Origin of the sequence: Anthropogastromicrobium sp. (assembly GCF_037349415.1) — a bacterium.
Lineage (GTDB): Bacteria > Bacillota > Clostridia > Lachnospirales > Lachnospiraceae > Anthropogastromicrobium > Anthropogastromicrobium aceti.
In genome coordinates, this window is the sequence record NZ_JAXWCK010000036.1 from 1 (window position 1) to 57,671 (window position 57,671).

45 protein-coding genes, 1 tRNA gene and 1 other annotated feature (1 of these 47 running past the window's edge) are annotated in these 57,671 nt (G+C 41.8%); of the genes, 5 read left to right on the top strand and 41 right to left on the bottom strand.

Annotated elements, in window-relative coordinates; translation table 11 throughout:
• Window positions 1-108 precede the first annotated feature (108 nt).
• The 13 genes from tsf to WJP93_RS08190 form a co-directional block, all read right to left on the bottom strand.
• Window positions 109-1,047: a translation elongation factor Ts gene (gene tsf / locus WJP93_RS08130; protein ID WP_337547700.1), complete on the bottom strand. Its 939-nt coding sequence runs from the start codon at window positions 1,045-1,047 to the stop codon at window positions 109-111.
• A 114-nt stretch (window positions 1,048-1,161) separates the two neighbouring features.
• The gene (gene rpsB / locus WJP93_RS08135) at window positions 1,162-1,950 is read right to left on the bottom strand and encodes a 30S ribosomal protein S2 (protein ID WP_066562452.1); all 789 of its coding nucleotides are present in this window, start codon (window positions 1,948-1,950) and stop codon (window positions 1,162-1,164) included.
• A 176-nt stretch (window positions 1,951-2,126) separates the two neighbouring features.
• Complete coding sequence (codY, locus tag WJP93_RS08140; protein ID WP_118612039.1) at window positions 2,127-2,927, bottom strand: GTP-sensing pleiotropic transcriptional regulator CodY; 801 nt, start codon at window positions 2,925-2,927, stop codon at window positions 2,127-2,129.
• A 90-nt stretch (window positions 2,928-3,017) separates the two neighbouring features.
• The gene (gene topA, locus WJP93_RS08145; RefSeq protein WP_337547701.1) at window positions 3,018-5,084 is read right to left on the bottom strand and encodes a type I DNA topoisomerase; all 2,067 of its coding nucleotides are present in this window, start codon (window positions 5,082-5,084) and stop codon (window positions 3,018-3,020) included.
• A 115-nt stretch (window positions 5,085-5,199) separates the two neighbouring features.
• Complete coding sequence (gene dprA / locus WJP93_RS08150) at window positions 5,200-6,294, bottom strand: DNA-processing protein DprA (RefSeq protein ID WP_337547702.1); 1,095 nt, start codon at window positions 6,292-6,294, stop codon at window positions 5,200-5,202.
• A 1-nt stretch (window position 6,295) separates the two neighbouring features.
• Window positions 6,296-7,831 carry a YifB family Mg chelatase-like AAA ATPase gene (locus WJP93_RS08155; protein WP_118612037.1) on the bottom strand — a complete coding sequence of 512 codons (1,536 nt, stop codon included), beginning with the start codon at window positions 7,829-7,831 and terminating at the stop codon, window positions 6,296-6,298.
• Between the two features lie 159 nt (window positions 7,832-7,990).
• A complete protein-coding gene (locus WJP93_RS08160) occupies window positions 7,991-8,923 on the bottom strand; it encodes an alpha/beta hydrolase (protein ID WP_337547703.1) in 933 nt (310 codons plus the stop codon).
• A gap of 20 nt (window positions 8,924-8,943) precedes the next feature.
• Window positions 8,944-9,567, bottom strand: coding sequence for an RNA polymerase sporulation sigma factor SigK (gene sigK, locus WJP93_RS08165; protein ID WP_066562464.1), 624 nt, complete (start codon window positions 9,565-9,567; stop codon window positions 8,944-8,946).
• 71 nt (window positions 9,568-9,638) lie between these two features.
• Window positions 9,639-10,202, bottom strand: a complete 564-nt coding sequence (gene scpB / locus WJP93_RS08170; RefSeq protein ID WP_066562466.1) for an SMC-Scp complex subunit ScpB — start codon at window positions 10,200-10,202, stop codon at window positions 9,639-9,641.
• 70 nt (window positions 10,203-10,272) lie between these two features.
• On the bottom strand, window positions 10,273-11,058 hold the full coding sequence (locus WJP93_RS08175; protein ID WP_337547705.1) for a segregation/condensation protein A: 786 nt from the start codon (window positions 11,056-11,058) through the stop codon (window positions 10,273-10,275).
• A gap of 57 nt (window positions 11,059-11,115) precedes the next feature.
• Complete coding sequence (locus WJP93_RS08180) at window positions 11,116-11,997, bottom strand: metallophosphoesterase (RefSeq protein WP_227101564.1); 882 nt, start codon at window positions 11,995-11,997, stop codon at window positions 11,116-11,118.
• Window positions 11,998-12,041: 44 nt separating this feature from the next.
• Window positions 12,042-13,163 (bottom strand): D-alanyl-D-alanine carboxypeptidase family protein, encoded by a 1,122-nt coding sequence (locus WJP93_RS08185; RefSeq protein ID WP_337547796.1) that lies wholly within the window; start codon window positions 13,161-13,163, stop codon window positions 12,042-12,044.
• 135 nt (window positions 13,164-13,298) lie between these two features.
• Window positions 13,299-13,460 (bottom strand): hypothetical protein, encoded by a 162-nt coding sequence (locus WJP93_RS08190; RefSeq protein ID WP_227101566.1) that lies wholly within the window; start codon window positions 13,458-13,460, stop codon window positions 13,299-13,301.
• A 128-nt stretch (window positions 13,461-13,588) separates the two neighbouring features.
• Between WJP93_RS08190 and WJP93_RS08195 the strand changes: the two genes are divergently transcribed.
• Window positions 13,589-14,617: a 3-deoxy-7-phosphoheptulonate synthase gene (locus WJP93_RS08195; RefSeq protein ID WP_227101567.1), complete on the top strand. Its 1,029-nt coding sequence runs from the start codon at window positions 13,589-13,591 to the stop codon at window positions 14,615-14,617.
• Between the two features lie 60 nt (window positions 14,618-14,677).
• Here WJP93_RS08195 and WJP93_RS08200 read toward each other — a convergent pair whose 3' ends face one another.
• The 7 genes from WJP93_RS08200 to WJP93_RS08230 all read right to left on the bottom strand — a co-directional run bounded on the left by WJP93_RS08200 (window position 14,678) and on the right by WJP93_RS08230 (window position 24,572).
• Complete coding sequence (locus WJP93_RS08200) at window positions 14,678-15,955, bottom strand: FtsW/RodA/SpoVE family cell cycle protein (RefSeq protein ID WP_337547706.1); 1,278 nt, start codon at window positions 15,953-15,955, stop codon at window positions 14,678-14,680.
• Between the two features lie 26 nt (window positions 15,956-15,981).
• A complete protein-coding gene (locus WJP93_RS08205) occupies window positions 15,982-17,388 on the bottom strand; it encodes an ATP-binding protein (protein WP_227101569.1) in 1,407 nt (468 codons plus the stop codon).
• Between the two features lie 35 nt (window positions 17,389-17,423).
• Entirely contained in the window at window positions 17,424-17,996 is a 573-nt protein-coding gene (locus tag WJP93_RS08210; RefSeq protein WP_227101570.1) for a sigma-70 domain-containing protein, read from the bottom strand.
• Between the two features lie 148 nt (window positions 17,997-18,144).
• Window positions 18,145-20,619, bottom strand: a complete 2,475-nt coding sequence (locus WJP93_RS08215) for an ATP-dependent DNA helicase (protein WP_337547707.1) — start codon at window positions 20,617-20,619, stop codon at window positions 18,145-18,147.
• A 12-nt stretch (window positions 20,620-20,631) separates the two neighbouring features.
• Window positions 20,632-21,609, bottom strand: coding sequence for a BadF/BadG/BcrA/BcrD ATPase family protein (locus WJP93_RS08220; RefSeq protein WP_337547708.1), 978 nt, complete (start codon window positions 21,607-21,609; stop codon window positions 20,632-20,634).
• A 156-nt stretch (window positions 21,610-21,765) separates the two neighbouring features.
• On the bottom strand, window positions 21,766-23,439 hold the full coding sequence (locus WJP93_RS08225) for a hypothetical protein (protein ID WP_337547709.1): 1,674 nt from the start codon (window positions 23,437-23,439) through the stop codon (window positions 21,766-21,768).
• A gap of 32 nt (window positions 23,440-23,471) precedes the next feature.
• Complete coding sequence (locus WJP93_RS08230) at window positions 23,472-24,572, bottom strand: glycoside hydrolase family 88 protein (RefSeq protein ID WP_337547710.1); 1,101 nt, start codon at window positions 24,570-24,572, stop codon at window positions 23,472-23,474.
• Between the two features lie 221 nt (window positions 24,573-24,793).
• Here WJP93_RS08230 and WJP93_RS08235 point away from each other — a divergent pair, with 221 nt between their 5' ends.
• Window positions 24,794-25,720 (top strand): AraC family transcriptional regulator, encoded by a 927-nt coding sequence (locus WJP93_RS08235; RefSeq protein ID WP_337547712.1) that lies wholly within the window; start codon window positions 24,794-24,796, stop codon window positions 25,718-25,720.
• Here the strand turns inward: WJP93_RS08235 and WJP93_RS08240 are convergent.
• From WJP93_RS08240 to WJP93_RS08280, 9 genes are all read right to left on the bottom strand, one after another.
• Window positions 25,717-26,454, bottom strand: coding sequence for a phosphatase (locus WJP93_RS08240; protein WP_337547713.1), 738 nt, complete (start codon window positions 26,452-26,454; stop codon window positions 25,717-25,719). The genes WJP93_RS08235 and WJP93_RS08240 overlap by 4 nt on opposite strands.
• Window positions 26,451-27,215 carry a metallophosphoesterase gene (locus WJP93_RS08245; protein ID WP_337547714.1) on the bottom strand — a complete coding sequence of 255 codons (765 nt, stop codon included), beginning with the start codon at window positions 27,213-27,215 and terminating at the stop codon, window positions 26,451-26,453. Before WJP93_RS08245 ends, WJP93_RS08240 begins: the two co-directional genes overlap by 4 nt.
• 85 nt (window positions 27,216-27,300) lie before the next feature.
• Window positions 27,301-28,833 carry an extracellular solute-binding protein gene (locus WJP93_RS08250; protein WP_337547716.1) on the bottom strand — a complete coding sequence of 511 codons (1,533 nt, stop codon included), beginning with the start codon at window positions 28,831-28,833 and terminating at the stop codon, window positions 27,301-27,303.
• A 95-nt stretch (window positions 28,834-28,928) separates the two neighbouring features.
• A complete protein-coding gene (locus tag WJP93_RS08255; RefSeq protein WP_118612019.1) occupies window positions 28,929-29,795 on the bottom strand; it encodes a carbohydrate ABC transporter permease in 867 nt (288 codons plus the stop codon).
• Entirely contained in the window at window positions 29,795-30,733 is a 939-nt protein-coding gene (locus tag WJP93_RS08260) for an ABC transporter permease subunit (protein WP_337547718.1), read from the bottom strand. Before WJP93_RS08260 ends, WJP93_RS08255 begins: the two co-directional genes overlap by 1 nt.
• A gap of 196 nt (window positions 30,734-30,929) precedes the next feature.
• On the bottom strand, window positions 30,930-34,229 hold the full coding sequence (locus tag WJP93_RS08265) for a glycoside hydrolase family 38 C-terminal domain-containing protein (RefSeq protein WP_337547720.1): 3,300 nt from the start codon (window positions 34,227-34,229) through the stop codon (window positions 30,930-30,932).
• Between the two features lie 63 nt (window positions 34,230-34,292).
• Window positions 34,293-35,900, bottom strand: coding sequence for a CehA/McbA family metallohydrolase (locus WJP93_RS08270; RefSeq protein WP_337547721.1), 1,608 nt, complete (start codon window positions 35,898-35,900; stop codon window positions 34,293-34,295).
• Between the two features lie 64 nt (window positions 35,901-35,964).
• Complete coding sequence (locus WJP93_RS08275; RefSeq protein ID WP_337547723.1) at window positions 35,965-37,323, bottom strand: glycosyl hydrolase family 28 protein; 1,359 nt, start codon at window positions 37,321-37,323, stop codon at window positions 35,965-35,967.
• Window positions 37,324-37,395: 72 nt separating this feature from the next.
• A complete protein-coding gene (locus WJP93_RS08280) occupies window positions 37,396-41,997 on the bottom strand; it encodes a hypothetical protein (protein WP_337547725.1) in 4,602 nt (1,533 codons plus the stop codon).
• A gap of 465 nt (window positions 41,998-42,462) precedes the next feature.
• On the opposite strand from WJP93_RS08280, the gene WJP93_RS08285 reads away from it, so the two are divergent.
• Window positions 42,463-42,533, top strand: a tRNA-Trp gene (locus WJP93_RS08285).
• A 96-nt stretch (window positions 42,534-42,629) separates the two neighbouring features.
• Here the strand turns inward: WJP93_RS08285 and WJP93_RS08290 are convergent.
• From WJP93_RS08290 to WJP93_RS08330, 9 genes are all read right to left on the bottom strand, one after another.
• Complete coding sequence (locus WJP93_RS08290) at window positions 42,630-43,151, bottom strand: YcxB family protein (protein ID WP_066562522.1); 522 nt, start codon at window positions 43,149-43,151, stop codon at window positions 42,630-42,632.
• Window positions 43,152-43,195: 44 nt separating this feature from the next.
• A complete protein-coding gene (gene radA, locus WJP93_RS08295) occupies window positions 43,196-44,587 on the bottom strand; it encodes a DNA repair protein RadA (RefSeq protein WP_262536436.1) in 1,392 nt (463 codons plus the stop codon).
• 104 nt (window positions 44,588-44,691) lie between these two features.
• Window positions 44,692-45,105 carry an endosialidase gene (locus WJP93_RS08300; RefSeq protein ID WP_066562523.1) on the bottom strand — a complete coding sequence of 138 codons (414 nt, stop codon included), beginning with the start codon at window positions 45,103-45,105 and terminating at the stop codon, window positions 44,692-44,694.
• A gap of 129 nt (window positions 45,106-45,234) precedes the next feature.
• Window positions 45,235-47,715, bottom strand: coding sequence for an ATP-dependent Clp protease ATP-binding subunit (locus tag WJP93_RS08305; RefSeq protein ID WP_308731709.1), 2,481 nt, complete (start codon window positions 47,713-47,715; stop codon window positions 45,235-45,237).
• Between the two features lie 27 nt (window positions 47,716-47,742).
• Window positions 47,743-48,777: an ATP--guanido phosphotransferase gene (locus WJP93_RS08310; RefSeq protein WP_308731710.1), complete on the bottom strand. Its 1,035-nt coding sequence runs from the start codon at window positions 48,775-48,777 to the stop codon at window positions 47,743-47,745.
• Window positions 48,764-49,330: a UvrB/UvrC motif-containing protein gene (locus WJP93_RS08315; RefSeq protein ID WP_227101583.1), complete on the bottom strand. Its 567-nt coding sequence runs from the start codon at window positions 49,328-49,330 to the stop codon at window positions 48,764-48,766. Before WJP93_RS08315 ends, WJP93_RS08310 begins: the two co-directional genes overlap by 14 nt.
• Before the next feature lie 45 nt (window positions 49,331-49,375).
• Window positions 49,376-49,759, bottom strand: coding sequence for a GntR family transcriptional regulator (locus tag WJP93_RS08320; RefSeq protein WP_118612007.1), 384 nt, complete (start codon window positions 49,757-49,759; stop codon window positions 49,376-49,378).
• A 4-nt stretch (window positions 49,760-49,763) separates the two neighbouring features.
• Entirely contained in the window at window positions 49,764-50,621 is an 858-nt protein-coding gene (locus WJP93_RS08325) for a cadherin-like beta sandwich domain-containing protein (RefSeq protein WP_337547729.1), read from the bottom strand.
• A 78-nt stretch (window positions 50,622-50,699) separates the two neighbouring features.
• Window positions 50,700-51,011 carry a S8 family serine peptidase gene (locus WJP93_RS08330; RefSeq protein WP_227101585.1) on the bottom strand — a complete coding sequence of 104 codons (312 nt, stop codon included), beginning with the start codon at window positions 51,009-51,011 and terminating at the stop codon, window positions 50,700-50,702.
• A gap of 103 nt (window positions 51,012-51,114) precedes the next feature.
• On the opposite strand from WJP93_RS08330, the gene WJP93_RS08335 reads away from it, so the two are divergent.
• Together WJP93_RS08335 and WJP93_RS08340 are read left to right on the top strand one after the other, a co-directional pair.
• Window positions 51,115-51,438 (top strand): hypothetical protein, encoded by a 324-nt coding sequence (locus WJP93_RS08335; protein ID WP_337547732.1) that lies wholly within the window; start codon window positions 51,115-51,117, stop codon window positions 51,436-51,438.
• A complete protein-coding gene (locus WJP93_RS08340) occupies window positions 51,422-51,715 on the top strand; it encodes a hypothetical protein (protein ID WP_227101586.1) in 294 nt (97 codons plus the stop codon). The genes WJP93_RS08335 and WJP93_RS08340 overlap by 17 nt, the downstream gene beginning before the upstream one ends.
• 72 nt (window positions 51,716-51,787) lie before the next feature.
• Here the strand turns inward: WJP93_RS08340 and WJP93_RS08345 are convergent, their stop codons facing one another.
• From WJP93_RS08345 to WJP93_RS08355, 3 genes are all read right to left on the bottom strand, one after another.
• The gene (locus tag WJP93_RS08345; protein WP_337547734.1) at window positions 51,788-53,563 is read right to left on the bottom strand and encodes a M28 family peptidase; all 1,776 of its coding nucleotides are present in this window, start codon (window positions 53,561-53,563) and stop codon (window positions 51,788-51,790) included.
• Between the two features lie 152 nt (window positions 53,564-53,715).
• A complete protein-coding gene (leuS, locus tag WJP93_RS08350) occupies window positions 53,716-56,121 on the bottom strand; it encodes a leucine--tRNA ligase (protein ID WP_337547736.1) in 2,406 nt (801 codons plus the stop codon).
• Window positions 56,122-56,185: 64 nt separating this feature from the next.
• Window positions 56,186-56,414, bottom strand: a binding site (T-box leader).
• Between the two features lie 81 nt (window positions 56,415-56,495).
• Window positions 56,496-57,671, bottom strand: the 3' portion of a protein-coding gene (locus tag WJP93_RS08355) for an elongation factor G (RefSeq protein ID WP_262536428.1). 906 nt of this gene lie beyond the right edge of the window; 1,176 of the gene's 2,082 nt are visible here — the last part of the coding sequence; the start codon falls outside the window, past its right edge; its stop codon occupies window positions 56,496-56,498.

Here is a 57,671-nt window from a genome sequence, read left to right on the forward strand (position 1 = left end):
ACGATACAAAAATTTATTATTTTTTATTGTCCTCTTGACGGGGAGCATACCAAAATATCACATTCTCAAGGGGGTTGATATTCTTATTTTGTATCTTTAAAAATCAGATTAGTTTCCCATCTGCTTAGCAACTTCTGCTGCGAAATCCTCTTCCTTCTTCTGCATACCTTCACCGGTCTCGAAACGAACGAACTTCTTAACAGCAACCTTTGCGTTGTTCTCCTTAGCTACCTGAGCTACGTATGCGCTTACGCTCTGCTTTCCATCCTCAGCCTTTACGTAGGTCTGATCCATCAGACAGATCTCCTTAAGCTCCTTGTTGATACGTCCGTTGATCATGCCATCGATAACCTTCTGTGGCTTCTGGGACTCCTTCGGATCGTTCATGATCTGAGCTAACAGGATCTCCTTCTCTCTGGAGATGTAATCAGCGTCAACCTCTGCTCTGGTGGTGTACTGTGGCTTTAATGCTGCTGCCTGCATAGCAACGTTCTTTGCCATTTCCTTAATTGCATCGTTAACAACGTCAGTCTCAACGTCTACTAAAACGCCGATCTTTCCGCCTGCATGGATGTAGGAAACAACGATACCGTTCTCCTCGCTAACCTTTGCAAAACGACGGATGTTCATGTTCTCACCGATGATAGAAATCATGGAAGACAGCTTCTCCTTAACGGTCATGGATGGATCTAATGCCCACTTCTCAGCCATGAATCCTTCGATATCCTCTGCCTGAGTATTAACTGCCTGAGCAGCAACCTCTGCAACGTAGGTCTGGAACTTCTCATTCTTTGCAACGAAGTCAGTCTCAGCGTTAACCTCAACTACAACTGCATGCTTCTCATCCTCAGAGATGCAAGTAGCAACAATACCCTCAGCTGCAATACGTCCAGCCTTCTTCTGAGCACCAGCTAATCCCTTCTCACGCAGGAAATCTACAGCCTTGTCCATATCACCTTCTGTTGCAGTCAGTGCCTTCTTGCAATCCATCATTCCTGCGCCGGTCATCTCACGCAGCTCTTTTACCATACTTGCTGTAATAGCCATCTTAATCTTCCTCCAAATAGTTGTGTACAGTATTGATACTTAACTTAGTTAATAAAAACAATAACGATTCAGAAGCCGCAGTCCGCCGCCCCTGAATCGCTATTTCCGACTTGATTACTCAGCGTCAGCTACTACGGTCTCGATATCAGCTGCTGCATCAGTAGTGTCAGCTGCCAGCATCTCCTCGCCAGCCTCTGCAACCTCATCAACTTCCTCAGCCTCGCCCTGCTTAGCCTCGATAACAGCATCTGCCATCTTAGAAGCGATCAGCTTTACAGCTCTGATAGCATCATCGTTACCCGGAATTACATAATCCAGCTCTTCTGGATCACAGTTGGTATCAGCGATACCGATCAGCGGAATACCCAGAGTGTGAGCTTCCTGAACACAGATCTTTTCCTTCTTAGGATCAACTACGAAGATTGCATCCGGGATACCTGGCATATCCTTGATACCGCCAAGGTTCTTCTCAAGCTTCTCCCACTCCTTCTTCAGCTCGATAACTTCCTTCTTTGGCAGTACATCAAAAGTACCGTCCTCAGACATGGTCTCGATCTGACGAAGACGAGCGATTCTGCTCTGGATGGTCTTGAAGTTGGTAAGCATACCACCAAGCCATCTCTGGTTTACATAATACATACCACATCTCTGTGCCTCAGTTGCTACTGCATCCTGTGCCTGCTTCTTGGTTCCTACGAAAAGGATGTTTCCGCCCTCTGCAGCAATGTCGAAGATAGCCTTGTAAGCTTCGTCAACCTTGCCTACAGACTTCTGCAGGTCGATGATGTAGATACCGTTTCTCTCGGTATAGATGTATGGAGCCATCTTAGGGTTCCATCTTCTGGTCTGATGTCCAAAATGAACACCAGCTTCAAGCAGCTGCTTCATAGAAATAACGCTCATGTTTTTACTCTCCTTTGGTTTGTCTTCCGTATGCCATACGTACAGGCAACTGCTTGCGCAGCACCAAACCTGCCAACCGCATACGTGTTTTTTAAATTTTTAAGCCCTACAATCATATCATGGAAAAAATACAATTGCAAGGCTTTTTTTGTTTTTTCTTCTATTTTTTTTCGTTTTTATGCATTCGTACCTGATGTATTCTCTGCGCTAACCTTAACCTTAGCCAACTCATCAAATACAACATCATTAAGAACCTTGATGTAAGTTCCCTTCATACCGGATGATCTGGACTCGATAACACCGGCACTCTCAAACTTACGCAGTGCATTTACAATTACAGAACGTGTAATTCCGATGCGGTCTGCAATCTTGCTTGCAACAAGAACACCTTCGTTTCCGTCGAGTTCACGGAAAATGTGAACAATTGCCTCTAACTCAGAGTAGCTAAGTGTACTGATAGCAGATTTTACGATCTGCTTCTTTCTATTTTCTTCTGCGCTCTCTTCGTTTACAGAACGAAGCATCTCCAGTCCTACTACAGTGGTGCCATACTCACTTAAGATGATATCATCAATGCCGTATCCTGTGTGCTCTCTGTAGATAAACAGTGTACCAAGTCTCTCACCTGCGATTTCTATTGGTGTTACAATTGCCTGGTATTTCTCACCGTTTTCCTGAGAGAATCCAAGTGTAGCCAAATTGACATTCTCTTTTGTGGAAAGTACGCTTAACAGACGCTCGTTGAGCATATGATCCGCAAATGATCCGATGTTGTTTTCCATCAGCTCATTAATTACATCCACATCCTTCCAGACACTGAAACCTAAAACCTTACCCTTCTTGCTGAGTACCAGAATATTGGATTCCAGAATCTCACTTAATACCTCACAGATATCATTAAAGACAACTTTGCTGGTATTGTTGTTATGCAAAAGTTTGTTGATTTTTCTTGTTTTATCTAGCAACTGCACGCTCATATTGGGTTCCTCCAATGCAATTTATTCTTTGTACAGTATCATATCACAAAATGAATAATTTTACAAGAATATTTCGCAGTTTTGTCAGATTTATTCCTCCGACTTTGCAATATAGCCGCACGCAGCGTCAGAACAGCACTCTCTGTTTCCCTTTTTGATCATATAAGAGCCACATTTCGGGCAGTTATGTCCAGTCGGACGATTCCATGACATAAAATCGCAATCTGGTGCACCCTCACAGCCATAGTACACACGACCCTTTTTCGTCTTTCGGATGACAAGATCTTTGCCGCATTTCGGGCAGGCTACGCCAATCTTTTCAAGATATGGCTTTGTATTTCGACAGTCAGGAAATCCCGGACACGCCAAAAACTTTCCATGAGGACCATACTTAATAACCATCTGTCTTCCGCACAGCTCACAAAATTCATCTGACAGCTGATCCTCGATCTTAACGCTCTCAAGCTCTCTGTTTGCAGCTTCTACTGCCTCATGAAGATCTGGATAGAAGTTTCTAACAATGCTCTTCCACTCAACCATGCCCTCGCCAACCATATCAAGCAAAGACTCCATATTGGCTGTAAACTCAGCATCTACAATGATTGGGAAGGATTTCATCATAATGTTGTTTACGACCTGACCAAGCTCCGTCACATACAGATTTTTCTTTTCCTTTGTGATGTAGTGACGTGCAAGAATGGTAGTAATTGTCGGTGCATAAGTAGAAGGACGTCCTATTCCCTTTTCCTCAAGCATACGAACAAGTGTTGCCTCTGTAAAGTGAGCCGGAGGCTGTGTAAAATGCTGCTGCGTCTCTTTTTCACTCACAGAAAGCTCCATGCCCTCACTAAGATGATCAACAGCTGGTGCGCTCGCCGCTTTTTCTTCACCGTCATTATAAATACTCATAAAGCCGTCAAATGAAAGCTTTGAACTTACTGCTGAAAACTCATATCCGCCTGATTCAAGCTGTACATGATTCATCATATAAACGGCATCTGCCATTCGGCTTGCAGTAAATCGTCTCCAAATCAGCTGGTACAAACGGAACTGATCGCGTGAAAGAGATTCCTTTACGCGAACTGGCTCCCTTGTGATATCTGTAGGACGAATACCTTCATGCGCATCCTGAATATGACCTTTGGCAGCCTCTTCTTTTTTTGCCTGCGTCAAATATTTTTCGCCATACGTTTTTTCAATATATGCTCTTGCTGCTGTATCAGCCTCTGCTGCGATACGTGTGGAATCAGTTCTCAGATACGTAATTAAACCTATAGTACCTTCACCCTCAATTGAAACACCCTCGTACAGCTGCTGTGCGATACGCATCGTTTTTTGTGTTGAAAAATTCAGCTGATTTGCAGCTTCCTGCTGCAGCGTACTTGTAGTAAATGGCATTGGTGCCTTCTTTTTTCTTTCTTTATGCGCCAATTCCTTTACAACAAATTTGTCGCTCTCCACTGCCTTTACAATTTCATTTAGCTGAGTTTCATTTTCAATTGTAAGCTTTTTGGAATCTTTTCCGTAAAATTGTGCCTTTAATGGCTTTTTAGAACCTGGCACGTCAAGCAAAACATCTAAACTCCAATATTCCTTTGGAATAAATGCCTCGATTGCTGCCTCTCTGTCACAGATAAGTCTAAGTGCAACAGACTGGACTCTTCCTGCACTAAGACCTCTTTTTACCTTTGCCCAAAGTACAGGACTGATCTCATATCCAACCATACGGTCTAAGATACGTCTTGTCTGCTGTGCATCAACCAGATTCATATTAATCGCACGCGGCTCCTTTAAAGATGCCTTTACTGCATTTTTTGTAATCTCATTAAAAGTGATTCTTTTAATCTGGTCATCTTCCAGCTTCAATGCCTTCGACAGATGCCATGAGATTGCCTCTCCCTCGCGGTCAGGGTCCGTTGCTAGATAAATCTTTTCAGCCTTTTTTGCTTCCTTACGAAGCTTCGCCAAAATATCCCCTTTTCCGCGGATTGTAATATACTTTGGTTCGTAATCATTTTCAACATCGAACCCTAACTGACTCTTGGGCAGATCCCTTACATGCCCATTAGAAGCCATAACCTGATAGTTAGCTCCTAAGAATTTTTTTATAGTGTTAACCTTCGCAGGTGACTCTACGATAACAAGATACTTCGCCATGCTTTCCTCCAGCAATGTACCATGCGTACATTTTTTCAATCGGAAATCACTATACACTCTTATTTTACGGATTGCAAGTCCTTTTTAGCCCTTTTTATTTTATTTCATATAAATTTTACGAATCTGACACATTAAATGTTCTTTTATAGCAGCCACCTGCTTCTTCGCTGATATAACCTTTTAGCTCCATCTGAAATAATGCACTGCATAAAGTTCCAGCCGGATATCCTGTTTTTTGCAAAAGATTTTCCATATGAACAGGTTCTCTTTCGATAAAGCGATACACATCCTGTTCAATTTCTGTCAAAGGCATCTTTTGTCTATGCATTTTTCTTGCTGCAGCTTCTAACTTAAAATCTGCAAGTATCTCCTGTGGTGATGACAACAGTACAGCACCATTTCTAATCAGCTCATGACAGCCTTCACTAAGATCTGAAAATATTGAACCTGGCACTGCATATACACTTCTGCCCTGCTCACCCGCAAATTCTGCCGTAATCAAAGAACCGCTCTTTTTTCGTGCCTCTATAATTATGACAGCATCACAAATGCCGCTTATAATTCTGTTTCTGCGCGGAAAAAGAACGGGAATACTGCGTGTTTTCGGACGCATCTCAGAAATCACGCCGCCTTGACGTATTAGCTTTTCATACAATCCAATATTTTCCCGTGGATAACATATATCAACGCCACCGCCTAGCACTGCATATGAACTGCCTGCCTCAAGCGCTGCCTTTTGGCTGCAGCAGTCAATGCCATATGCCATCCCGCTTACGATCTGTGCACCTGCCGCTGACAGCTCTCTTGCGATTTCCTCTGCACACTCCTTCCCATAGCTGCTGCACGCACGCGCTCCGACAATTGCAATTTTAGGAAAATCAGACTTTGGAAGATTCCCCTTCACAAAAAGCCCAATCGGACGGTCTGCCACTTCCTTTAAAAGTACCGGATACTCTTCATCCTCTATTGTAACAAAACGAATTCCTGACTGTGAAAGCTTTTCGTATTCCGCCTCTATTGTTTTTTCCATTGCGCAGGCTTCATGATAAATTCTTTGCTCCCTTGCAGTAAATCCCATTTGAACAAGCTTCTCATCGCTTTGTCCAAAAACCTCACTCGGACCGCCAGCCTCCTCAATTAAACGGCGCACCTTAATAGGTGTAATCATCTGAAGGCATGTACACCAGTAATATGCTTTTTTTCGCTCCATTTTACATATCCCCCCAATATTTTCGATCAATACTCCGATAGCTTATCGCCTCTGCCAAATGTGCTTCTTTAATCTGCTCACTTCCCTCAAGATCGGCAATTGTTCTTGAGACGCGCAAAATCCGATCTCTTGCACGAACACTAAGACCCATTGACTCAAATGCCTGACGAAGAAGTTCTTCTTTTTGCTGGTCAAGATTACAATATTTTGAAAGTCTTGATCCCTTAAGCTGAGAATTAAATAATATTCCCTCATCCTTATAGCGCATGCGCTGACGATTAATTGCCTCTGTGACACGTGCACGCATAGACGACGAATCCGCTCCCTTTTTTGCCTTTGACAAATCATCAAATTTTACTGCAAAGGCTTCAGTGCAAATATCAATACGATCAAGCATCGGACGCGAAATACGATCTCTATAACGTCTGATCTCACCCACACTGCATCGGCAGCGGCTTCTATCTGGAAAGTAACCGCATGGACACGGATTCATCGCTGCAACTAGCATAAATTCTGCCGGATAACTGCAGCTTCCATTGACACGGCTTATTGTGACCTTTCCATCTTCTAGCGGCTGCCTCATAATTTCTAGTGTATCACGCTTAAACTCTGCCAGCTCGTCTAAAAACAATACTCCATGGTGTGCCAGGCTGATCTCTCCTGGCTTTGGAAATCGCCCTCCTCCAGCAAGTGCAGTCGCCGAAATTGTGTGGTGCGGACTTCGAAACGGACGCTTTTTTATAAGTCCCTCCTTGTAGTCAAGAAGCCCCGCCACACTATAAATTTTTGTCACCTCAAGCTGCTCTTTATATGTCATTTCGGGCATAATTGTAGGTATTCTTTTTGCACTCATGCTCTTACCAGAACCTGGTTGTCCAATATATAAAAGGTTATGAAAACCTGCTGATGCCACCATCGCTGCACGCTTCATGCGTTCTTGTCCATAAAGCTCATCATAGTCAAGCGAATCGTCTTCTTTGTCAGAAGTCTCGTAAAGAACTGCCTGTCTGTTTTCTTCAAGCCGATCTGGATTATTTAACAGTTCCACAATTTCCTTTAACGTTTTCGTCCCGTAAACAACTGTCTCCTGCAGACAGGCAGCTTCCTTCGCATTTTCCTTCGGCACAACTGCCTTTTTTATCCCTGCCTTCTGTCCGCATTCTGCCAGTACAAGCGTGCCGTTTACAGGACGTATTTTCCCGTCAAGACCCAACTCTCCAATAAATATTTTATTTTCCAATTCGTCCATGCGCACAAAGCCTGCAGCAGCAAGCACTGAAAGCGCAATAGGCAGATCAAAATAGTTGCCCTGCTTTCTTAAATCGGCAGGTGAAAGATTGACCGTGATATGGCTTGGCGGCAGTCGAAAGCCTGAATTTTTAAGTGCTGTTCGCACTCGTTCTCTTGCCTCCTTCACCTCTGCCCCAAGATAGCCTACCATATCAAACATTGGAAGTCCATCGCTGATATCTGCCTCCACACACACAAGAATACCCTCGATTCCATTTGTGGTTCCCGTATACACTTTTGCAACCATTGCTTTACCCTTTCCTGTTCATTTTAAATAATTTTTTTGTTTTTGAACGCACAAAGACAACCTGCCATATTTTGACAGATTGTCTTCTCTTAAGGTACCTTAGCTTTGGTTTGTCATTTTATGTAAATGCGCAAAACTATATTTTTCTTTTGTGTATAATCACTCCTGTTCGAAGTGTTCTTCGAGCCAAGAAAGAATATCCTCCTGAACCTGTTTTCTTTCTGTCTCATGAAGAAGCTCATGACGCATTCCCGGATAGAGCTTCATTGAAACATCATGTATCCCCGCCTTTTTATAACGGTCATACACGCGCGTCACTCCCTTTCCAAATTCGCCTATTGCATCATCCCTGCCTGACAAAAGAAGAATTGGCAGTCTCTTTGGAATTTTTGTTGTTCCTTTATTTTGAGCAAGTTTCATCAAAATTCGGAAGAAATCAAGATATGCACTTACAGTAAACTGAAAGCCGCAATATTCATCACCGTGATAACGATCCACCTCATCTTGATTGCTGCTTAACCAGCTTGTGCATTCCTTTTCAAAAAAATAGTGATCGTTACTGTCTAACATCAGATAATTAATAAGATCACTCCTGTAAAAATCACCGCGAAGCACACGTGTAAAGCCCGCCACTGCAAGACCAAACGCTACCTTTAGCTTTCCTGGATCTCCTGTTCCCATTAAAATTGCACCATCAATCTTAGAGCCATACTGTGTAATATACTGTCTGGATACAAATGATCCCATGCTGTGGCCAAGCAATACAATATGACTATCTGGATACTGCTTTCTAATGTAAGCTGTCACACGTGCAACATCTGTAACAAGACAGCGATCTCCATTTTTCTTGGCAAAAAAGCCAAACTGTGAGCTAGTCAGCGCACTTTTTCCATGACCAAGCGTATCATGGCCAATTGCGCCGATACCGTGCGCATTCAAGTATTGTGCCAGCTCCTCATAACGCCCCATATGTTCCACCATACCATGTGTCATCTGAACGATAAGACCTGGCTTTGGTTGGTCTTTTGGCATCCAGATATACAAATGCAGACGATCTCTTCTGCTGCTTGAATCAATATACTTTTCTTTCATTTTCCGTGCCTTTCTGTGTTTTACATCATCAAAAAGCTTCTTAACTTCTCAAGTGCACTCTTTTCAATGCGGCTAACATACGATCTTGAAATACCAAGCACACTTCCCACCTCTTTTTGTGTGTGAACGAGATGTCCGAAAAGTCCATAGCGAAGAACCACTACTCGCTTTTCTTTAGGAAGAAGCACCGTCTGGATTCCCCTGTGCAGACGACATATATCCTCCTTTTTGCAGTAATGCTCCGAGGCATCACATTCACCAGATTCAATCACATCAAAAAGATGAATCTCATTTCCTTCCTTATCCGTTCCTATTGGTTCATATAAGCTGACTTCACGGCTCATCTTTTTTTCTGCACGCAGCAGCATCAGTATCTCATTGTCAATACATTTTGCCGCATAGCTCGACAATCGGTTTCCCCTTGAAACATCAAAAGTGTTGACCGCCTTTATAAGACCAATCGTTCCGATTGACAACAGATCATCCGTCTCCTTATCTGTAAATGCATATTTTTTGATAATATGAGCCACTAGACGCATATTATGCTCAATCAAAAGAGTCCTCGCCTCAGATGATCCCTGATTCATCTGTCTAAGATACTCCTTTTCCTGTGCCGCCGTAAGAGGTTTCTTGAACGTCTCCAAGCAAAATCCCCCGCTATGCACCTTTCTATATCATATGCAGTGACTCATTATTTCGTGCTTTTTTACCTTGCTTATACAGTTACCGGAATCTCACTTTCAGCCTCTTCTTTAAATTCCATGATCTGCTCCGGTGCTGCCTGAGGCAGTTCTGCTACAGATGACACACCAAAGCAGCGTAAGAACTCTTCTGTCGTAGCAAATAATACAGGACGTCCTGGCGCATCAAGTCTTCCAATTTCTTCAATCAGATCATAATCCATAAGCTTTGCGATTGCATGGTCTGACTTCACACCTCGGATACGCTCAATTTCACCTCTTGTGACAGGCTGCTTGTACGCCACAATAGAGAGCGTTTCAAGCACTGAATCACTTAAAACCTGCTTTTGCGGTCTTGATGCAATGCGAATCAAATACTCATAATACTGCGGCTTTGTGCAAAGCTGAACACTATCTTCCAAAAAGACAAGCTGAATGCCTCTTTGCTTTTCACTGTACTCCTTTGCCATATCCTGTAATATCTGTTTTATTTCTTCTTGTGTAAGCTTAAGTGCCTCTGCTAACGTTTTGATTTCTACGCTTTTTCCCATTGTGAATAAAATACTTTCCAAAATGGGATAATAGTCGCGTTTTTCCATAATGCTGTTACTCCTGTTTCTATCTGGCACATGCCTGTCAGCTGCCATCTTTATTCATTTGTATAAGCAGTTAATCATACTGCTCCATATCTTCTCTTGTGATCGTCGTGGTACATTCCTCATTCCAGTCAAGATGAATATCCCTAAATGTTCCATCCTGCTTAACAGTAAGGCGTCCAATCTTGATTAACTCAAGACAAGCGAGAAACGTAACAACCACATCTGCCTTTGTATACTGCTTTTGAAGCAACCCTCGAAATGAAAAATGCTTCTTTTGCTGAGCATATTCATAAACAAGTGCCAACTTTTGCGACAAGCGCACCGGATCCTTTTCAATATTGCCAAATTTGCTTCTCACAGGATCAATCTTGTCCACCTGACGGCGCGTCACCATACGATAAATTTCCTGAAGACGCTCTAATGTAACTTTACTTAACATATCCTGCACATTAACAGGAGGCTCATATTTTGACACTTCATCTGGGATTGTGGGATCCTTGTAAAGCAGGCGTGACGCCAAAAGCTGTCTGCTTTTTAACTGCTCACCTAAACTTTTGTATGTTTTATATTCAACAAGACGAGTCACTAATTCTTCTCTTGGGTCAATCTCGTCGCCATTTTCATCCTTCTCAGCAGGAAGCAGAAGTCTGGACTTGATATCCAGAAGCGTCGCTGTCATGACAAGAAACTCGCTGACAATATCAAGATCCTCTTCCTCCATGGCATTGACATACTCCATATACTGATTTGTAATTTCAAAAATCGGAATATCGTATATGCTGACTTTATTTTTTTCAATCAAATGAAGGAGCAGATCAAGCGGCCCCTCAAATTTTTCCAGTTTGTATGATAACATCCGACACTCCTTTTCTATAGTTAGACAACATCAGTATAGCATACTATACAATGAAATTCAATGAGTTTTCCATGTTAAAACAACGAGCTGCGGCAAATTGTTAAGGCGCACATTTATACTGTGCGTGCCTAAACCTCCGCTGACTATGATATTTGTATTTTTCTGTGTCACATTTCCTCTTGCAAGAGGTGAGAAAAACTGCAGCTGCGGTGTCATCACTCCGCCAAGACCAGGGATTCTAATGGTACCTCCATGAAAATGGCCACTAAGTACCAAATCGGCACCCCAATCGGCATATGTCTTTGCAAAGGTTGGTGTGTGAGCAAGCAGTAGTTCAAAGTTTTTGTCTGAAGCTTTTCCAATTTTCTTATCTATATACCCGGCTGATAATGACGGAATACGCCCTTTTCGATAGCACTCCCGCGGCAGCGTGATGCCGCTTATACGCATCGCGGTACCATTTTTTATGATCTCTTCACTTTTATTAACAAGAACATGCATACCACTATCTTTAAGCACTTTCCAGTAGCTCTGCCACCAGCCAGGATACGTAAGCGGTTCTTCTTTCATGCGCTGCTCATGATTGCCAAATGCGTAATACACAGGATATCGCTTAACAAGTTTTCTATACAAATTTGCAAGCATATCAAAATGAGGTGCAGCCCACTCCTTTACTACAAGCATATCACCGCCAATTACAACAATATCAGGCTGTTCTTTTTCAATTGCCGCAAGCAGCTCTTCATTCTCCATGCCAAAGCTATTATCATGCAGATCAGAAAGAAAAACAGCCTTAAAGCCATTCCATTCCAAACCAAGCTTATCTGTTTTAATGTCATAGTGCACAATGTCGAGATGAGTTCGTTCATATTCTGAGCGGGCAAACGCAGCTGCACCCGTAAATGCAGCTGCTGTGCCTGCCATAATCCATTTGTTCATTTATATTTCCTTTCGTTCTTTTAATCAAATTGCGGCGGATTTATTTAAATAACTGCCATCCACTGCAGCACAATATTAAGCAGATAATCGAAAAATTTTGCCTCACGGACAGACTCTCCTGCGTAAATGCCAATGCTGCCAAGCTCTTTTCCATTCAGCCGGTACGTTACCGTACCGATCTGCTCTCCCTTTTCAATTGGTGCTGTAAGCTCATTTGTTGTGAGCATCTTTTCCATATTTGAAAAATCTTCACCTGACACAAACAGCCATGAAAATTTTTCCTTATATACAGCCGGAACCTGTTTATCTATTCCTCCCTTTACTAGTATAGGCATAAGTTCGGGAGGATTTTCATCCTGATACAGCTTACATGTTGTATAGCCAAATTGGAGCAGTGACTGTGCCTCAGTGAAGCGATCTTTATAGTTTGGACAGCCCATGATAACAGCTATTAACTCAACACCATCCTTATTTGCTGTCGCACATACACAATACTTTGCTTTATTTGTTGAACCTGTTTTTAAACCTGTCGTATATGGGTACTGCTTTAAAAGCTTATTGGTATTGGCAAGTCCAAATTCCTTGCTTCCCTGCATTGTTACATGGGTAATATTTTCCATCCAGATCGTCGTATATGATTTAATCTGAGGATAACGTGTTATCAGTTCCTGCGCCATAAGTGCGATATCACGTGCTGTTGTATAATGATTGTCTGAATCAGTTAACCCACAGCAGTCCTCGAAATGCGTATTTTCCATTCCAAGAGAGGCAGCACGCTCATTCATCATCTGAACAAAACTCGACTCGCTTCCTGCTATGTACTCTGCCATTGCAACGCTTGCATCATTTCCACTAGAAACCATAATGCATTTGATAAGTGTGTCAACTGTCTGCTTTTCTCCTTCTTCCAGATAGACTTGAGAGCCTCCCATTGATTTTGCATAGGCACTCGTAACAACCTCATCCTCAAGGGAAATCTTTCCCGCTTCAATAGCATCAAAAATCAAAATTGCCGTCATGATCTTTGTTATGCTCGCAGGGCTTCTTCTTTCATCGGGTGCTTTCTCGTATATAACGCTTTTTGTAGAGGCTTCCATCAAAATTGCAGATGGACAGGTAAGCAAAATCCCACCTGTCGTCTCATCTGCACAGGAAGGCTGCGGCAAGCCAAATGTAGTGCCAAAAATAATAAGGCATAAAAAAGCGATCCAAATTCGTTTTTTCACTGTTTGCTCCCACAGGATGTTCACTATCATTTTAATTCAAATTGAGTCAAAAGTATACCTTGATTTTTACATTTTCTATTCTTCTTTTGTTTTGTTCGTGCATAAAATTTCCTGTTTTATGCGCTGCTTTTCAAGCCACAGCTGCGAAATCATTTCTGCATTTTTTGCCGCTGCTGCAAGTGAAAAACAGACAATCACAGCCGCAATGATAATTATCATAAAAACAATCAGCCACATAGAAGATCTCCTTTCAAACATTTACACTTTTATAGTATACCTGAAACGATAATCTTTACACTTGACATTCCAAATCTTCCTATTTATAATTGTGAGTGTCTTTACTAGATGAGAAAAGAGGAATTACTATGAGTTTTAATTTTGTGAAAAAGCTTCCTACACCTGCCGAAATTCGTGAACAGTACCCGGTATCTGACGCGATTATACAGGTAAAAAAGGAACGTGATGAGATGATCCGCAAGGTATTTACCGGTGAGAGTGACAAATTTCTTGTCATTATCGGTCCTTGCTCTGCTGATAACGAAGATGCAGTTTTAGATTATGTTCACCGACTGGCACGCGTTCAGGAGAAGGTTTCTGACAAGCTGATTCTGATTCCGCGTATCTACACAAACAAGCCGCGTACTACTGGTGAAGGCTATAAGGGCATGGTTCACCAGCCAGACCCTGAGAAAAAACCGGATATGTTAGCCGGAATACTTGCAATACGTCATATGCACATGCGTGCTGTTGCTGAGACTGGTCTGACTGCTGCCGATGAGATGCTGTATCCAGAAAACTGGCGTTACCTGTCAGATATTCTTTCATATGTTGCTGTCGGTGCCCGTTCTGTTGAAAATCAGCAACATCGTCTGACAGTAAGCGGAATTGACATTCCTGCCGGTATGAAGAACCCGACAAGCGGTGATTTATCTGTTATGTTAAACTCCGTTGTTGCTGCACAGCATGGACATGACTTTATCTTCCGCGGCTGGGAAGTTCAGACAGATGGAAATCCATTAACTCATACTATTTTGCGCGGTGCTGTTGATAAATATGGAAAAACAATCCCGAACTATCACTATGAAGATCTTTATCGTCTGTACGAAATGTATCAGGAAAGAAATCTGCTTAATCCGGCATGTGTTGTTGATGCTAATCACTCTAACTCTGGAAAAAGACATATGGAGCAGATCCGTATCGTAAAAGAAGTTATGCACAGCCGTACTCACTCTAAGGAAATTGAAAATCTTGTAAAGGGCGTAATGATTGAAAGCTACATCGAAGCCGGCAGCCAAAAGATTGGTGAGCATATTTATGGCAAATCAATCACTGATCCATGTCTTGATTGGGACAGCTCCGAGCAGCTGATCTACACTATTGCAGAGCGCGTATAATACATACAAAAAAGTGCCAGCGTTTGACCGCCCGGCACTTTTTTTATTGGAAATAAATTTTTATCTGCGCGTTCTTGCCGAATCAAGACGACGTCTCCATCCTGCTACTCCGATACCGCCTCGCTGTTCCATCTGAGCAACATGGCGTTCTGCTTCCTCAAAGAATCTGCGTTCCTTTGCATACTTGTCCACATTTAATACCATTCCAAGCTCTGCAAGCAGGAAAACAACAGATGTACCACCCGCACTGAAAAATGGAAGTGTAACACCTGTTGTCGGAATTACACTCGTAACAACCATCACATTTATCAATAGCTGGAGTGCGATCTGCGTAAACACACCTATTGCCAATACTTTTCCTTCAATATCCCATGCATTCTGCGCAATCTTGTAAATACGATACAGCAAATAGCCAAATAATGTCATCATCACGATAACACCAAACACGCCAAGCTCTTCGCAGATAATTGCCAGAATAAAGTCATTGTAAGAATACGACAGCTTGAATTTAATAAGGCTCTGTCCAAGACCCTTGCCCCAGAAACCGCCTGCGCCAATTGCATAGCGCGCCTGCATCGCCTGAAGACCTTCGTCTGCTGCATACTCCTCTGGATGAAGCCATGCACGTATACGCACAAATCTAAAGTTTTCTGCGCCCTGATGCATCAAAAGATAAACAGTAACACCAATTGCTGCTATGATAATTAATGCAAGACCAATCAGGAAATACCAGTAAAGATCCGGCTTTTTTACACTTGATAAAATTATAACGGCACAAATACAAAACAAAACGATAACCGTGCTTAAATTATTTGAGAAGAAAAATAAAAAGCCCAAAAGCGCAATGGCAAGCAGGCACGCAAGCACCTGGTTATACCACCTGTTTAATCCCCAATAACTCACATAATAAGCGAAGAAAATAATTATGGCTGCCTTTATTGGCTCCGCTGCCTGAAAGCTTACAGGACCAAGTTTTATCCATCTTGTTGCACCAAGCTCACTGTGAGCTAGTGGTGTCTTTAGTGCCGCAATAATGGCCACTGCAGCCAAAAGCCAAAACCAGCCCCAGCCCAGTCGCACAATACGGTGATAATTAACATATGACGCAACAATCATTATAGCAAATCCAAATATTACATTTTTAAGCTGATTATTCATAAAATAGCTATAATTCTTTGTAATCGAATTGTTATAGCTGGCACTGTATACCATAATAATTCCGTATACATTTAAGAAAATAATCGTAAAAAACAGATTATGATCAAGCGGTCCCCATACAACGCTTGTTTTCACAAACTCCTTCATACGACGTACAAGAGGCGCTTTCTTTTTTTTCATATAATATTAACCTTTCATTCTTGTTCTTATTTTTGAACTAAAGATGCAGCCGGAAGCTGAACAAGAAATGTACTTCCCACACCTGACTGACTCTCTACACTAACACAGCCGCCATAAAATTCTGTTACATGTTTTACAATAGAAAGACCAAGTCCTGTACCAGCAACTCGCTTGCTGCGTCCTTTATCTACACGATAAAAACGCTCAAAGATACGCTTCTGATCCTCCTTTGCAATACCTATACCACTGTCTTCCACACGAATTGAAAGACTTGTGCTGTCCATTGTGATATCGGTTTGGACAAAGCCGCCTGGTCTGTTATATTTAACTGCATTTCCCATAAGATTAGACAATATTCCCTGAAGATGGCTGCGATCCATATAAACAAACTCATCACAGCAATGGATTTCAAGCGAAACATTATTCTCATCTGCTAACGGCTTAAGTGTTTTTTTTACCTCTTCTGCCACACTCTTGACACATAGCATTTCCTTAGTCGGCATTAACTCCTTGGTCTCTAATCGGGAAATCATCAATATGTCATTGATCAGGCTTGTCATTTCCTCCACCTCTGAGTGAATGCGTCCTAAAAACTCTTTTTGCATCTGTGTATCTGATGCCATACCACTTTGAAGAAGCTCGGCATAGCCGCGTATTGCTGTAAGCGGTGTTTTTAATTCATGAGAAGCATTGCTGAAAAATTCCTGACGAATCGTCTTTTCTTTTTCAAGCTTTCGTATGTAATCCTGCACGCTTTTTGACATGTCAGTTGTTGTGCGCGCAATGATATTTAATTCATCATACTGGTAATGAGGAAAATTAAAATCAATTTTCTCATCATAGATACCCTCAAGCTTGTGTGAGATTTCAAGAATTGGCTTAGTGACGGAGGCGGCAAATTTATTAGTCAGCACACCGGCAACTGATAATGCCAGCAAAAGGCTAATCGCAATAGACGGTACCATCATTTTCATCAGATCTGTAATCACATCGTGATGGATAGAAATACGAATGACCTTATGCTGCGTAGGTGAACAATATGCCGCATACATCATGCTTCCTTTGATTGTGCTGGAATTGCGCACCTTTGTTCCAAAGCCGTTTTGAAAAGCCTCCTTGACTTCCTTTCTGTTTTTGTGATTTTCCATCGTCTCTGGATTTCCAGTTTCAGAATCAGCCAAAACACTTCCATCATTATCAATAATTGTAATTCTATAATCATTATTCATCTGACTGCTGATTTCAACAATCTGTTTTTCCAGATCGCTGCTCTCCCAGTCAATTGTGGCATCTAACAAAAGCAGTACTGGCTTCATATCTTCCATGACGCGATGACTTGCCAGACGATAATATGACATACTGATGACAATACTGCTTATTGCCATCGCCACAATCAGTACAACAATAAACCGCTTTACAATCGCCCGTTTCATATAGAAGTGCCTCTTTTCCACTATATTTTTCTTACTTACTGATTTTCTAGTGCTTCATCTTCCTTTTGTGCTGCCTCACTCCTGTCAACAGCAACAGCATTGATGGCTTCCTTCATAACAGCCTGTACCTCATCCTCGCTCATCTGCATCTTTGCTGCGATTTCAGAAAGGTTAGGCTCGCGTCCAAGCTCTTCTGCAAGCTTTGTCATAACTACATTTAAAACATTAACAGAAGCTGTTAATTTTTCTGCTGTCTGCTCACTTTGTTTTTGCTCTTCTGTAACTGCTTCCATTGCCATATGAACTGCGCGCTCACGAAGCTGATTAAAATAGGAAACTGCATCATCACCTACAACTGGATGCGACGCATAGTTTTTTAATACAAGCAAAAGTGCCATGTTTCCTTCCTGAACAAGATCTGATATTTCAACATCATTTCCTGCATACTTCGCTGCCTCACGCACGACATAGGCAAGGCTGCCCTCTGTCAGACGCTTCACTGCCTCCTCGTTTGGAAGACTATTTAACAATGCTTCCATCTCCTCATTTGTACACTCTGGAATTTCACTTAACTCATCCAGATACATCTGATAAAACTGGTTTTCCATAATTTAATTGACTGCCTTTCTACTATTTCTCCGTTAAATCTGCCTTCATTTTATGCTTTATGCATCAGTATTAGCCCTGCTGCAAATCGTCTTTATTATAGCGGATATTACCACTTAACGCAACCCTGCAATTACCAGAAAACAAAAACTATTGCTCAATATCTGCCCAAAACTGTTCTAACAGCGCTGTACAATTCGAAAGTTGTACAATGTTCATATCTGTCCAATCCGGCGGAAACTGACTTCGATACGATCCCTGCAAAAAGCGCTCATCTAACAGGGCTATAACACCATAATCTTTGCTTGTGCGGATTAAACGTCCTGCTGCCTGCAATACTTTATTCATTCCAGGATAAAGATACGCAAATAGGAAACCATTTTTTCCTTCTTTTTCATAGTGACTTTTTAGAATTTCCTGACGTGACCCTGTCTGCGGCAATCCCGTTCCTACAATAATAACACCAATTACAGCTTCGTTTTGCAAGTCAATTCCCTCGGAAAAAATGCCTCCCATAACGCAAAAACCGACAGTCGGTGTGTCCTGTTCTCTAAATGCATCAAGAAATTCTTCTCTCTGCGCTTCTGTCATGCTGCTTTCCTGGCGAATATAGCGTACATTTTCTTCTTTTTCCATACAAGCTTCAACTTCATCGCGAAATGTGTATGATGGAAAAAAGACAAGATAATTTCCACGCCTGCTATTTGTTATTGCCTTAATATACTGGCCTATACGAGTATATTCCAATGCTGTTCTTCTTGTATATTTTGATGATACATCTGCTGCTGTTACAATGAGGCGATTTTTCGGGTCAAAAGGAGACGCAGCATAGATTGCCTTTGATTCTTCACCTTGTCCAAGAAGCTCCTTGTAATAACGAATTGGCAAAAGTGTTGCTGAAAAGAATATCGTTGAAATTCCTTGTGTGCAGCATTCCTGCAAACGCTCGGCCGGATTTACACACAGAAGATTTATCTGAAAGGTTCCCTGCGATGTATGTTCCATATATACCTCGTAATGCTCATTAAGCTGTTCATATACTTCCAGGAAATCTCTTACATGAAAGAAAAACTCACTTGCTTCTTTTGGAGCTATCCATTCTGGATGTGTTTCACTCAATCGGTTTAACGCTTCATATAGTCGCTCTAATGCCATGACAAATGATCCAATTCCTTCACCCTCTGGAAGAACCTTCCATACATCACACTCTCTTTTTAATTCAAGGAGTTTGCGATTGCAGCTATTTATCTGTTTTACAACTGACTTAAATGGTTCATAATATTTTTTCGCGGCAAGAAATTCTTCTTTTTCAAGTTTAGCACTGTACATCTCTCTTGCACGCTCCACCAAATTGTGAGCCTCATCTACTAAAAATATGTACTCGCCTCTTTCACCGTCTGCAAAATAACGCTGCAGACGCACATGAGGATCAAAAACATAATTATAATCGCAAATTATGGCATCTACCCAATAGCTGACATCTAGTGATAACTCAAATGGGCAAACCTTATATTTCTTTGCGCAGGCAGCTAATTTTTCTCTTGTAATCTGCTCACAATCATGAATCAAATCAAATGCTGCCTCATTTACACGATCAAAATGACCTTTGGCATATTGGCATTGCACGGGATTACACTCCATAACTGTGTTCGGACAGATTTTTTCTTTTGATGTCAGAGCAATGTATGACATTTTAAGACCATTTTCTTGCAAAATATCAAACGCTGATACTGCCGCTGTGCGCGTTATCGTCTTTGCTGTCAGATAAAAAATCTTATCAGCGTACTCCTCTCCAACTGCCCATACAGCTGGAAATACAGTCGAAAGTGTCTTTCCGATCCCTGTCGGTGCCTGAATAAAAAGCTGTTCTCCATTTATCATCGTGCGGTATGCTGCCGCAACAAGACGTTTTTGTCCAGCACGATATGGATAAGGGAAAGACAGTTTTTGTATAGAAGCATTTCTTTCCAGACGATGCTCATACAAAAACTGCGCCCATTTTCCATATTCACTTATATAACGATCAAATTCTTCTTTGATTTCTTTAAAAGTATATACTTTTAGGAAACGCTTGATTTCTTCAGTTTCTGGATGGCAATATGTGATTTGTATGCCAATACAAATTCTTTTTTTCTCCTCGTTTTCTTCTGTAACACCTGCTGCTTTTGTATTCAGTACTTTTGCATACATATAGGCATAGCAAAGCGCCTGTGCTACATGAACTTGTGCTGCACTATCTAACTTTTCCATATCCTGCCGGATAACTTTAATCTCATCAATGATAAAAGAAATCTCTGCTGATACATTCTCATCTGTTTGTGTCTGATAAAGTAAATTGGCTTGTTCTCCCTCTACTGATTTTTCATCTGGTGTAATAATGCCATCAGCTCTTCCTTCAAGTAAAATCTCAACATCCCTGTAATGTGCTGTATGCTTTAGAGAAACCTCTGCCTTATATGTACCCGGCATCGAACCTTGTATTTTGCGATGCAGACGACTTCCTATCTGCATCGCATCATACTGTGCTTTTGTGGAATGGCGATTATCAATATCACCGCTTCTAAGAATAAATTCTACCAGATTTCGCACTGAAATCCGCACTTGATTTTCAATCAGCTTATGCATTGATCTTTTCCTTTATGCAAAGTGCTCCTGCGCTGCGCCAAGTGCAATATCAAGCGCAGTCTTTTCTGGAATTTTTACTGTTACATTCGGAAGCTTCTTTTTAGCCATATTGATAATTTGCTCGCGGAAAAATGTATTCTTTACATTGACACTTCCCCACATCCATAAATCTGCCTGCAAAGCTTTTGCCTCTTGATTTGCAAAAAAGGCTTCATCAAGCTCACGTTTAATACGATTATCTGGCTTTCCTTCCATCTTACAGCATGTATCCCATACAATCGCAAAAATCTTAGCCGCACACTCCTTTATAATTGTTTTTGCTACCAGATCACCTTCCTCTGCCGCCTGTGCGCATAAAACAGCCAACCCTCCGACAGGACTCTTATCAAGCAAATGATCATTTACATAAACGTCAGCCTGCTCCAATGTTTTAACACCTGTCGCATTTGCAATCTTCTTTGCAAGAATTGGACAATTGATCCTTCCATCCAGCCAATCTGCATACGCTTTAAATGTCTGAAGACCTATATCATATGCACTTCCTTCATCACTCAATACATGATTCCATCCGCCGGTGCGAAAAACTTCTCCTGCCTCATTTCTTCCATAACAAATAGAACCTGTTCCAGAAATCGTGACAAGCACAGGTCCTTTAGACAAATATAAAAAGAGTTCACAGTCATTTACAGCCAAAATACGCTCCTTTGCAAAGCCCATCTCCTCAAAGATGCTTCTCATCTGCATTTCCTGCTCCTTAGAGTCAATACCGCTTGCCGCAATGCATATGCCAAGACAATCAGAACTTTTTAGTTCATACTTTGAAAGAGCTGCATCCATCAGTTTACGATACTTCTCTCTTCCAATCTCATATCCTTCTGTATTAAATGCACAGCCCTCACCTAAATATTCCCCAATCAGAGTCTTATCTTCTGTCGAAAACTTTACTCTTCCTGATGTTCCTCCGACATCTAATCCTGCATAAAACTTCATATATGTATCCTGCCTTTCTAAAATTGTATTGCTTCTATATATATATTGTACTGATCTTCCCTTACCAGGGATATTAACTGCAATGTATTATATCATACTTTTACAAATAAAGATACCCGGCCTGTAAAAGCCGGGTATTTTTATTTGTATTTACATTTATTGTTTTACCTTCAGAGTGTAAACTCTCTTTGTCGGCGTATATGTATTGCAGTAGATTGTATATCCATCAGTATTTACTTCTTCACCTGAATAATGTCCCTTAAAATGATGCTCGCATGCACCTGGTCCAAACTCGATGCTTGTAAGTCCCTTTGTCATTGTTACATAATCATCTGACAGAACCATTGACTTTCCAGCCACTGTCTCCATGCAGAAATGATCATTCTCTAATGTCGTTTGTGATGGCACACAAAGCTCCATACGAAGCGGCAAACGCTCTAACCCGTCTGTATCTACGCTGATTTCAAGACCATCTGCTAACTCTGTGATGACTACCTGAGTGTGAAGATCACTTGTAATCATAAGATCACGCTTTTTGTGATCCATCTGCCACCAGTCGCTTGTATTTTGCTTTTCCTTCCATGGCAGATAATACCAGCCTCTTGCTGTGTGTGAAAGAACAGTCTTTCCTTCCTGTACATCCATCTCATCTGGGACAAAATTACGAATCTCACAGTAGCTTTCGCCAATCTTTAAAAATGCTTCTAAACCATTTACGTTAAAGTACAAAAAGGCGCTTCGATTCTTCATAACAGTGTAGGAATAATTTTCTTTCTTCACACGAAGTACACCAGCTTCTTTGAAAAGCTTGTGGTATGTCTTTAAGAAACCACAATTTTCAAATGTATAATCAAGTGTCTTATCATAAATCATCAAAAGATGAAGACAATTTGGTGCCTGACGTCCAGTCTCAGCACAGCCCTTTATAATCTGATGTGCAGCACCATCAAATCGTGCATGCTCCTCTGGTGTCAGCTTGATAAAACCATCTGTGCCATCGTATGCAAGCAAATATAGGTACTGATACAGATACTTGTCCATAAAAATTTCTTTGCCCTGATCCTGACGTGTAGAGTTCTGAGTAAAGACCATATCATTTGGTTCAATGTAGTACATCATCATATTTAAATTGCGCTCTACATATCCCAAATACTTCACATCTTTTGAGCACTGATACATTGCCATCATTGCATTGTTGACAACAGCATTATAATTTCCGGTGGAACGCTCTGCATACTCACCCTCTGAATTACCGTCAATGCCTTCCTGAAGGTATAAAACAGTACGGTCCATAAGGCTCTTTGCAAACTCAGTATCATCAGCAAACAGTTTGGCTGCCTGCATAAGTGCGGCACAAATACCCCAGCGATGGTTCGGTGTATGGAATCCACCATCACGAATAGCCTCTGCTGCCATTCTCATAATAGCAAGATACTTTTTCTGAAGAATAGTTGTATCTGCTACATCCTGATATTTTTTCATCAGGCGATAGCCATCATTTAATCTTTTATAGCAAAAGCTTGTATCTGGTGCTGAGAAGAAATTACAGCACGGATAATCAATATAGCCGCTTTTTCTCTGAACACGTGCCACACCATCTGCCGCCAGCTGCAGCGCTTCCATCAGCTTCTCGCTCTTATAATAGCGGCTTCTGCTGTTTAAATATAATGCCAGTGCCGTTGCCATCATATAGATCGTTGGCTTTGCCTCAATCACATCGCCTCGCATCAGTCCATAACATAAATCGTTCTTATCCTTAATCTGCAAAAACAGCATTTCATCTACGCGATGTTCCTCGCTGCGAATCAGATAATCAATATAACGCTTCATTTTTTATACTCCTCCAGCTATTTTAGCTGTTTTTATTTGCAAAGCTTCAATGCTTCCATGAAGAACAAAATTGCCAGTGCCTGTCCATACGGCATAGGAATAAGCGAGATCTGCTTATAGAAATCCTTGCTCTCTCTTCCCATCGGTGTTCCGTAGGAAACCTGCTCTACCTTGCCTTCTTCACTGACACATTTTAAAATTGGTGCAAGCGCCTTCATTGCAGAATTTGCGCATGACTTATCAACAATGCCAAGATCAACTGCACGAAGGATACCATATGCGAAACCACATGTTGCACTCGCCTCTACATAAGAGGTCGGATCGTCTACTAAAGTATGCCACATACCAGATTCATCCTGGAAACGCATCAGTGCACTGACCTGAGCACGCTCGGACTCCTCTAAAATGCGTCGAACTGCTGTCGGGCACTCTACCATATCAAGAAATTCCGGAATTGCCATTGTAATCCAACAGTTTCCTCTGCCCCACAGTGCCTCTGCAAAATTGTGATGACCATCAAACGTCCAGCCATGGAACCACATGCCTGTCTTTTTATCTGTCAGATACTTTACATGAAGAAGGAACTGATACTGTGCCTCTTCAATATATTCCTTCTTGCCGCGAATACGTCCCATATTAGCTAAAAACAATACTGTCATAAATAAGGTATCATCCCAAAGCTCACCATTATTCATTGTATCAGAAGTCTTGTGCTGAAGACCGCCTTCCTCTGTGCGCAAAAAATCGTGCATAATACTCTCAGCCCACTCGTCACAAATTGCCAGATACTCATCATTTTTAGTATACTCCGCAAAATAAGACATTGCAAGAAGAGGGGTTACGGTATTGATATTCTTTCCAGGAAGACCAACCTCCATTTGCTTCTCATAAAAACGCTTTAAAATGTCCAGATACTCTGGCTTCTTTGTCGCTTCAAAAAGACGCCAGAATCCATATAAACCAACACCCTGCGTCCACTCCCAATGCTGGTATCTGCGAATATCATCGCCCTCCAGATTCTTTGTCTTCATATTCTCTAAAAACTGCTCATCATCCTCATACAATACAGTCTGAAAGCTTGCGATCACACGCTCTAAAGCATCCTTTACCTGTGCTGCTGTTACGTTCTCCATCGTCCCCGCTCCTTTTCTTTTATATTATGCTTGGATATATTTACATATCCCATGTAAACTGTTACACTTTATGCATAAACTGTTACATCTTGTACTCAGTATACAAAATGACATACAAAATATCTATTTAAAATTTGTTTTCTTTTTCAATATTCCTTGCATATTTTGCTGTAAATCGCTATACTGATGTTACAGTTTTATAAATACTATTGGAGGTTTCAATGGATCATCCACTTCAGCTTAAATATCAACGCAATTACAGCATTATTATAAATGACTGTGATGTTTCTCTTTTTTATTATTTTGATTACGGAGAGCGCTATAAACAGATCAATATGGAGTTTCAACACTCGCACCGCTTTCATGAAATCATGATACCGCTCTCTCCTGATACAATACATTTTATTGAAGGCGTGCCATATTCTCTTGAGGAGGGCGACATTGTGCTGCTGCCTCCGACTATTCTTCATCGGACTGAATATCCAACTGGGGCGCCAAGTAAACGACTAATCATTTCCTTCTGGTACCCGAAAGATCTGTTTGGCATGGCAGACTATTATCTACCGCTTTTAACTATTTTTAATGCCCAGACTCCAATCTTTCGCTTTCCAGAGGAAATACGAAAACAAATTCTGGGCATTCTTGATGAAATTTATACATTTTCAAGACATCACGACTATCTGGCTCACCCAGAACAGCGGCTTATTATTCACTCGATGTTTATACAGTTTTTGTATGCGATTAAGCAAAACCAGGACAAAAATCTATATACAAATAAGTCGTCAGGCAACTCAGCAACGCAAAAAATCTACAGCATTACCTATTATATACACAGCCACTATGATGAGGAATTGTCGCTTGATTCCTTGGCTGACAAATTCTTTTTAAGCTCATGCTACCTGTCTCATCAGTTTAAAAAAGTGACTGGATTCACGCTGATAAGCTATATTCAAAAAGTACGTATTACACGTGCAAGGGATCTTTTGCTCTCAACTAGTCACCCGATCTCTGAAATTGCACAGTCATGCGGCTTTCAAAGCTTCTCTCAATTTAACAGAATTTTCCGCCAGACTTATGATCAGTCTCCATCTGCAATGCGCGCCAGCTCAACGACTATCACAAGTCAGCAATCAAATGTAGAATTTTAATATTTGTTTTCGCTTGCTGCGGCTAGCTCTTTTAACCACTTGCTCACAGTTTCAGCGTTACGATTGATAATCAGCTCCTGTGGAAAATCAAGCTCATCAAGAAGCTTTCTTGCACAGTCATACACTCCAACAAAGGCGCTGAAATGAGCATCTGAATCGACACTTATAAAAGCACCATACTTTTTGCACTTTGCAATGATCTTACAACAATTTGCAATAGAAGAAGGACGCACATGAAATGTAGCTTCATTTAACTCGATTGCCTTTCCAAGACGTGCTGCCTCTTTAATGACAGTATCATGGTCATACGGATACTGTGCTGTTCCACTGTGGCCTAAAATATGGATTTTGGGATTTTTAAGTGCCTGCATATAAGCATTTGTGTGCTGTTCAACTGTTCCTGCCTTAAAAGTCTGCTCATGAAATGATGCTACAATGCACTCAAGACGTCCGAGTGTGTGCTCTGTCAGATCAATATTTCCATCATAATCTACAATATTGGCCTCAGCACCCTTCCAAACCTTTACACCATGGATATACTCTGGCAAAATCCTCATATTAGAAAAATGACCTTCATACGGTGCATCAGGCATTGACGGTCCATGATCACTCATATTGATTCCTTCAAGACCGTTTGCAAATGCACCACGACAATTTTCCTCTAGCGTGCTATAGGCATGAGTGCTTGCAAGCGTATGTGTATGAAGGTCTGTCTTTATCTCATAATTTCTCATAGTTTTCTCCTTTCTGCACGTATACCACCGTCTTTTAATGCCTCAAGAAGCATCACATCATTGTAAAGACAGTGCATACGTTCCGGGTAATCTACATCCTCATGAAAATGGCCAAACAGCCAGTACTGATAAGAAACCGACTGCCATACGTGTTCTAAAATTTTATTTGTCACTGACAGATCCTTATCTGGAAACCATGCCTTTACCATGCACTCTGGAACTGTATGTGTGAAAATCAGATCAAATGTATGATCATTTTCCTGCAATGATTTTAAAATTTGCTTTTCATCCTCTTTTGACAGATCCTCATCTTTCTGCCAGATATCAGGATGATTTTTCTTATACCCAGGTCCGGTTGTACTTCCGCCAATTAAAAGCATAGAAAATCCGTCGATTTTACATACACTTCCTCTTTTCAGGTAGTAAATGCCATCTGATGCCTTCATTGTATTTTCTGCTGTTAGGCTGCATCCGCTCTTTTGAAAAAGTAATTCATTTTCACTATCACTAATCTTAGGAAGTCTTTTTAATACATCATAATCTTCATGATTACCATCAATAAAGAAAACAGGATATGGCAGCTTCTTTATATATTCTGGCAGTTTCATCTCCTCTTCTGGCTTTGTGTCTTTGCGATTATCTGTGAAATCGCCGCAGATAAAAAGTGCACGAATACCAGTAAGCTTTTTTAGTCCTGTCTCCATAATCTTTTGCCGTTCTGCATTGGATGGAAAATGCACGTCGCTGATTACTGCTATCATCTTGTTTCCTCCTTTATGAAGTAAAAAGCGGGAGCCGTGTAAGCCCCCGCTTTCTGTATTGCGTATTCGCTTATATTGTTACAATTTATTCTGCAGCAGCCATTTCTTCATCATACAGAGCAGCTCTTCCTTCGATAATGTCAGTCAGACCTGCATTGTCCATATCACTCTTTAACTGAGCCTCTAAGGAATCAAACTCATCTGGCTTGCAGCTGATCAGTCTGTATACATACTCGATCAGATCAGAACGGATCTGAGTACCATACTCATTCTCTGCCTCAGCATTGATAGAGAATACTGGATAACGATACTTGCCGATTGCAACAGTCTCATAGAAGTTCTCATACCACTCCTTGGAGTCGATCGGATCCTTACCCATAGCACTCTCAACAATACCAGCCTCATCATCCATGAATGCGAAATGCTTGTTTACGATGTTGTAATCATCAAGTGTTCCCTTGTAGCCCATAGTACTTAACTCATCAGCAGTAAATCCAACCGGAACACCATTCTCACTAACCTCATGCTCTGGTGTGTAAGCTACGTTCTCTGCATTAGTCGGATCTGCTAACCAGTTCAGATAAGTCATGCACGCATCAACCTTATCCTCGCTTGCTGCCGGAACCATGATCCACATACCATACATCTGCTCGTATACGTTACGGATATCTCCATTCTCCTGAGTGAAGCACTCAACTGGAACGAATGTAGACTTGCCAAGGTCATTGTTTAAGGTATGGATATTCTCCCACTGAACAGAGTTATCATCCAAGAAGAATGCAACCTTACCAGCTGCAATGTTTGACTTATGTACGGACTCATCTGTATCAGTAGCAAAATCCTGAACAATAATGCCATCATTGTACAGCTGGTTCATCTCTCTAATACCGTCTAATGCGCCGTCATGAGCTACGATATAGTTCTCGCTATAGGTAAACTCATCCTTCTCATCCTCGAAGGTTACATAGGAACCAACGAAGTTCAGGTACATCTTCTCAGTATCCTGACGTCCGCCCATGCTCCACGGAATCATATCCGGATACTTCTCATGAATTGCGTACAGATCATCAATCAGCTCCTGCTTTGTAGTCGGAACCTCAAGTCCCATCTCATCAAGGATATCCTTGCGGATGTAAGCGGTATGACGCGGATTCTCAGTTCCTCTCTTTGAAAGAAGCGCATACTGAGCACCATCATACTCACCCATGTTCTGAACCTCACCAGCATACTCCTTGATGTTAGTTCCGATTGTCTCATAAGCCTCTGTCAGATCAGCCAAACCACCCAGATTTGCGTAATTTAAGAATACGTTCTGGTCATAGGAGAAAATGATATCAGGTGCATTTCCACCAGTCATCATAGTTGTCAGAACATCCTCACTGGTAGATCTTGGAACAGCTACGAACTCAACCTGAATACCCAGATCCTTTACCTGCTCGTTGATCCACTCGCTCATCTTGTTCTCCTCAACAGTCATACCCTGCGGAGCATCTCCACGGTCCCAAACCATAACACGAATTGTAGTGGTTTCATCTGCCATTGCCGGAATCACGCCCATGCTTGTTACTGCCATTGCTGCTGTAAGAGCTACTGCAGCTGATTTTCTCATCTTTCTCATTGTAAACTCCTCCTAAAAGATTTTTATGATGTCACTGCCCGTCTGGCTAAAGCCAGACAGCGCAGACACTCACTTTGAAAAAATATTGTGTAAAATCAACCCTTTACTGCACCCAGCATAATACCCTGAGTGAAGAATCTCTGGATGAATGGATATACAACTAACATCGGAGTCATGGACAGCGTAATACTTGCTGCCTTAATATTCTCTGCTACAAGCTGTGTTGTACCACTCTCCTCAGACTGAACATTTACAGCCTCGATCATCTGCTTTAACGCCATCTGAACAGTGTGAAGACCTGTCTTTTGTACATAGTACAGCTGATCATCAATACCATTCCAACGACCTACTGCGTAGAACAAACAAAGTGTTGCGATAGTCGGTACACAAAGCGGAATTGCGATACGGTACATAATCTTGAACTCACCGCATCCATCAATACGCGCTGCCTCATACAAGGAATCATCAATACTTGCGAATGCAGTACGCATGATGATCATGTTGTAAACACTAAGTGCACCAGGAATGATCAATGCCCATACAGTATCAATCATGCCGAAAGACTTAATATTTAAGTAGTTCGGGATTGTACCAAGGTTTAAATACATGGTGATAACGCAGAACAGATTGACAATCTTTGAACCCTTTAGACCCTTTCTTGAAAGCGGGTATGCCAGAAGGATAGTCATAATCATATCAACTGCAGTTACAACTGCCATAAGAATAATGGAATATCCAAAAGAGCTTACGAATGTACCACTCTTTAATGCCTTTGCATAAGCATCTACATTAAATCCAATCGGGAAGATAAATACCTGTCCCTTGTTGATTGCATCTCTACCAGAGAACGAAATGGAAATTACACGAAGTACCGGGATAATTGCAATCACACTGATTAAGATAAAAAAGATTACCCAGAACGTCTGAAAGCGGCGATCTTCTTTTGTTTTTAATCCGTCCATTACATGACACCTCCCTGTCCCATTTTCTTAGCGATCTTATCAAAAATAATTACCATAGCGATACCGATTACAGACTGGAACAGACCAACTGCTGTTGCGTAGTCAAAACGTCCCTTACCGATACCAACTTCGTATACATATACACTAAGTACATTTGATGCATCCTTTACAAGCATGTTGCTCATCATATATGGACGGTCGAATGCGATATTGATAACTTTACCAAGCTGCATAATAAGCAGTGTGGATATGGTCGGCATAATCTGAGGAATTGTTACATACCAGATACGCTGTAATCTTGTTGCACCATCAAGGTAAGCTGCCTCACTCTGTGACGGGTCAGTTCCCATAAGTGCTGCCAAATAAATGATCAGTGAATAACCAGCTGACTGCCAGATACCCATTACCCAGTAAATAATTCTCCACCAGATTGTATTTGTTAAGAACGGTACTGTTGGTAAACCAAATACACCAAGTACACCATTTAACAGACCATTTCCTGAGAACAGCTGAGTACTGATACCTGCGATAATAACCCAAGAAAGGAAGTTTGGCAGATACAAAACGATCTGAGTCATCTTGCGGACGCCCGTACTTCTTAACTCATTTAAAAACAGTGCCAAAAAAATCGGGAATGGAAATCCGATAATCAAATCACCGATATTTAAGATCAATGTATTCTTTACTGCAAACCAGAACTCACTTGATCCGAATGCCTCCTTGAAATATTTAAAACCAACCCACGGAGACTCCCAAATTCCTTTGAAAATATTATACTTTTTAAATGCAACAACGATGTACAGCATTGGCTTATATTTGAAACAAATCAGCCAGATAATCGGTATCAACATCATCACATACAGCTGCCAGGTATTTCTCAGGTATGTTTTCCAATTAACCTTTTTCTTTGCCACACCCGGCGTTTTTTTGTTTGCCATGTCCGCAGCCCTCCTTTTTTTATTGTTTCTTTAGAAACTTTTCATATCTGATGTGTTGATTATAGCAAAATTGCACACCCAAAAGCTATGCGTATTTGGTCGGTTTCTTCGGAAAAACATTGCATTTTTTGCTCTTTCATTGTGTCTTTTCCACACTTTTTCAGAAGAAACCTTTTTTCTTACTGCACTTTTATATTTATACTAGTAAAAATGTCTTAATCTCAAACGGTCTGATCTCAAATTTTGCTCTCTGTCCGTCAAACACAACTTCTCTTTCTTTTTGTTCCATCATATCACATTCATAGATGTATTTCGGGCAAAGACCCTCTAAATTCCATTCCACATTTGTGCGGATACCGCTTGACTCATACATACGAACAATCAGTCCGCTTTCATCTTCTGCACGTTTTACTGATGTCACAATAACATTTGGTGATGACACCTCACACATTGTATATCTGACTGAAGATTTTTCTTCTGTCAAAAGCGATGGCTTATAAACAGAAAGAATCGGCTTTTCATTAAGCTTTCCTGCCTCGTGTACCACATTTGCCTCTCTCCAGTCACCCATATGCGGCATCAGGGCATATGTAAGTTCATGAAGTCCCTTATCAGCATCTGGGAATGGGAAGACACCTGATGTAAGAAGCGTCAGACTAACAAAGCTGTCCTCAATAGAATGACCATATCGTCCATCATTTAACAGTGCCACACCAAAGCCCGGCTCAGACAGATCCACAAAGCGATGTGCACACATCTCAAACTGGGCACGCTGCCAGCTTGTATTTCTATGTGTTGGACGCTCCATCACACCATATGGAATCTCGCATGCTGCTGTTCTTGTCATGACATCCAAATGAAACTCTGCCTTTACAAGCTGCTGCTGTTCTTTCCAGTCAATCTTAGTCTTAAAATCAATTCGTCTTGTGTGTGCAAAGAATGCAATGTCCTGCTCAATAACTGAAGACTCATAAGAAAGCTCTGTGTGAAGCACAGCACAGATTTCTCCTGCCTCAGTCATCATACATGGCTTTTTCACAGACATCTTCCAATGCTTTCTTGAATAATATGACTCCACATTCCAAGCATCGTAATCCTTAGGAATATCTTCATAAACAACTATCTCGTTTCCTACAGTACCTGCTTCTAAAACTTCACGCTTTGCCTCCTTATCATAAAGAGAGGTCAGTTCGCCAAGCTCATTCCATGAAACAATATACCAAGGTGTCTCAAGTGTATTTTCATCACGTAAAGCAAAATGTTCTTTCTTTGCCTCTTTGTCTAAGCTTTCTTTCTCTGCAGATGCTGCCATATATAAGCTGCCCTTTGCAGGAAGTGAAGCTGTGACAAGCATTGTGCCATCTTTAAAGCGCTGCGCGGCTGTCACATTAGTAAGAGAACAGCCCTTGTCGATACCGCATTCATGCAGCTTCTTTTTATCAAGCTCAATCACCTGCTCTGCTGCAAAGCCAAGTGGATTCCATGCACAGATTCCGTTTTTTTGCTCGCTCTTATTACTGCTCAGGCTTTTTAATACTTCACTAATTATCTCTTCATCCATTGCCTTAATCTTTGCATAGTCAATATCTGACTGCTCATAGACTTCAGCAATTGCAGATCCCGGCAAAATATCATGAAACTGATTTAACAGCAGAAGCTTCCATGCCTTATCAAGCGTCTCTTTTGGATATGCATTCTTGTTTGCATTCTCATTTTTCTTATTCATCCACCACAAAAGTGATGCCAGCCACTCTGCCTGCTGATTTTTATACTCACATATACGGTTATTCTTTTTATTCTCTGCAATTGAACTAAATGTACCGCGATGATACTCAAGATACAGATCACCGTACCATGTGTTTAACTTTTTATTCTGTAAATTTTTATCAAGTACCTGTAAGTACTCTTTTAGTCCAGACAGCTTTACCTTAGGAACTCCTGGGATGCCGTAAGACAAACGCTTACTTTCCTCAAGCATACCTTCTGTCGGACCGCCGCCGCCATCACCGTAGCCATAAACTGTGAGAACTGCATCATTTAACTCTTTATTTCTGTAATTCTGCCATGTTCCCATTGTCTGGCTGGCATTCTGTCTGCCATTGTATGTAACCTCGCGAACTGGCTTTTCAAAACGCTCCGGGTATGCTTCGTAATTCTTTGTTGTGATATAAAGGCCTGTTACGCGGCTTCCATCAATTCCTTCCCAAAGAAATGTATCATCTGGCTGCTGATCGGCATCATTCCAGCCCATCTTTGTTGTTAGGAAGTAGCGAATACCGCTTCTCTTCATGATCTGCGGCAATGCACCTAAAAAGCCAAATGCATCAGGCAACCACAATATCTCCTGCTCTTTAATGCCAAACTCTTCATTGAAAAATTTCTTTCCATATAAAATCTGACGAATAAGTGACTCACCGCTAGTTAAATTGCTGTCAGACTCCAGCCACATAGCACCGTCTGCCTCCCAGCGTCCTTCCTTTACACGTTCCTTTACCTGCTCAAAAATCTCAGGTGCATCTTCTTTTACATACTCATAAAGCTGCGGCTGACTCAAAAAGAAACGATACTTTGGATAACGCTTCATCAAATAAAGCACTGTCGAGAAGCTTCTTACAGCCTTTTCTCTTGTTTGTCGAAGTGGCCATTTCCATGCCACATCAATATGCGTATGACCAAGTGCATAAACAGTTGGACCGTCAAGCTCCCATTCCTTTTCATATAAATTTTCCTTAAGCCATTCGCTTGCTGCTATAAGAGATGCACGATACTTATCACTTTTCTTAACACGAAGATCTAATAAATCACCTGCCTGATTTAAAAGCTCCAGAAGCTTTCTTCTTTTTTCTTCTTCTGGGCGCATTTGCTTTGCTGCCTCAAGCGGAAGCTTCATATCATAATAAAGTGCCTCTGCCTCCTGTTCCTTCGCAAATACCTTAAGATATAAAAAATTGCTCTTTCCTGGACTGTTGACATATGCATATAATCGAATATCATATATCTTTCCTGGCTCTGCACAATCACTTAATATTACTTCATGATGATTAAGATCCATGGCACACGTAAGCACTCCATTTACATAAACCATAATCTGTGGATTATCAGTATTCCATATATCATCTGCGCCAGTGTCAAGCGAAAAGCCAATAATGCGTCCCTTCATCTCTTCTGTAATTGTCACAGAAAAAGCAAAAATCCCATGGTAATCCGGACCGCCCCACGTATCTGCACACGAAAAAACTGGCCAGCTGCTGCAATCCTCCAGTACAAGACTTCTCTTAGCATAGCCCCTTGTGTGTACTGCATCCAGATTTGGCGCTATACCATATTTTTTATTCTCATCCTCTTCGCAGTCTGCAGTCATATCTGCGCAGTTGATCTCATCTGCCATCAGATCCAAAAAACGTACCTGTTGGATCGTTTCAAGCACGGTACGTCGCTCGCTGTTTAAGCGATTCACATACGCCTCCACACGATTCATATAGTCAAGTGATCTCATGTCTCCTCCTAGTGAAAATCAGGGTCAGGTTTTAACCCTGATTTTCAGATTTTTTATTTATCATCAAGCAAACAGAATTGGGTTTGAAATTGCAAGGTTATTTTCTCCTCCATCTGCCACAAACAAAGCCCATGCAGCATCGCCAAAATCAAACTCATCTGCCGCTATATCATACATAAAGCCGCCCTCTGCTGCATCAGCCTTTGCACAAAGTTCAACCTTCTTATCAGCACCTGTGTACATACACAGATGATTGATCGGTTTCTTTGAAAATACATGAACTGACAGTGTACCTGTCCTATCTTTAAGTACTGCCTTCTCACCATAAGAAACTCCATTTACTTCTGCCGTCACAAGCGGACCATTACTTATAAAACTATGTCCCTCACGGATAGCCTGAAGAATTTCCTGAGGCTGATTTTTTCCATTTGTATACACATAATTATGGATTGTAGACGGTGTGTTAGACTGCTCCACCCACGATAAAAGACGCGGCCATACCTTATTGTACAGCCAAGTCAGATAGGCAACCTTCTCATTCATCTGCACTGGATAAATCTCCGGGTGTTTCATCACAATATCCATCATCCAATCTAACCACTCTGTCATGCCAAAATAATCGTCACCATAAATGTTGTGTGTATCACTTCCCGTTGTAGCAGTCAGGCGCTTTCCCTCATCTAAAAGAGACAGCCACTTTTTGAATGCCTTAGCATTGATTGTGCCAGCTGCAAATGGAGTCGCACCATTCCAAATCTCCATTGATTCAAAAATTTCAACCATATCCCAAAACTCGCTGTTGTAGCGAGTGGAAAAACTCACATCAAACGGATGATTTACCTGCGGCAGACCACCTTTTTTTCGAATCTCACTGCAAATTCTGATAAATTCATTGCGAAGCTTATCTGTCGTGCGTTCCTTTCCCTTTGGAATCTCATATATCACGTCATCATCTACACCAAGCTGCAGCACATGACCATTAGAAGTGGAAATTTCCTTTGAAATAATAGGTGTAAAGTTATTATTTTGTCTTTGCCATTCTTCATGGTTAAGCACGTTATGATGATCACTTAGCGCACCAAACTGCATTCCAAGAGACTTCATGGAACGACACACCTGATCCGGAGTTTCTATTACCGGATCTGTTCCGCCATATGCCGGACTGCTGTATATACTATGATGATGAAGATCACCTGCTGTCCATCCATGATCAGTTAAATGTGCTATACGTGCCAATCTTGCCTTAATTGTTGTCACTTTATCCTTTGTGATTTCAAATGGCACAAGAACAGTACTGTACTCTGGTCCGCATGTCACCTCTGCCTCATAACTTCCGCACGGCAACTTCACAGACAATGAGCCGTCCTCCTCGGTCACTAAACGGCGAAGGGAAAAACGAGTGCGAATCTTATGCTCTTTATTATCCCAAATTTTTACCTGTGCCACAATAGGATCATCATTTTCTGCTGTCTGCAGCTTCATAGTACCAAATTCACTGCCGGGTGCCTGCAGATTATAATAATACCCTGCCTGCGCTGCACATCTTTGAAGAAACTGCATCGTATTGATCATTTCCTCTCGATTTAATTTTTCAAGAAGTGTCTGATTTTCTTCTGCTTCTATTGTTGTCTCCATTTCCTTTAAGAGCTCAATCAGCTTATCAAATTTCATTGTTTTTCTGCTTCCTCTTTTTCTACTCTAATTGATACTTGCGAATTGCTACGTTACAATGCATTTATTCAATTACAATTGCTTCTAACTCTGGTCTTGCTGCTTCTCCTTTAAAGCCTTCAATTACAAGATCTGCACAATCCTGCGCATGGATTGCCTCTCCAAAGCAGGCGCGCTCTTCGCCTTCGAAAACAACACGGCTATTTCGTATAGTCACGCCATCTGCTCTTCTCATATAGAAGCCAGCGCTTGGAATCTCTTCAATCTTCTGTCCAAAGCCTGGTCTTAAATCATACAGCCCCTTTGGCCATTTGCTCTTTGAATGAATCTTTACCTTGACATCCTCAAATAGCACATCCTCAATATGGTTTCCATCACTTCCCGATAAAAATACACCATTCTCTGAGTCGCAGGTGATATTGCGGAATGTAATTCCTGAAATATGGCCAGACTGCTTCTCTGGCACACGATTATGTGTTGTTATGCTGATTGGCTCACCGCAGCCCCACCAGCAATCTGCGAAACGGCGTGTCTCGATGATGATATTTGAAAACATTGCATTTTTTACATGACCGCCATCGCGAATCTGAATAGAAATTCCACGATTACTGCCGCTGATAATACAATTATTTACTGTCAGATTTTCAAAATTGCCAGTTCCTTCTGTTCCGATCTTCAATGCTGCGGAAGTGGAAATTAATGTACAATCACTGATCAGCACATTTTTTGTCGGACCATATTCCATGTTTCCTGCAGAACTCTTCAGACAAATACAATCATCACCACACTCAATATGGCAGCCTATAATGCGTACATTTGTGCTATGGTCTGGATCAATACCATCAGAGTTTGCAACATTCAAATCATTTAAAATGCGAATGCGGTCAATCAATACATCATCACAGCCTGCGGTGTGCAAAGTCCAGAAAGAAACATTTCTGATAATAATATTTGTAAAATTGATATGATTACAATGTTCTACATAGATGACAGTCGGGCGCGGATAAAAATCGCCTGTAACGTAGTACTGGCTTACCTGCTTTACAAATGCAAATGCATTTCCGTCAATAACGCCATCTCCTGTGATTGCCATATGGTCGGCATCCTTCGCATAAATAAAAGCATATGATGGCTTTAATGTTACTGGTGTTCCCTCAATCTTTACACCATTATCCTTCTGACCCTCATTTGGATGAAAATAAGTTGTCAGATCGCTATGCGCCTTTAATACGCTTCCTCTCTCTAAATGAAGATCTACATATGGCTTTATAATAATGGAGCTTGAATAATATGTTCTTCCGCTTCTAAGCACAACCTGGCCGCCACCGGCAGCACTGCATTCGTCAATTGCTTTCTGAATAGCGGCAGCGTCATTTGTTACTCCATCTGCCTTCGCACCATATTCTAATACGTCGTAAATCATCAAATATTCCTCCTTTTTTGATGCTTATATAGTAAAAGGGCAAGGGCATTAAAACCCTTGCCCTCAAACTTTTTATTCGGCTGAAAGCTGAGTCATCTCTCCAGTTTGCAGGTTATAACAATACGTTTTGATTCCTGCATTAGAATCTGCTGAATTATTTTCTGCACTCGTTTTTATATTTGCAGTGTTCTTTGCAGTCAAAATAATATAATTTTCCATGGCATGCTCCACTGAGACAAGCTCTAGTGAATCATCCGGCTCATAAATAGTTTGAAGTTCACTTCCATTTGGACGAACCTTTGCAAGCTTTCCATCATACAGACCATAGACCCAATTTCCATTTCCACAAAGACCAGATGGGTCTGAGACTCCATCAAAGTCAAGCAAAACAATCGTGCCTACATCTAAGTTGCAGCTGTACATAAGCTCTGTCTTTGTATCATAATAAACAAGATACGGTCCCATAACCTGTGCCCAAGCCACATCATTGCCATCATCAATGCCTAGTTCAAGACGCTGAATAGCTGTATGCTGATAATCGCTTCTTGTTATGTCTCCATCTGTATCCAAATAGTAAACCTTATCCTCACCAAATGTAAGGAAACGTTTGATATACGGATATGCTGTTCCTACAGGATCTCCTGTCATTGAATATTCACGATTTTCTGAGAAAATGCTTCCATTCATGATATATGCTTCTGTGCCAACGTTTGCTGCACTCAGCTGCAGATCTGTGCCATCAAGCTGTGTACTATACGCATTCAGAATACCATCCTGATAAGCAAGCATATAAACACGATAACCAATAATATTAAATCCCGGTGTATTCAGTGCAACCTGTGCTGCTCCTGTCAAATCACTCTGATTAGTATAGAGTGTCTGAAATGCCTCATCAAAATTGGTATATTTTGCGTAAATACATCCCGAAGAAACCTCTGGAATTGGAGTATAGCTTTCATTTGAAAAAGTTGGATACTTTGCTTTTGCCGCTTCATGATATGGATTTGTATTATCCTCCTCAGACTCGGATTCTGCTTCTGTCTCCATCTCAGTTTCTGTCTCAGATTCTACTTCAGATTCTGTTTGAGATTCTTTCTCTGTTTCTGCCTCAGATTCAGATTCTGTTTGAGACTCTTTCTCAGTTTCTGTCTCTGATTCTGACTCTGATTCAGTTTTATTTTCAGCATCTTGTGTGCTTGTTTCTGTCTGCTCAAGACTTGTTTTCTCTTGTTCAGTGGAAGCTGTCTTTGTCTCTGTTTCAGATTCTGTCTGTGTTTGAGACTCTTTCTCAATTTCTGTTTCTGTTTCAGAATCTGACTCTGTTTCTGTCTCAGACTCAGATTCTGTTTGAGACTCTATCTCTGATTCTGATTCAGTTTCTGCTTCATCCACAGATTTTTCTGGTGTGCTGCTCTCTTCTTTTAAGGAAGATGGCTCTGTACTGCCTGCACTTGAAGTAATTTCCGCACTATCAGATACAGCAGCTGTATCAGCTGCTGTATTCTGGGAAGTTTGATTGTTTTCGTTATTATTTTCTAAATTATCATCTGCACTTAATGATGGAGCTGTATCAGATGACGTTTGTGTTTCAGATGACTTAACCTCTGATGAATGCTCTTTTTCAGTATTCTCTTCTAATGCTTTGTCAGAAGATTTTTCTGGAAGCTTTGCAGACTCGTCTACGTCTGGCTGATTTCCAGCTGAAAACTGCTCGTTTAGTGCATTTACAAACTCTCCAAGATGACCTGTCGCTGCAAGGATCGCTGCGGCAAGCGCAATCGAAGAAACAAGAACTAGAAGCACAATCGGTACGACGTGGTGCTTTTTCTTCTTTACTTCTTCATATGTTTCCTCATCCACATCGACATATCGGCTGACATCTTCCTGCTTCAAATCATCGATAATGGCCTTTTCATATTCATAGACAGAGTCATCCACAAGAGTTGCCCTTGGCATGCTCTTTACTGAGGATTCGTTTTGATTCTCTGTTTTAGAATCATTTTCATCTTCAAAGCTGTCATCCTCTTTTTGATAATCATCTTCCGCGTAATCTTCTTCTGAATATTCATCTTGTGAATACTCATCACTCAATGATTCTTCTACAAGATCGCTAGCAGCTTCCTCTTTAGAATCTTCTTCTAAATTAACTGCATCGTCTGAATTATCGTCATCAGAATTATCAGAATTTTCTATGTAGTCTGCGACTTCATCTGTTAAAGACTCATCTTCACTTTCTTCAAGTGATTCTTCTTCATCTATTTCTGCAGAGTCATCTTTTGAAGGCTCTGCTTCTGCAGACTCATTTTCATAAGACTCTGTTTCTTCTGAAAATGCTTTTGAAGAATCAGTTTCTACAGATTCATCTTCAATGTTTTGATTTTCTGATTCCGATTCAACTGTCTCAGAAGTTGTCTCTTCCTCTTCGCGAATCACTGGTTCTGATGTATTAGTAAGCTTTGCACCCGTCTTTAAAAGAGAAGCAACAAAATTATCCGCGGAGGTTTCCCACTCCTCATCATCTTCGTCTTCTTCCTCTTCTTCGAAAAATGTTTCAGCTTCCTCACTGTCTACATTCTCAGATTCCTCTGTATCATATGCAATATCAGTTTCAATATCATTATTAATTTCAGCATCAGTTTCGACATCAGTTTCAATATCAGCTTCTTCCTGCTCTGATTCCTCTGCCGATTCAGTATCTTCGCTAGAAGGATTTGCTTCTACCTGCTGAATTTGATCAAGATCCGCTTTGTCAAAAACTTTTGTTTTTTCTGCTTCATTCTTTTCTTCCTGAAGATCCTGCACATTCTGTGCCATCTTCTTTTGCAGCACATCAAGTTCTTTTTCAAACTTTTGTGCCTCAGCGATTTCTTTTTGAATGGAGCTTTCTGCTTCCTCAATCTCAGAAACAAAATCTTCTTCAACTGGCTCTGGAGAAACAGTTTCAGTCTCTTTTGTCTCTTCCTTTGGCAAAGATTCACTTTCCTGTGTCTTTTTATCTTCTTCCTTTACAGTTTCCTGCTTTGGAAGTTTCTGAATACGACTTTGAGTTTCTTTTGCCTGCTGTAATAAACGGGCAAAAGCAATATCAGTTGTATTTGTAGCTTCTAAAGATTCCTTCTCAGATTTTGCCTCTTCTGGTTCTGAAGCTTCTTCCTCAGATTCTGCCTCTTCTGGTTCTGAAGCTTTTTCGGTTTCTGAAACAGCTTCCTCGGATTTTACTTCTTCTGGTTCTAAAGCTTCTTCCTCAGGCTTTGCTCCTTCTGGTTCTGTAGCTTCTTCCTCAGGTTTTGTTTCTTTTGGTTCTGAAACTTCTTCGGTTTCTGAAACAACTTCCTCGGATTTTGCTTCTTCTGGTTCTAAAGCAGCTTCCTCAGGCTTTGCTTCTTCTTGTTCTAAAGCAGCTTCCTCAGGCTTTGCTCCTTCTGGTTCTTTAGCTTCTTCCTCTGATTTTACATCGCCCTCTGCCTGCTCTGGCTTTAAGTTCAAAAGCTGCTTTACTTCTTCCTGCTTTTTAAGCTCCTCTGCCTCTTTTTGTTCTTGAAGGGCTTTTGCTTCCTCTGCCTTACGTATTTCTTCCTTCTCTCTTCTAACTCTTTCGAGCGATTCAGATCCGTTTGCAAAGTGCTTTCTTACAGCCAGCTGATAAAAATGTTCGGCATCATCAAGTGACTTTTCTGTCACATTACCTTCCTCATAAAACTTTCCAAGGTAATAACATGCCTCTCCATTTAACTTTTTCTCCTGATCCTTTGCTTTTGACAGCCACTCAAATGCCTGCTTCTCATCGATCTCGGCCACCTCGCCATTAGCAAAGCTAATACCAAGAACGACAGCAACTGTTGGATCACTGCTGTCTGCACACTCAGATGCCCATCTGCATGCCTTTTTCAAATCATACTTTTCTGCATCCTGATCAAAATAATAATGCACCAGATATTCCTGGGCACGTGTATTTCCTTCCTCTGCCGCCTCTGTCATCAGACGCTCTGCAATGGAAATATCCTTTACCGCTAACGGATTTCGAAAATAAATCTGTGCAAGCTCAACCTTCGACTCAGAATAACCCTGTCTGGCTGCTTTAAAAAACCATTCTGCAGCTTTTCCGTAGTTTTTGCTTACTCCGCCATAGCCATTTTTATAAATTAGTCCCAGATTATGCTGCATCTGCGGATCACCGTGAGATGCGGCACTGCTGTACCATTTGAGTGCTATGATTTCATTTGCCTCTACACCGATGCCAAATAAAAAGCAATAGCCTAAATTATACTGTGCATCCGCATAGTCCTGCTGTGCTGATGCCTGATACCAGTAAACAGCAGCAGCTTCATCCTTTTCCACTCCTCGGCCCTCTGCATAGCAATTTGCCAGTCCATATTGAGCCTGCGGATTTCCAACCTGGGCAGCTTCGTAAAACCGCCTTGCCGCTTCCTGAAACCAATATCCGGCAGCAGACAGATCCTGCTCTAGTCCAATGCCTTCCTCATAGCAGATACCAAGCTGATACTGTGCTTCTGCATTTCCTGCATTCGCTGCTGAGTAAAAACACTGTGCTGCTGCACTGTGATCCACAGCCGTACCGGTTCCATTTTTGTAGCAGATACCAAGCCTCGTGAGCGCCTCAGTATTTCCCTGCTGTGCTAGGCGGTACAATTCTTCAACTGTATGTGTATTCATGCTTGTACCCCTTTGAAATCTTATCATAAATTGAATCACAACAATTTTACCACACTTACTGCTTCTTCGCAAGCACTATGCCGCAGTTTTTGTTCTTACCATTTTCTTACAGTTCACGAAAGCCCTACGGTGCAATGGTTTCGTCACCGGACCAAACTCCGCAGGTTCCTTTTATGTTCTTTCTTATCATACATTACTTTGAAAGACCTGCTCCAAGTGTCCGGCTCGTGAAATCCATTCACCTTAGGGCTTTGCCGTAATATTGGCTTATCCGTGAACGGGCGTCCACTTCATCCTGCTGATCTGTCAAATTTCTATGCAAGCATGAAATTGGTCCAGATCTAGCATGCCGAGTGAACTGTAGCACATTTTATCAATTTTCGGAATTTTTTCAAAAAAAGTGTTGACAAATTAATATTCATATGATAGTATATAGAAGTCGGTTACAAAAGCTGACAAACATAAAGGGGTATAGTTCAATGGTAGAGCAACGGTCTCCAAAACCGTAAATACGGGTTCGAATCCTGTTACCCCTGCTTGAGAGACATCCATTATGGATGTCTTTTTTGTTGTATAAAAATAAACAAGGGACGCTGACACAGCCGTCGAAGCGCCCCTCGTAGATTTCTTCATCACTTTTCTTCTCGTTTTACATTCGCATTTAAAAGATCAAATAATTCTTCCCGATCTTCTTCTGACAATTCATCCTTCCTCACAAGAATCCTTTGTTCGGCAATCGTTGTCAAATAAATGTAATCTTTAAATATTCCCCAATTTTTAAATGCCTCCCATTGTAATTCGCTATAGCTGAAATCAGTCCACACAATAACACCATCTTGATCAAATCCATATTCTCGTTCACCGAATGTTGCTCGCTTATCCAATTTATTCTGTACTTTCTTTAAAAGAAATTTCTGATAAGCAATCATTCCTACTGTAGCAAACCATAGAAAAAAGGCAGCGCTTACGATTCCCAAAATTTTAGATTCCGTGGTTTGTCGGAGAAAAAATGTACAATACAGCAACGCAATTGCCAAAATAGCCAGCACGATTCTGAAGAAATTTTGTATTCCACGACTTACAGAATGCTTTAGTTGCATTTCAATTAACGCATCACATTCTTTTTGCGATATGTCTATCTTATATCGAATCAATCTCTTATCCTCCTTATAATCATCTTTTAATCATCTTTGTGGCTTCACGCCCCCTGCATCTTCTCAATTAGCCCCGCGGCTTCCCTGACGGTCGCCACCGGAATGCACTTCATCCCTTCTGGGATGGTGATATCCTTCGCACTGATCTTTGGAAGAATACAGCAGGTAAAACCAAGTCTTGCAGCTTCGTTGATTCGCTGCTGCACCATACTTACACCACGAATCTCTCCTGCCAGTCCGACTTCTCCAAAAATAACAGTGTGTGCATCAATCACGCGATCACGAAAGCTTCCTGCAATTGCCATGACGACTGCCAAATCTAACGCAGGTTCACTAATCTTTATTCCTCCCGTGACATTTACGTACGCATCACATGAAGATAGTGCCATACCCATTCGTTTTTCCAAAACAGCAATCAATAAATTTACACGATTTCCATCAATTCCGGCACTCGTACGTCTTGGCAATCCAAAGCTTGTCCGGCAGACTAGTGCCTGCACCTCAAGCATAATTGGGCGCGTTCCTTCCATAAGACAGGCCGTGACCGTTCCACTGCTGTCAAGGCTTCTTCCTTCAAGCAGGTAAGCAGAGGGATTTGCAACTTCCTTTAAGCCTGACTGCACCATTTCAAATACACCCATCTCATTTGTCGCACCAAAACGATTCTTTACTGCACGAAGAATACGGTACATTGCACTGCGGTCTCCCTCAAAATAAAGCACTGTATCCACCATATGCTCAAGCACTCTAGGACCTGCAACTACACCTTCCTTTGTCACATGACCGACAAGAAAAATCGTGATGCTCCTGCCCTTTGCAATCTGCATAAGCGTATTAGTACATTCCCTTACCTGACTGACACTTCCCGGCGCTGATGAGATATCTTCGCGATACATAGTCTGAATAGAATCAATCACTACTACCTGCGGCATTTCCTTTGTGATCGTATTATCAATTTTTTCAAGATTTGTCTCCGATAGCAGCAATAACTCACCCGAAAAACCGCCAAGACGATCCGCACGCATCTTTACCTGACGGGCAGATTCCTCACCTGACACATACAGTACCTTTTTGCCAGATACAGCAAGATTTCGGCATACCTGCAAAAGAAGCGTTGACTTTCCAATACCAGGATCACCGCCAACAAGAATTAAAGAACCTGTAACAAGACCACCGCCCAAAACACGATCCAGCTCATGAAGCCCTGTACTGCTTCTGTCTTCCTCATCTGTACTTATCTCTTCAAGACGAAGCGGCTTTGATGCTTCTAGTCCCTGCTTTTTCGCGCCGCCTGATTTTGTTGTGGCAAAACTTCCTGCCGTAGGCTCTTCAACAAAAGTATTCCACTGGCGGCATCCCGGACACTGCCCCATCCATTTTGCGGACTCATATCCGCATTCTTTGCAAAAAAAAGCGGTTTGTTTTGCCTTCATCATTCCTCCTAAAAAAAAGAGGACAGGGATCTGGCCTCAAGCAGCCACAAATCCCGTCCCCATGATTTGCCATATTGGGCTATGTATGAACTATATGAGCGAGTTCATTATTTCTTGCAAATCTGAACCTTCTTTACACATCCCGGCTCAAGCTCAAGTGAGATTACGATCTTTCCGGAAAGGTTAGTCTCATAATTTTCAATTACGGCATCATCCACACTTACCTGATACTCAGTGTCATCCTCTACTGCAACGATGATCTGTGTATCCTGGAAACCATTTACGATAAAGGACAATGTATCCTCAGTCTCCTTATAATCGGTAACTACGGTTCCCGGTGTTGACTCATAGGCAAATGTCTCGTTTTTCTCTAATCTGGTGATATCATGGAAAGTCTTTACCTTATATACATCTCCGTCAAATACATAATCCGAAACCTTACCTTTTGTCGGAAGATCATAATTTCCAAAGCTTAATGTATTGTCTTCCTCAGTGCGGATTAATTCCTTAATTCCTGCCATTACTGTTTCCTCCTGATTTTTGCTGCTGCATTGCATCGTATACTATTTGCGGCCCACCCCACAGGCGAACCGCCTATCGCTATTTCAGTATAGCATATCAAATTTGATTTTCCAACCAAAAATTAAACTTTATTCAGCCTTTTTTACAGGCGTTTTTCTTTTATGGCGCACAGAAAATTTCAGTCCATTCTCACCCTTTTCAACTGTTACGCTGTCACCGCGTTCTATACGTCCCTCTAGTATTTCCTCTGCCATTGAATCCTCAAGGTATGTCTGGAGAGCTCTTCTAAGTGGACGTGCACCATATTTTTCATCAAAGCCCTTGTCAATCAGATAGTCCTGTGCTTCATCTGTCACCTTAAGCTTGAGTTCCATGTTTTCCATTACTCTTGATGTGACTGAACGAAGCATAATATCAAGAATAGCTTTCATATCCTCCTTATACAGCGGATGGAATACAATGATCTCATCAATACGATTTAAAAATTCCGGTTTGAAACTTTGCTTAACATCCTCCATAACCTTTGCCTTCATCTGCTCGTAGTTTGCCTTCGCATCAGATGACGCACCAAATCCTAAACGCTTTGGTGACATAATATTGGCAGCACCGCAGTTAGAGGTCATGATGATCACTGTATTTTTGAAGCTGACTTTTCTGCCATGCGCATCTGTAATCTGTCCATCATCAAGCACCTGAAGCAGAATATTAAATACATCTGGATGTGCTTTTTCAATCTCATCAAATAGAAGCACACTGTATGGATTGCGGCGAATACGCTCTGAGAGCTGGCCACCCTCTTCGTATCCTACATATCCTGGCGGTGAACCAATGAGCTTGCTGACGCTGTGCTTTTCCATATATTCGGACATATCAACACGTATAATTGCATTTTCTGTTCCAAACATTGCCTGAGCAAGTGCCTTTGACAGCTCTGTTTTTCCAACACCTGTTGGACCTAAAAACAAGAAAGAACCGATTGGACGCTTTGGATCCTTTAAGCCGACACGTCCTCTGCGAATTGCCTTAGAAATAGCAGTTACAGCTTCCTGCTGTCCGACAACGCGTTCATGAAGCACATTTTCAAGATTCATCAAACGCTTTGCCTCACCCTCTTCGAGTGAGCGAACCGGAATCTTTGTCCAGGTAGAAACAACATCTGCAATCTCATGCTCTGTTACCTGTAAGCGCGTATTTTCCTTTTCCTGCTCCCACTTTTCCATCAGACGATTGATCTGTGCCTGTTTTCTATCCTGTTTTTTCTTGATCTCTCCAGCTTTCTCGAATGCTTCTTCCTGAATTGCACTTTCCTTTTCCTGATTTAAGCTTTCAATATCTTTTTTAAGCTTTGATACTGCCTCTGGCGCAACAAATGCTGCTAATCGAACCTTAGAAGCAGCCTCATCGACAAGATCAATCGCCTTATCCGGCAAGAAACGATCATTGATGTAGCGTGATGAAAGCTTAACAGCCGCCTCTAATGCTGCATCTGTAATCTTAACTCTATGATGCTCCTCGTAAACATGGCGAAGACCCTTCAAAATAGCAACTGTCTCATCCTCAGAAGGCTCCTCTACCATAACAGGCTGAAATCTTCTCTCAAGAGCAGCATCCTTTTCGATGTGCTTTCTGTACTCATCAATAGTAGTTGCTCCAACAATCTGAAGCTCACCTCTTGCAAGGCATGGCTTTAAAATATTAGAAGCATTCATAGCTCCATCTGCGCCGCCTGCATCGACTAATGTATGGAGCTCATCAATAAATAGAAGTGTCTGACCATCGTTTCGCACTTCATTGATCACATTTTTCATGCGCTCTTCAAACTCACCGCGATACTTTGAACCGGCTACCATGCCAGCCATATCGAGTGTCACCACACGTTTTCCAGAAATAGTATCTGGCACATTTCCCTCATAGATACGGCTTGCCAGACCTTCTGCAATCGCAGTTTTTCCAACACCAGGTTCACCGATCAGACAAGGATTATTTTTTGTACGTCTGCTTAAAATCTGGATCACACGATTAATCTCCTGCTCACGGCCGATAACCGGGTCAATCCTTCCTTCTTTAGCAAGCTCTGTCAGATCTGTACTATACTGATCAAGAAGCGGTGTTTTACTTTCTGCATTTCTTGTATACTGAAGTGATTCCACATCTTCCCTTGCCGCTGCCACATCGCCATCCTTTGCAGATACAAGCTCTATATAAAGCTGACGAATATTTACTTTCATTGTATTCAAAAGCTTTGTTCCGGCACAGTCGAAGCTTTTGAGCATTGAGATTAAAATATGCTCTGTTCCAACCAGACTTGAATGAAAGCGCTTTGCCTCTAAGTAGCTGCTTTGGATTACGCGGTATGCTTCCGGTGAAAATCCATCTGGTTCACGCACACTGACGGAACCCGTCGGTGTAATGAGCGATGAAATCAATTCCTCAAGACGCTCCTCTGTAACGCCCTGTTCCTGCAAAAGCTTACTTGCCACGCTGTCCGAAACACGCACAAGGCCAAGAAGAAGGTGCTCAGTTCCGATATAATTTTGCTCTAGCTGCGCAGCGGCTTTCTTTGCCTCACCTATAACTTCCTGTGCCCGATTTGTAAATCGTTCAAACATAAGTGTTTTTCCTCCATATGTGATGAGTTACGGCTGCACAAGCTCTGGCAGACAGCTTCTAAGATAATCTGCACGCAGCTGATTTTGCTTTGATACACCTGTCGTCTTATTTTGTGCTGTCAGATTTGCCTCCTGCATTCCCATCATAATTTCATAAAAATTGCAATATTCCTTGAATCTAATAATTTGTTTTTCCTGTCCCCAGCGAAGCTGTGATACAAGATGCATGCCCATCTTCAATGTCATGAGCTTTGAATAACGAATCGTACCATATGCCTTATAGCATATATCCTCCACCTCAAGCCTATGCTGTTCAATGGAATTATCGCGAAGTGTTCGCTCCTGACTGGCAAGCTGACCGCCTACTTTATCAAGAAGCTCTAAAATTTCCTCCTCGCTTGTTCCAAGTGTCTTTTCATTGTACAGCACATACATATTTCCATTTAACTGTCTGTCACTTGAAAAAGCTGGCTTTAATTTTAATCCAAAACGCCCAATCTCGTCAACCATATCATCAAAACGGCTGACAGAATCAAGAAGTGCCAGATGAAGCACAAGATATGCTCTCATGCCAGTTCCTATATTAGTAGGATATGTCGTAAGATAACCAACCTGATCATCAAACGCATATGGATACAGCTCATTTATATAATCATCGATCTTATCCATCTCCTTCCATGACTGGCGAAGCTGTGAACCTGCATGACTTATCTGCATCCGAAGGTGATCCTCACAATTGATTGTCAGACTCACGGCATCATCTGCTGAACAAATCAGTCCTGCATATCCTGGCTCCTTTGCTGCACGGCGGCTAATCATGCGCCGTTCACGAAGGGCATTTCTTTTTGTCTGCGTCATCGTTAAAAGATCCCATGTCTGGTAACTTCTTCCATCAAGGCTGCCGATTCCACAAAGCTTTTCTTCAAGCTCCTTCGTCAGCCTTTTTGCATCCTCTTCCTCTAATTTCCACGGAAATTTGTAATCACGCAGGTTGCGAAGCAGACGGATTCTGCTTGCAACGATTACATCATTTTCCGCATCCTTCTCCTCATACCACTTCATCACCGGCCTGAATCCTTTCCTTAATCTTTTTGATCTCATCACGGTAGTAGGCTGCCTTTTCGTAATCTTCCTCCAAAACAGCTTCCTTTTGCTTTGCCTGACAAATCTCAAGCTGCTCCTGCAAGCTCTGACGCTTCTTGGCATCAGCTACCATATCTGCATGAATCTTTTTATCACCCAAAAAGCGCGGTTTCTTTCCGGTATGGGAATTATTTCCCTGTATCTTTTTAATGCTGTTATTTATTAAAAGCCCGAATGTATTGTAACAGTCCGCACAGCCAAAGCGTCCGTCCTGAACAAATTCTTTGTATGTCATCCCACAAGTCGGACAGGACAGCTTAGATGCGTCCTCCTCCTCGCTGCGTCTGGAATCGCTGATTCCAAGGATTCCTGACAAAAGTTTTGCAAATGGGCTTGAAGAATCCATAAGGATTCCGCCCAGATCAGACTGAGATGCACATTCACTGCACAAGTTGCGCTCCGTCACAGTCCCGTTTACTACTTCCCGGATGACAATGCTGGCTTCCCTCATCCTGCATTGCTCACAAAGCATAGTTATTCCTCCTCACAAAAATAACTGTTTTCGTCCAAAACAAATTTAATTTTGAACATCTGACAAATGTTTGTTGTAAATCTCATCCACCAGCTCGTGGATCTCTTCTTTTGATATATGCATGCAGCCTGCCTTCGCCAGTGTGACAGACAATTCTCTTCGAATTTCTTCGATTGCCTCAATTTTATCAACATCTACACTGACAATAGCACCTCTTCTGCGATCTAACTTTACATAACCTGCCTGTCTGAGTACTGTGTATGCTTTATTGACAGTGTGCATATTTATGCCGATCTCATCTGCCATATTTCGTATGGAAGGCAGCTGATCTCCATCACAGATCTGCCGCTTTGCAATACCCATAATAATCTGGTTAGTAATCTGCATATAAATTGCTTCATCACTGTTAAAATCTATCTTTATTATCATCTAATCACCTGTCCTCGTCCTGGCCATCATCCAGTCCGGCTAACCAACGATCCAGCTCGGCCTCTTGTTCTTCATCATAATCGCCGTAATCGTCTTCATCATCTGTATAGCCTTCGTCATAATCAAAGTCCTCTGGCTCTTCGTCATGCACTTTTGGTCCTCTTGTATTCTGCGTTCTTTTCTTCTCAAGCAACTCATCAACCTGCTTTAAAAGAATATCCTGCTGCGTCTGAGCAAGCTCCCACTGCTTTTCCTGTTCTTTTCTGCGAGCCATACGCTCATTTCTTTCCTTTTTGTAGCGCCGTTTTGCCGCTGCCCTTCTAATAAAGACTGCAACCCACAAAACAACTGCCAGTGCACCGCATCCTAGCACGCCATATGTGACATATTGAAGATTTCCTGAGGTAACAGTTTCTGCAAAAGTCTGAAATTCATTAACGGTGTTTGAAAGAAGCTCATTTTCATCACCCGGCTTAGCCACTGACTCAGAAACACTTTGAGCTGCCTGATTTGTCTGTGACTGGGAATCACTTTGTGATGTCTGCTCTTTTTGCTCTCCCACCTGCACATGAATGTAGTAATGTCCGATGTTGCCATCCTTATCGGTAACAGTAACAACAATCTCGTTTTTTCCTTTCACAAGATTCGTATTTCCGCTTACCGTATAAAAGCTGTTCTCATCGCTTGTAACGCCTTTTACCAAAATCTTCGTCACATCCTCTGCAACCGTTACATTGTAATCAGTTACATCCGGCTCAAAACGGATAGTACCTTCGCTTAATGTCAGCGACTGCAGCTGCACTCCTTCATTCGCAGATGTTCTTTCAAGTGTCGCTGCTTCCTTCTTAATTATCATATTCATTCCCCACACCTCGTTGTTCTAAACCTTTGTAGGCATCTGTTATAGACAGAATAGCACACCTTTGTAAAAAAAGCAACACTAATTTCCTCCTTCCTGTGTTCCATGTCCGTTTGGATCGACCGGATACGCCTCATGGCCTATCGCATCATACCAACCCACAATACGATCTTTAAAATCAGGATGCGGATATAGGCCTGTATCCAAAATGGCTACCGTTACGCCTTTTCCTGTATAAGAAAGTGATTCTTTGCATACGCCGCCTGTTGGCACAATAATCTGTTCTTTTTCAATCTGTCGCTCCTCACATGTTAAATTGGCATAGCGCCCCCGTTTTTTCTGAAGGCACTCACAATCCACCTCATAAACTGCATTCTTCTCTATAATAAGCATATGTCGCTCCTTCTTGTCATCTGCTTACTATAACTTATGTACTAACAAACATGTTGTCCGCATATACTCCATTAAAGAAAAAAGAAAATCGAAGAGGTGCCTTATGCAGCAAAAGCGCCACATTCAGATTTTAAAAGCCTCTTTGCCGTACATGCACTCGCCGCTTCGGGAAGCCTGCCGTATCTGTGTGCGCATGTTTGAGCTTCAGCAGGCAATGCACAGGCTTGATGAGGAAGAAGAATCTCTTGAGGCCTGCAGTAAGGATGACCAGGATCCGCTCACAGGCTTATCTCAGTCAATCCGCGAATACTGCACGCCTAAGGAGCTTGAAATGCTTGACATGGTAACAAATCTTGCCCAGATGGCACGACTTTATCGCGAATATGAATCAGAAGGAGGCGCCAAGCACGATGACAACACCATTTGACAATATGTCCCCTGAAAAAGCTCAGTTTATTAAACAAATCGTCAGTGATGCAGCCGGCAAAAATCAAAATGAGCTGCTTCCATTTCTTCTTAACATCAATCGCCAAATCGCTGGAAAGCATATGAGCTTTAGCGATGAAGAGACAGATGCACTAGTATCACAGCTGACAAAAAACCTTTCTCCAAAGGAGAAAAAAAGAGTGGAGCTTTTGCACCAACTTTCCAAAATGCTGGCGAAGCAAAGCAAAAAGACACCACCTCCTCAATCTAATACTTGATATATACGCATACAAAAAGAGGCAGGAATATTTGCGTCATTCCTGTCTCTTATTTTTTATACAGCGATATTTTTATTTTTCGTCTTTATTTTTGTCTGGATCCGCAAAGCCATTATCTGAATCTTTTGAATCAGACATATCTGCCCGTTTCGCTTTCTTTAATGTTTCCTCAGAACTATTTGATGCTCCATTTGAGTCTTCATTTTTTTGCGCATTCTTCTTACGGCGAAGTGCAATAAATACACACAGCCATATGCCAATAATTATGATAGCAGCAATCAGTACAATACGAAGTGTATACGGATCATTTTTTAACTGGTCAATAATCTTTTCAACTGTATTCTGGCTGTCAGCTTCAGGCGCAGATGCATTCTGGCTGGAAGCACTCTGACTCAAAGCCCCATCTGTTTCTTTCTCACTTGACGCCTCCTCAGAAACGGTTTCATTCTTGGAGGCTTCATTCTTGAAAGATTCGCTTTCTGAAGATTCACTCTCTGAAACAGCTTCTTCTGATTCATTTTCAGCAGCCTCAGATGATGACTCCTCTGACATACTGCTTTCAGCTTCTTTTGATGCTTCTTCAGAGGCATTCTCAGACTCTTCTTCTGACGATTCGTCCTCTTTAGAGGCAATTTCATCTTCCATTGTCAGATAATCAGTCTTAATATAGCCTTCCTGACCATCTACCTCGACGCGGCACCAGCTTGCATGATAACCTGTCACAGTAACCTCAGTGTCTGCATCCAGCAATGTAACTGACGGACTGTACTGTGTAGGTTTCTCTCTTAAATAAACGGAACTAGTTGTAGTTGCCTTTGTGTTAGTATCCTCGAAGGTATAGCCAGTTGCGTACTCGCCCTCCTTCATATTCTCAAGCAGATAATCGAGCAATTTAGCATATGCCTGAAGGTGCTCATATGCACGCGTTCCAAACGTATTCTCAATAAATGTCAGATTATCATACTCAGCCTTATGCATAATAGTACCGCCGTCAACGGCCGAATTGCTTGTCTGATAGAAATTTGTGTACGGCTCACCATTCCAGTTTGAAGCTTCACAATAGATATAAGGAATACCTACATTAGCAAATGGCATCTGATCACTCGCTGTTGCTTTTGTAGGTGTCGGGAAACTGTCGTTTACATCTGGATGGAAAGACATATCAAGACCAAGAAGATCTGCTGCTGACTGTGCCTGATAAACAGCCCAATCCTGAACAATGCTTCCACTGTCATCCACAGTACCTCCGTAGAGATACATATTGTCGCCAGCTGCAATCGTATCAATATTTATCATACATGCAATGCGGTCGCGCTCTTCCTGACTAAGATTATCTACATAATACTGACTGCCAAGACAACCCGGCTCCTCTGCTGAAAATAGGATGAAGCGAATAGTATACGGAGATTCTTTTGTGCTGTAGATACTTGCAAGCTCTAACAGTACGCCGACTCCCGATGCATTATCATCAGTACCAAAAGTCTGCTCCACACAGTCATAATGCGCACCAACTACAATAACACGATCACTTGCTCCCTGTTTTGAAAAAATAAGATTTTCTCCATAGCATGGTGTCACACCATCAGCTGATGTCATGGTAAACGGCTGTGCCATATACTCATAGCCCATCGTAGCAATCTGTGCCTTTAACCATTCCTCGGCTCCTGACAGCATTCCGTTTGATGAATTGACCTGACGATATGGATAATTAGACTGCAGCTGCTTCATAAACGCATATGCATTATCGCCATACTCAGCATGAACGGTCTGTGGAAATGAAACTGCACACATACCAATTACCAGGCACAAGGCCAGAACTGTTGCTTTTATCCTTTTGCAAATCTTCATAGAAACCTCTTTTCCGAAATCTGGTAAATACTCAGAGCCATGCAAAATTGCATTCTGCGTATAGACCTGAAAATCACAATACTCGTTTCAAAAATTGTCAAAGCCGCAGCGCTGCCGCATTATGCGACTGTATGCTGCGGCTTTATTTCACATTATTTCATAACGATGTTGATAATTCTTCCTGGAACATAAATCTCTTTGATAATATTTCCAGTCAGCTTATCCTTGATTACTTCTTTTCCTGCTGCAATAGCAGTATCCTTATCACAATCTCTTGCGATAGAAACAGTACCCTTTGTCTTTCCGTTAATCTGAACGGCAATCTCTACTGTATTCTCAACAGTCTTTGCCTCATCATACTCTGGCCAAGCCTGCTGATACAGACGTCCGCCAAAACCGCAGTCTGCCCACATTTCTTCTGTGATATGAGGTGCAACTGGATTTAACAGAATTAAGAATGTCTTTAACTCGCCCTTTGTGATGCTGCCCTTCTTGTAGAAATCATTTAAAAGTGCCATCATTGCAGCGATTGCTGTGTTATACTTTAAGGTCTCAAAGTCTGAGGAAACCTTCTTCATAGTCTGATGCATCTTAGTTTCCATATCCTTAGAAAAACCTTCCTCATCAGTCAGCATATCCTGCAGCTTCCATACACGCTCTAAGAAACGACGGCATCCCTTTACGCCCTCATTGCTCCAGCTTGCTGCAAGCTCAAATGCACCGATAAACATCTCATAAGTACGAAGTGTATCTGCACCAAACTCGTTTACAATATCATCAGGGTTGATAACATTTCCACGTGACTTAGACATCTTCTCACCGTTCTCACCAAGAATCATTCCGTGAGAAGTTCTCTTCTGATATGGCTCCTTGCATGGAACAACACCCTGATCATACAGGAAACGATGCCAGAAACGAGAATACAGAAGATGAAGTGTAGTATGCTCCATACCGCCATTGTACCAGTCTACCGGCAGCCAATACTTCATAGCTTCCTTGCTTGCCAGTGCATCGTTATTGTGCGGATCAGTATAGCGTAAGAAATACCATGATGAACCTGCCCACTGAGGCATAGTATCAGTCTCTCTCTTTGCCGGACCGCCGCAACACGGACATGTTGTATTAACCCAATCAGTCATAGCAGCTAATGGAGATTCACCATTATCAGTCGGCATATAGCTTTCTACATCTGGAAGCTCCAGCGGCAGTTCGTCCTCTGATAACGGAACATATCCACACTTTTCGCACTTTACGATCGGGATCGGCTCACCCCAATAACGCTGTCTTGAGAATACCCAATCTCTTAACTTATAGTTTTTCTTTGGTGTACCAATCTTATTCTCTTCAAGATACTCAATGATCTTCTTCTTTGCATCAGCAACCTCAAGTCCATCAAGGAATCCTGAGTTTACAAGTGTTCCTGTCTGAACATCAGTAAATGCAGCATTCTGAACATCTCCGCCTGCTACAACCTCAACGATTGGAAGGTTAAACTTCTTTGCAAATGCCCAGTCTCTCTCATCATGAGCCGGAACTGCCATGATTGCACCAGTACCATAGCTCATCAGTACATAATCAGAAACCCAGATCGGGATTTCTTTTTTATTTACCGGATTAACTGCCTTTAAGCCCTTGATCTCAACACCGGTCTTATCCTTTGCCAGCTCAGAACGCTCGAAGTCAGACTTCTTTGCTGCTTCCTCACGGTATGCAACAATCTCATCCCAGTTGGAAATCTGATCCTTATACTTATCAAGATATGGATGCTCCGGGGATACTACCATGTATGTTACACCAAATAAAGTATCCGGGCGTGTTGTATAGATGCGAAGCTTATCATCTGCACCAGCGATTGAGAAATCAACCTCTGCACCATTTGAACGGCCAATCCAGTTTCTCTGAGAAACCTTTACCTTCTCAACATAATCAACGCTGTCAAGACCATCGATCAGCTTATCTGCATATTCGGTAATCTTTAACATCCACTGGCTCTTCATCTTACGAACAACAGGGCTTCCGCAGCGCTCACATACACCGTTTACAACCTCCTCGTTTGCAAGACCTACCTTACAGGAAGTACACCAGTTAACAGGCATCTCTGACTTATATGCCAAGCCTGCTTTGTACAGCTTTAAGAAGATCCACTGTGTCCAGTGATAGTAATTCGGATCAGTTGTGTTAATCTCTCTGTCCCAATCGAAGGAATAACCTAAAGACTGCAGCTGATTTTTGAAACGAGCTACATTATTCTTTGTAACGATCTTCGGGTGAATATGATTCTTAATTGCGTAGTTTTCTGTTGGAAGACCAAATGCATCCCATCCCATTGGATACAGTACGTTGTAGCCCTGTAATCTTCTCTTTCTGGCAACAATATCAAGTGCTGTGTATGGACGCGGATGACCTACATGAAGTCCCTGTCCTGACGGATATGGGAACTCAACCAGCGCATAATACTTTGGCTTGGTGTAGTCATCTGTTGCGGCAAATGCCTTCTCATCCATCCAGACCTTCTGCCATTTTGATTCAATTTCTTTTGGATCGTAATTCTTGTTCATTGTGTTTTGTGTTTCCTTTCCGGGTCTCTTCTTATGAAAAAAAAGAGCCCTTTCTTTCTCTTTGTATAGAGACGAAAAGACTTCGCGGTACCACTCTATTTCAAGGCAGCCATATGCCTTGCCCTCGATCTTCTATAACGGGAATACCCGCCGCCAACTACTCCGTCTTTATATAATGACGTTTCCCTACCGGTGCTCTAAGGTCAGTTCGGCAGTTATAAGCTGCTGCCTTTCACCTACCGGCAGCTCTCTGAAGCTCTCCCCTGCTTACTATTCCTTGTCATTGCATTTTTTTCACTTTTTTACAATACCATAGAAAAAGGGGGCTTGTCAACCCCCTCTTTCTTTCAAAACTCTTAATGTTAGATTGTTGGTTACTGCTCTTCTTTTTCAGCTGCCTCAATAATCTTCTTCTGGACATCCTGAGGTGCCTGCTCGTATCTTGCAAACTCATAGGAGAACTCGCCCATACCACCTGACATTGCTCGAAGATCGGTGGAGTAACCATACATCTCTGCCATTGGCACATCTGCTGTTACCATCTGCTTGCCGCCTGCTACGTGATCCATGCCAAGTACTCTGCCGCGGCGCTTATTTAAGTCACCCATAACATCACCGACAAGTTCATCCGGAACGGTGATGGAAACTGATACAATTGGCTCTAAGATCGTTGGATTTGCCTCTGCAAAGCCCTTCTTGTAAGCAAGAATTGCAGCCATCTTGAATGCAAGCTCTGAAGAGTCTACCGGATGATAGGAACCATCAACAAGTGTTGCTTTTAAGCCAACTACTGGATAACCTGCGAGTGTACCCTTTAATACAGACTCCTGAATACCCTTTTCAACTGCCGGGAAGTAGTTCTTCGGAACAGCGCCTCCTACTACCTTCTCTTCGAATACATATGGTGTATCAAGATCACCTGATGGCTCAAATACCATATGAACATCGCCGTACTGTCCGCTTCCGCCTGTCTGCTTCTTATACTTACCCTGTACCTGAACTTTCTTTCTAAGTGTCTCGCGGTATGCTACCTTCGGGCGATACAGCTCGATCTCAACCTTATAACGATTCAGAATACGGCTTGCAACAACATCAAGCTGCTGATCACCGATGCCATAAATCAGTGTCTGGTGATTTTCTACATCGTTCTCAAGACGAAGTGTCTGATCTTCCTCTACCATACGTGCAAGTGCACCATTGATCTTATCTTCATCTGACTTATTCTTTGCACGGTATGCCTTGCATGTATATGGCTTACTTACCTGCGGTCCATCATAAATAAGTGTTGCACCCTTTGTGGAAATGGTATCACCTGTGGAGATCTTTTCGATCTTTGCCAGTGCACCAATATCTCCTGCGCGAAGCTCTGGAACCTCAATGGTTTCTTTGCCGCGAAGCAAATACAGCTTAGACGCACGATCTTCTGTTCCCTTATTTACATTATAAATGCCATCACCGGCCTTTAATGTACCTGTTACAACCTTAATTAAGGAATACTTTCCGATAAACGGATCTACTACAGTCTTAAATACCTTTGCAGACAGATGCTT

Excerpts from the sequence above, each read along its gene's own strand:
- tsf (WP_337547700.1), bottom strand. The coding sequence starts at position 1,047 with ATGGCTATTACAGCAAGTATGGTAAAAGAGCTGCGTGAGATGACCGGC.
- rpsB (WP_066562452.1), bottom strand. The coding sequence starts at position 1,950 with ATGAGCGTTATTTCTATGAAGCAGCTGCTTGAAGCTGGTGTTCATTTT.
- codY (WP_118612039.1), bottom strand. The coding sequence starts at position 2,927 with ATGAGCGTGCAGTTGCTAGATAAAACAAGAAAAATCAACAAACTTTTG.
- topA (WP_337547701.1), bottom strand. The coding sequence starts at position 5,084 with ATGGCGAAGTATCTTGTTATCGTAGAGTCACCTGCGAAGGTTAACACT.
- dprA (WP_337547702.1), bottom strand. The coding sequence starts at position 6,294 with ATGGAGCGAAAAAAAGCATATTACTGGTGTACATGCCTTCAGATGATT.
- WJP93_RS08155 (WP_118612037.1), bottom strand. The coding sequence starts at position 7,831 with ATGGTTGCAAAAGTGTATACGGGAACCACAAATGGAATCGAGGGTATT.
- WJP93_RS08160 (WP_337547703.1), bottom strand. The coding sequence starts at position 8,923 with ATGAAAGAAAAGTATATTGATTCAAGCAGCAGAAGAGATCGTCTGCAT.
- scpB (WP_066562466.1), bottom strand. The coding sequence starts at position 10,202 with ATGGAAAAACGCGACTATTATCCCATTTTGGAAAGTATTTTATTCACA.
- WJP93_RS08175 (WP_337547705.1), bottom strand. The coding sequence starts at position 11,058 with ATGTTATCATACAAACTGGAAAAATTTGAGGGGCCGCTTGATCTGCTC.
- WJP93_RS08180 (WP_227101564.1), bottom strand. The coding sequence starts at position 11,997 with ATGAACAAATGGATTATGGCAGGCACAGCAGCTGCATTTACGGGTGCA.
- WJP93_RS08190 (WP_227101566.1), bottom strand. The coding sequence starts at position 13,460 with ATGTGGCTGATTGTTTTTATGATAATTATCATTGCGGCTGTGATTGTC.
- WJP93_RS08195 (WP_227101567.1), top strand. The coding sequence starts at position 13,589 with ATGAGTTTTAATTTTGTGAAAAAGCTTCCTACACCTGCCGAAATTCGT.
- WJP93_RS08200 (WP_337547706.1), bottom strand. The coding sequence starts at position 15,955 with ATGAAAAAAAAGAAAGCGCCTCTTGTACGTCGTATGAAGGAGTTTGTG.
- WJP93_RS08205 (WP_227101569.1), bottom strand. The coding sequence starts at position 17,388 with ATGAAACGGGCGATTGTAAAGCGGTTTATTGTTGTACTGATTGTGGCG.
- WJP93_RS08210 (WP_227101570.1), bottom strand. The coding sequence starts at position 17,996 with ATGGAAAACCAGTTTTATCAGATGTATCTGGATGAGTTAAGTGAAATT.
- WJP93_RS08215 (WP_337547707.1), bottom strand. The coding sequence starts at position 20,619 with ATGCATAAGCTGATTGAAAATCAAGTGCGGATTTCAGTGCGAAATCTG.
- WJP93_RS08220 (WP_337547708.1), bottom strand. The coding sequence starts at position 21,609 with ATGAAGTTTTATGCAGGATTAGATGTCGGAGGAACATCAGGAAGAGTA.
- WJP93_RS08225 (WP_337547709.1), bottom strand. The coding sequence starts at position 23,439 with ATGAAGCGTTATATTGATTATCTGATTCGCAGCGAGGAACATCGCGTA.
- WJP93_RS08230 (WP_337547710.1), bottom strand. The coding sequence starts at position 24,572 with ATGGAGAACGTAACAGCAGCACAGGTAAAGGATGCTTTAGAGCGTGTG.
- WJP93_RS08235 (WP_337547712.1), top strand. The coding sequence starts at position 24,794 with ATGGATCATCCACTTCAGCTTAAATATCAACGCAATTACAGCATTATT.
- WJP93_RS08240 (WP_337547713.1), bottom strand. The coding sequence starts at position 26,454 with ATGAGAAATTATGAGATAAAGACAGACCTTCATACACATACGCTTGCA.
- WJP93_RS08245 (WP_337547714.1), bottom strand. The coding sequence starts at position 27,215 with ATGATAGCAGTAATCAGCGACGTGCATTTTCCATCCAATGCAGAACGG.
- WJP93_RS08250 (WP_337547716.1), bottom strand. The coding sequence starts at position 28,833 with ATGAGAAAGATGAGAAAATCAGCTGCAGTAGCTCTTACAGCAGCAATG.
- WJP93_RS08255 (WP_118612019.1), bottom strand. The coding sequence starts at position 29,795 with ATGGACGGATTAAAAACAAAAGAAGATCGCCGCTTTCAGACGTTCTGG.
- WJP93_RS08260 (WP_337547718.1), bottom strand. The coding sequence starts at position 30,733 with ATGGCAAACAAAAAAACGCCGGGTGTGGCAAAGAAAAAGGTTAATTGG.
- WJP93_RS08265 (WP_337547720.1), bottom strand. The coding sequence starts at position 34,229 with ATGAGATCACTTGACTATATGAATCGTGTGGAGGCGTATGTGAATCGC.
- WJP93_RS08270 (WP_337547721.1), bottom strand. The coding sequence starts at position 35,900 with ATGAAATTTGATAAGCTGATTGAGCTCTTAAAGGAAATGGAGACAACA.
- WJP93_RS08275 (WP_337547723.1), bottom strand. The coding sequence starts at position 37,323 with ATGATTTACGACGTATTAGAATATGGTGCGAAGGCAGATGGAGTAACA.
- WJP93_RS08280 (WP_337547725.1), bottom strand. The coding sequence starts at position 41,997 with ATGAATACACATACAGTTGAAGAATTGTACCGCCTAGCACAGCAGGGA.
- radA (WP_262536436.1), bottom strand. The coding sequence starts at position 44,587 with ATGATGAAGGCAAAACAAACCGCTTTTTTTTGCAAAGAATGCGGATAT.
- WJP93_RS08300 (WP_066562523.1), bottom strand. The coding sequence starts at position 45,105 with ATGGCAGGAATTAAGGAATTAATCCGCACTGAGGAAGACAATACATTA.
- WJP93_RS08305 (WP_308731709.1), bottom strand. The coding sequence starts at position 47,715 with ATGTTTGAACGATTTACAAATCGGGCACAGGAAGTTATAGGTGAGGCA.
- WJP93_RS08310 (WP_308731710.1), bottom strand. The coding sequence starts at position 48,777 with ATGAAGTGGTATGAGGAGAAGGATGCGGAAAATGATGTAATCGTTGCA.
- WJP93_RS08315 (WP_227101583.1), bottom strand. The coding sequence starts at position 49,330 with ATGCTTTGTGAGCAATGCAGGATGAGGGAAGCCAGCATTGTCATCCGG.
- WJP93_RS08320 (WP_118612007.1), bottom strand. The coding sequence starts at position 49,759 with ATGATAATAAAGATAGATTTTAACAGTGATGAAGCAATTTATATGCAG.
- WJP93_RS08325 (WP_337547729.1), bottom strand. The coding sequence starts at position 50,621 with ATGAATATGATAATTAAGAAGGAAGCAGCGACACTTGAAAGAACATCT.
- WJP93_RS08330 (WP_227101585.1), bottom strand. The coding sequence starts at position 51,011 with ATGCTTATTATAGAGAAGAATGCAGTTTATGAGGTGGATTGTGAGTGC.
- WJP93_RS08335 (WP_337547732.1), top strand. The coding sequence starts at position 51,115 with ATGCAGCAAAAGCGCCACATTCAGATTTTAAAAGCCTCTTTGCCGTAC.
- WJP93_RS08340 (WP_227101586.1), top strand. The coding sequence starts at position 51,422 with ATGACAACACCATTTGACAATATGTCCCCTGAAAAAGCTCAGTTTATT.
- WJP93_RS08345 (WP_337547734.1), bottom strand. The coding sequence starts at position 53,563 with ATGAAGATTTGCAAAAGGATAAAAGCAACAGTTCTGGCCTTGTGCCTG.
- leuS (WP_337547736.1), bottom strand. The coding sequence starts at position 56,121 with ATGAACAAGAATTACGATCCAAAAGAAATTGAATCAAAATGGCAGAAG.